Genomic DNA, 42005 nt, shown 5'->3' on the forward strand with positions numbered 1-42005 from the left:
CAATAAACAAACTTTTAGAACAATTATTAAGGCAATATTTTCAATTTTTAATAAATTTCTGCTAAATCAGGTATTCCTTAAAACAAGTAGAGGCTATCTTTTCAGACAACCTCTTTAATTATTTTAAAATAGTAAAAATTCTTATTTTTTAAAATTGGAAATTCCAGTTTTTAACCAACTTTCATATTCATCTACTCCAACATAACTTATAGTTGGTTTAGCCTCGTTTAAACTATTCCCTTCCAAATCTGTTAAAACATACAAAGGCTGTGTGTTAGTTTTGTATTTCGAAATCATAAAATCAGTCCATTTATCACCTGTCGTTTCAATTTCCGCTCCAGTGGTTTTAGAAATATAGTGTTCTTTTTTAGGTAATTCGCGTTTGTCATCAACATATAGAGAAATTAAAACAACCTCATTATTCAAAATAGAAAAAACACGCATCTCAGACCAGACATTATTTTCCATTTTCCTGCAATTCACACAGGCATAGCCGGTGAAATCAAGCATAATAGGTTTATGTACTGTTTTGGCGTAAGCCAGACCTTTTTCATAATCATCAAAAACAACTAGTCCGTGTGGTCCACTTTTGGCACCTTCAGGTAAAATGGCAGTAGCTGTTTTAACTCCTGAACCTCCAAATCCCATTGGACTTTCACTGTATTCCATTGGTGGTGGAAAAGCATTAATTAATTTTAATGGTGCTCCCCAAAGTCCTGGAATTAAATAAATGGTAAACGTCAAAACCAGCAATCCCATTAACAGCCTTCCTACTGAAATATGCGTCATAGGGCTATCGTGTGGCAACGTAATTTTTCCAAATAAATATAATGCTAATGCTCCAAAAACAGCAATCCAAATCGCCAAAAACACTTCTCTTTCCAATAAATGCAATTGCAAAACCAAATCAGCATTTGATAAAAATTTGAAAGCCAAAGCCAATTCTAGAAAACCTAAAACTACTTTGACTGTATTGAGCCACCCACCTGATTTTGGCAAAGAATGCAACCAACCAGGAAACATGGCGAACAACATAAAGGGTAAGGCTAAAGCCAATGAAAAGCCAAACATCCCAATAATTGGCGCAATACCTCCTTTGGAAGCAGCATCAACCAGAAGTGTCCCCACAATAGGTCCCGTACAAGAAAAAGATACTATTGCCAGAGCCAATGCCATAAATAATATTCCTATTATCCCGCCTCTATCGGCCTGATTGTCTACTTTATTAGCCCAAGAATTAGGCAACATGATCTCGAATGCACCAAGAAATGAAGCCGCAAAAACAATCAATAAAACAAAGAATAGTATATTAAACCAGACATTTGTAGACAACGCATTTAGCGCATCGGCACCAAAAATCCAGGTCACTAAAAACCCTAGTACCACATAAATAAATATAATGGAAATCCCATAAATGATAGCATTTCTAATCCCTTTTGCTTTTGTTTTACTTTGTTTGGTAAAAAAGCTCACGGTCATAGGAATCATCGGGAAAACACAAGGAGTAAGCAATGCGGCAAATCCTGATAAAAAAGCGATAAAGAAAATAGACCATAATCCTATTTGAGTAGCCGGTTTTGCAGCTTCAACTTTTGATTTGACAGGAATAACGGTTTCTTTTACTGCCGGTTTTGAAACTATTGCATCAACTTTTGTAGTATCCGTTTTAAGGGCAACTTCCTTTGCAATTTTTGAATTTATTGGAATAGCAAAAGTGAATTTTTTCTCTAAATTGATGCAAACTTCTTTACAAACTTGGTAATTCAAGTCGGTTTCAATTTTAGTGATCTTTGGGTTTGTTATCTTGATTTCCTGTTGAATTTGAGCTTTATCATGAAAAAAAGTTTCGTTCACCCCAAAAACATCGTTGAAAGCTGTTGTTGTTTTACTTTCTTTAGCTTTACCAACTACCGTAAAATTTCCTTTTTGATCTTTAAAGATAATTTCCAAAGGCAGTGGCCCGCCATCTGGTGTAAATTGAGAATATAAATGCCAGTCTTTTTCAATAACTGCATTAAAAGTTAACAAATAAGTATTCTCTGATTTTTTTTCAATTTTTGTAGTCCATTTTGCAGGATCAAGAATTTGGGCATTTCCTTTGGCGAAAGCCAAAAAAGCTAAAAGTATAAATAGTAATTTCCTCATTATTCTAATTCTATTTTAAGTATATTTTGTGTGTTGTTTTCTATTCTAAAACGGTTATCCTGACGAATCCCAACAATCCAAACAATTTCATTTTTGGAGCATAAAAGCCAAGTATTTTCTTTATTAAGCAATGATAATTTTTCATCTTTGAATAATTTACTCACTTTCTTGGATTTGCCGTCCATCCCAAAAGGTTGAAAAACATCTCCTTCATTCCAATGGCGTAAAACCAAAGGAAATTGTAATCTATTGGCGTCAACAAAGATAGTTTTATTTGAAACGATACTTATGTCGGCTACTTTATAAAACGAAAGATTTAAGGGAATCTTAACTTCTTCCTGATTTTCTTCAATTAAATATTCCTCCTTTTCATCTACGAAATTTATCGGACTTAGGATTAAAAAATCTCTGTCTTTCAACAATCGAAACTCAGGAGAAAAAACCTGCTTTCCTGATTGACTTTCGACCAAATCATAAATATCATCCCAAGCCGAAAATTCAAATTCGTTCAGCCACTGGTATAAATACGATTTATAATTGGGTAATTTCTTCAATTGATTCAAATCAAAATGAATGTTTTCCTCCTCCTGCTTTGCCACTTGTTGATAGACGATAATCGATGCATCTTCAACCATAGCTTGTGCTTCTTGCAAATACGTTTCGGTTTTATGAAAAGAAGAAAGGAAATTTGGATTCAATTCTTTTAACATCGGGACTAAATGATGGCGAATTTTATTTCGAAGGTATTTATCCGATGTATTACTGCTGTCTTCTCGCCACTGAATCGTATTTACTTTAGCATAAGCTTCAATTTCCTCTCTGGAAAATAATAAAAATGGCCGAATCACATTTTCATTTTGTTCCGGAATTCCGGTTAAACCTTCTAATCCTGTCCCTCGCGTAAGATTAATGAGAAAGGTTTCTATATTGTCATCAGCATGATGTGCGGTGAGAATATAATCGAATTTTTCGGTTTCCAATACTTCATAAAACCAGTTGTAACGCAACTCGCGAGCGGCAACTTGGATAGAAAGCTTATAATCCTCCGCAAAAGCTTTGGTATCAAATTGTGTAATAAATACCTGAATCTCATTTGCGAGAGCATATTCCTGAACAAAATCCTGATCACCGAAACTTTCCATTCCGCGAAGTTGAAAATTGCAATGTGCGATTCCAATTTTATATTCTAATTGCTGAAATAAATGCACCATAACCATACTGTCAATACCGCCGCTTGTGGCAAGAAGCAGTTTTTTTCCATTCAAAAATTGAAAATTGTGAAGAAGATGGTTTTGGAATTTCTGTAGCATATTCAAAAGTAATTAATTCATTTTGATTTAGCTTAAAACTTCTCGCATAGCTTTGGCTTTAAGCAAACATTCCTCATACTCCTTCTCTGGAACCGACTGTGATGTGATGGCACTTCCCACTGAAAAAGAAACATATTTTTTCTCCTCATTGTACAAAATGCTTCGGATTACGACATTGAAATCAAAATCACCACTTGGTGTAAAATACCCTACTGCCCCACTATACAAACCCCGTTTTGTTTCTTCCAGATTTTCGATAATTTTCATTGCCGAAATTTTTGGCGCTCCAGTCATACTTCCCATCGGGAATGTGGTTCTTAGTGCATCAACGGCAGTATATTGATAATCTAATTTTGAAGTTACCGTAGAAATCATTTGGTGCACTTGCAAAAAAGAATAAATTTCACACAATTCCGTTACCGCTACAGAACCTTTTTGTGCGGTAAGTGACAAATCATTACGAACTAAATCTGTGATCATAATATTTTCGGAACGCTCTTTTGGGTCTAAAGCCAATTGCATTCTTGATTTTTCATCTGCTACAGAATCCAAAAATCGTTTCGCAGTTCCTTTAATTGGTTGTGAAATAATCAATTCTCCTTCTTTTTTCAAATAGCGTTCCGGAGAAGCTGAAAGTAAAAAATGCTTGTTATTCTTAAAAAAAACGGCAAATGGCGGCAGAGAAATTTCGTTCAGCTTTACAAACTTTTCAATGGGATCAATAGTTGCATTTTCTGCAAAAAATTCCATGCAAAAATTAGCTTCATAAAGATCACCGTGGTGAATGTGTTTTAATATTTTGGATGCCTTTTCGATATAATTGGCTTTTGAAATTCGCTGCTGAATCATTATTTGTGAATCCTGAACACTGAATACTGGACACTGAATACTTATTTCCTCAAAGTCTCCGTCGACCTCATCGTCACACATATTGAGGTATTGAATTTCGAGTTCATTTCCTTTCAATAAAAATAATTTCTTAGGTTGAAAGAAAAACAAATCCGGAAAACCCAACCCATCAAAATTATTGGATTGCAAGTGCTCCACATCATTTTTTAAATCATACGATAAATAACCAAAAAGCCAGTCCTTGGTAATTTGCTGGTATTGTTTTAAATCTTCAAAAGCATTGTGATAATCTGTTTTTATAGCCGTAAAAGCATCTACTGCCAGCAAGCAATCATAACTGGAATATCCCTGTGGATACTCATTACTATCCATGAAAATGACTTCCCGAAATTGTTGTGACCAAAGTAAAAGTTGCTGTTTGAAGGCTGTTGGATCGGAAATTTGCTTATAAATTGAAACTCTCAAAAACGATTTATTTTAGGATTCAAAATTACAATAAAAAAATTCCATCCAAGAAACAGTAACCACAAATTAAAATCAATTTCGTTAGGCACTGAAAAATGGTTGGTATATGCTTAAAGAAATAATTGTTTTTATCTTCAATCTTTGGGCAATTCTGTTAATTGGATCTATTAGCTTTATTGTTTATAAGAAATATTTGCGTAAATAAAACAAAAAGTGTTAAAAATCAATCGTTTTATTTTTGAAAATTAATTATCTTTATATAATAAAATGAAAACAAATCTATATAGCTTCGAAAATATTTGTAAATAATGGCTGTCAAAAAACTAAAAATTGGTTTTAAATTGCCCCCCCATTTACAAATGAGAATCTAATATAACTGATTGCCAGTAATATTGATAGCAACGAAAAAGTAGATGAAATGATTAAAAATGCAATTGATACTGGTGGCCCATTTTATAGAAATGACAAGATCATGGCTAAATGTAAAGGAATATGCTGATTTAGAGGAACACCAATGGGAAATCTTGTATAGAAACGAAAGTGCTATTCCACAATAGTATATTTTAAATATGTAACCAATAAAACCATATATCATGAAAATTGCAATCATCATTATTCGATCTTTACTTGGACTCCTTTTCCTTTATACCTCAATTAGTTTTTTTTTACATCTATCTCCTGAGGCTGAAACGACTGGAAACTTCAAGGCATTTAATGTTGGTTTAATGGCTTCTACTTATTTGATCCCTTTGGCAAAATCTTTGGAATTTCTTTGTGGATTATCATTTATCACCGGACGCTATGTGACCTTGGCTAATCTTATCATTTTACCTGTTACTTTAAACATACTATTGATCAATTTTTTCTTAACACCAGAAAATTTACCAATTGCGTTATTTGTGTTTTTTGGAAATATCTTTTTAATCTTTAGTCATTGGGAAAATTATAAAAGTGTATTTGTGGCTAAATAATTTTAAAACTTATAAAACAAAAAACCCGCTATTAGGCGGGTTTCTTGTTTTATAAAAGAGGTGTTTTTAATTACACATGTAAAGCTCTATTATCTGTAGCGGCTAATGCAGCTTCTTTTATTGCTTCTGCAAATGTTGGGTGTGCATGAGACATTCTTGAAATATCTTCAGCAGATGCTTTAAATTCCATTGCTGTAACGGCTTCAGCAATTAAATCAGCACAACGAGCACCAATCATGTGAACTCCAAGAACTTCATCCGTTTTTGCGTCAGCAAGAATTTTTACAAATCCGTCTAAATCTCCACCTGCACGAGCACGACCTAAAGCTTTGAAAGGAAAACTTCCAGATTTGAAATCAACACCAGCTGCTTTCAATTGTTCCTCAGTTTGTCCTACAGCAGCCACTTCTGGCCAAGTGTAAACAACTCCCGGAATCAAGTTGTAATCAATATGTGGTTTTTGTCCTGCCAGAATCTCAGCAACCATAGCTCCTTCTTCTTCTGCTTTGTGCGCCAACATCGCTCCACGAACAACATCACCAATGGCATAGATATTAGGAACTGAAGTTTGTAAATGATCGTTTACTTCTACCATTCCTCTCTCAGAAATTTTCACACCCGCTTTATCAGCATTCAATCCATCTGTATAAGGACGACGTCCCACAGAAACTAATGAATAATCTCCTTCCAGCGTAATTGTTTCTCCTTTTGCATTTTCAGCTTGAACAACAACGCTCTCTCCATTTCTTTCTACTGATTTCACTTTGTGTGAAACGTAGAATTTCATACCTTGTTTTTTTAATATTTTAGTTAATTCTTTAGACAATGAAGCATCCATTCCTGGAATAATTCGGTCCAAATATTCTACAACAGAAACTTGCGCTCCCAATCGTAAATACACTTGACCTAATTCAATCCCAATTACTCCACCACCAATAATTACCAAATGTTTTGGTACTTCTTTAAGTTTCAAAGCTTCGGTAGAAGTGATGATTCTTTCTTTATCAATTTTGATAAATGGTAAAGAAGATGGTTTTGAACCTGTAGCGATAATGATGTTTTTAGCTTCGATAGTTTCAGAAGTTCCATCCGATTTTGCAACAGCAACATGTGTAGCATCAACAAATGAACCCAATCCTTCCAGAACTGTAATTTTATTTTTGTCCATTAAAAATTTCACACCACCCGAAGTCTGATCTACAACGGCTTGCTTGCGTGCAATCATTTTTTCAAGGTTCACTTTTACTTCTCCGGAAACTTCAATTCCGTGATCTGCAAAATGAGCAATTTCACTGTAATGATGAGAAGAAGCAAGTAATGCTTTTGAAGGAATACAACCTACATTCAGGCAAGTTCCTCCTAGAGTGGAATATTTTTCGATAATTGCTGTTTTGAAACCTAACTGCGCACAACGAATTGCTGATACATATCCGCCTGGTCCAGAACCTATAATGACTACGTCAAATGAACTCATAGTATATTTTTTTATTGTGTTTTTATAAAATGTTGCACAAAATTAAGGAATTAAGTTTTGTTTAAAGTTTAATTTCCAAGGTTTTTTGTTATGAATTTTTAGCAATTAGCATTTACATATCGTTAAATACCTACTTAAATTGGCATATATACTAAATATCGACAACGGTCGTACTTTTTACTTCACTAATCATAAAGGTACTGTGCGTACTTCCTATATGTTGCAATGTGGTGAGTTTTGTAACCAAAAATTCTCGATAAGCTTCCATGTCTTTTACAACTATTTTTAGGATATAATCGTAATCACCACTCACATGATGGCATTCCATCACTTCTTTTAGCTTCACCACTTCACTTTCGAATTTAGCGATAAACTCTTTAGTATGCTGAATCAATTTTAGGTGACAAAAAACAACAAAACCTTTCTCAACTTTCGAACGATTGACTAACACAACGTATTTATCGATAATTCCTTCCCTTTCCAGTTTTTTAATGCGTTCGTAAACCGCAGTTACCGAAAGATTCAGTTTTAAGGAAAGTTCTTTGGTGGTTTTCTTGCTGTCGGATTGTAATAAAAAAAGCAGCTTTTTATCTATTGAATCTAATATCATTTTATTGAAAAATTGGAATGGATAAATAATCTATAAAACTCTTATTTAAGAAGCTAATTTAGAAAATTAAATTACATTATTTATATTTTATAGTTTTAAAATCCAATATTTAACGATATGATTGATTATTAATCTACAATGATTTTATTTTGAAATAGATTTCTTGATGCATCCGAGATTTCTAGCCCAGATAGCAGTGAAAATCCTTTTCTTTTTTTCTTTAAAAAAGAAAAGATTGAAACGAATAGCTGGAAATAGCTCCTAAATAAACGATTAAATATAAATATGAAAAATTTCAATCCCGCAGACAACATTCAGGATTTACAGTACTTTGGTGAATTTGGTGGTGTGAATCCATCGATTTCCGATTCCTCAACCTATACTTTTTTATCGGCAAAAACGATGTTCGATACTTTTGAAGGCAATATGGAAGGTTGTTATTTGTATTCCCGTCATTCCTCACCGAGCAATTTGTATTTAGACAAAGCATTGGCAGCCATGGAAGGAACGGAAACAGCCAATGTTTCAGCATCTGGAATGGGAGCGATTACGCCTACGCTATTGCAATTGTGCGGCTCGGGAGATCATATCGTTTCAAGCAGAACTATTTATGGTGGAACGTATGCTTTCTTGAAGAATTTCACGCCTAGATTAGGTATCAAAACCACTTTTGTTGACATCACGAAATTAGACGTTGTGGAAGCTGCAATTACTCCCGAAACCAAAGTTTTGTACTGTGAGACGGTGAGCAATCCTTTACTGGAAGTGGCGGATATTGCTGGTTTGGCAAAAATTGCAAAAAAACACAATTTGAAATTGGTTGTCGATAATACTTTTTCGCCATTATCCGTTTCTCCTGCAAAATTAGGTGCCGATATTGTGATTCACAGTTTAACGAAATACATCAACGGAAGCAGTGATACTGTGGGTGGTGTAACGTGTGCTTCTCAAGAATTTATTGATAGTTTAAAAAATGTGAATAGTGGTGCCAGCATGTTATTGGGCCCAACGATGGATAGTTTACGTTCGGCAAGTGTGATGAAAAACTTGCGTACACTACATATTCGAATGAAACAACACAGTCATAATGCGATGTATCTCGCGGATCGTTTTGAAAAAGACGGACTAAAAACAGTTTATCCAGGATTGAAAAGTCACCCGAGTAATGAATTGTATACAACAATGATTAATCCGGAATATGGTTTTGGTGGAATGATGACATTGGATGTTGGAACTTTGGCGAAAGCCAATGAACTAATGGAATTGATGCAGGCAAAAAACCTAGGGTATCTTGCAGTGAGTTTAGGATTTTACAAAACCTTATTTAGTGCGCCGGGAACATCAACTTCAAGCGAAATTCCTATGGAAGAACAAATAGAAATGGGATTGACTGATGGTTTAATTCGGTTTTCTATAGGTTTAGATAATGATATAGAAAGAACCTACCAGATGATGAAAAAATGCATGATGGAATTGAATGTACTAACATCAGAATCCGTTTTGATGGAATAGTTTTTTTTTAGTTTTTGTAGTTTGTTGAATCCGTTTGAAACCATATTTCGAACGGATTTTTTTTGTTTAAACCAAAAAAAACGTCTTGATTACACAAGACGTTTTCCTATATAAATCTTCAAATTTTATACTTCTTTCAAGTTCAACTTACTGTTGTTACGACTGAAGCTAAAATAAATCGTCAAACCTATTAACAACCAAATAGTAAAGTAAATCCAGTTCCAAACACTTAGCTCTGCCATCATATACAAGCAACAGATTAAACCTAACAATGGAATCAACGATAAGTTTTCTTTAAATGACCATACTGATAATCCAACCAAAACAATCAGAAAAATCCACATTGGAATTTTATGTTTGAATAAACCAAAACCACTTTCATATTTAATTGAATCAGATACTGGTAAACTAGCAATTACACTAGCATATTTAGCATCGTCTTGTTGGTACTGACTTAATAAAAATTCTAAATCCGGAGTACCTGTTGTAGCATTTTTTGCATCAACGCTAACTAAATAATCATATACTTTTTGAGTTTCTGCTTTATCTAATGATGTAATTATAGCTGCTGAACTATTGATTTGAGTTTCATTAGTAATGAAATCCATTGTATTCTTTTTATTATAACCAAAAGCAAAAACCAATCCCATAATCATTAAAACTGGCATAATGAATTTTGAATTCACGTAAGGTGTTTTGAATTTTCCACGAGGAATATCGGTTCTGTTTTGCAAAGCCAAAACTCCTGCACAAACCAATACAAAAGCAAACAATGTCCCAATACTACACAAATCCGTAACCATGGTTAAATTCAAAAATAAAGCAGGTATTGCCACTACAAAACCGGTAACAATTGTAGCATAAGAAGGTGTTTTATATTTAGGATGCACTATAGAGAAACGTTTTGGTAATAATCCATCCCGACTCATACTCATCCAGATGCGAGGTTGTCCCATTTGAAATACCAATAAAACACTCGCCATGGCAATTACAGCACTTACTGCTATAATTCCCGACATCCATTTTAAATGCAGTTTATCAAATACAAATGCTAATGGATCACCTACATTCAATTCGTTGTAGCTTACCATTCCAGTTAATACCAATGCAATTGCTATATATAAAAGGGTACAAATAATAATGGCCCACATCATTCCTTTTGGTAAATCACGTTGTGGATCTTTACATTCTTCAGCAGTTGTAGAAATTGCATCAAACCCGATGTAAGCAAAGAATACGGCCGAAACTCCTTTTAAAACCCCTGAAACTCCATTAGGCGCAAACGGATGCCAATTATCAACATCTACATAAAAAATCCCTACCGCAATTACTAAAAGTACGATACATAATTTGACAACAACCATTATATTACTGGCATTACGAGACTCTTTCATACCACGATAAACCAAAGCTGTAATCAAAACAATGATTAATAAAGCTGGTAAATCAGCCACAAGGTGAAAGGAACCAATAACCGGTGAAGTAGTCCATGCTGTATATGCCGCTTGTGTTGCTAAACTTAAATTTTCAAATGTTTTCCCACTTTGCATCAAAGCAGTTGCATCTTTAAAACCATTGGAAGCCGATAAATAATCCATTTGGGCATATTGTGGAAGATGAATCCCCATACTATCGAGCAATCCGGTAAAATAATCACTCCACGATATTGCAACGGTTATATTCCCTACTGCATATTCCATTATTAATGCCCAACCAATAATCCAAGCGATTATTTCCCCAAAAGCGACATAAGAATAGGTATAAGCACTTCCTGAAACAGGTACCATCGAAGCAAATTCAGCATAAGCAAAGGCCGCAAAACTACAGGCTATGGCAGTAAACAAGAAAAGAAAGATAACTGCAGGACCTCCATCAGCACTTGCTTTTCCTATGGTACTAAAAATACCGGCTCCTACGATTGCTGCAATTCCAAAGGCCGTTAAATCACGAGCCGTTAAATGCTTCCCAAGTGCATTATGACCATCCGCATTATTTTTTTCAACCTGTTTTAAAATGTCTTGTACTGTCTTCTTTCTGAATAAACCATTTAATGCCATATTGTAAATTTTATCATTAAAAATTAATCTGTCGTAAATTTTACGGTTTAATCCGAAAATAACGTAAATTTTATAAAAAATCAAATATATAAAACAATTTCAATATTAGAAATTTTAAGGAAACTATTTTGTTTTTAACTTCAAATTCCATATTTCATTTTTTTAACCATTAAAAAATATCAAATCAATATTTAATAGCTATAATTTTTACGAAATAACAGATATAAAACAAAACTTTTAAACTAAATTCATTTTTTTACAAATATTAAACATTTAATGTTCCAAAACAAGTACTAATCTATTTTAAATATGACTTTAAAACAGTTATTGGATGCAGCGCTTTTCTATTGGTTCCATCAAAAATCTGATGACGACAACTTGTTCCTGCAGCAGCAATAGTTATAGTGGCATCAGTCGCTCTAATTTTTGGAAATAAAGTATCTTCTCCCATTTGCATACTGATCTCATAATGCTCTTTTTCGTATCCAAAAGAACCCGCCATACCACAACATCCCGAATTATAAATTGTAACCGAACTGTTTTTTGGTAAATTCAACATAGCAAAAGTCGCTTCAATAGAACTCAATGACTTTTGATGACAATGTCCGTGAATCTTTATTGTTTTCTCCACATCAGAAAATTGCCCGGAATGAATTTTTCCTTTTGTAATCTCATTTTTGAAAAACTCTTCGATTGTAAATACATTTTTGGATAGTTTTTCGGCATTCGCTTTGTCATCAGCCAAACGGATGTATTCGTCCCTAAAAGTCAATATCGCCGATGGTTCAATTCCTATTAAAGGACAATCAGCAGTAATAATTGTCGAAAAAACAGCAACGTTTTTATTAGTAATTGCTTTTGCTTCTTCCAGAAAACCTTTGGATATAAAAGCTCTTCCACTTTCCTCATGATCCACTACAATGACTTCATATCCTATTTTTGTCAATAATTCATACGCATCAATTCCAACCGAAACATCGTAAAAATTAGTAAACTCATCACAAAACAGGTATACTTTTCCGTTTGCAAAAGAACTACTAGGTACTTTTGATTTGTTTTTTTTGTACCATTTTCTAAAAGAAGTTGGAGCCAATAAAGGAACTTCCCTTTTTGGCGCAATTCCCATGCTCTTTTTTACAAAAGGCAAATTAACGATGAAATTGGTAATCGAAGGAGTGATACTTCCTAAATTATTTAGTTTAGAATTGAACGCAAATATTTTATTTCGCAAAGAAAATCCGTTTGCTTTTTGGTATTGGTACAAAAACTCCGATTTTAAAGCGGCTACATCTACATTACTTGGACATTCGCTGGCACAAGCTTTACAACTTACACACAATTCAAATACTTTATATAATTCTTCGTGATTGAATTTATTGTCTTTTTCAGAATGCGTTAAATATTCCCTCAATGCATTGGCTCTGGCACGAGTGGTGTCTTTTTCATTTCGTGTGGCGCGATAACTTGGACATAGAGTACCGCCAGCCGAAGGTAATTTTCTACAATCGCCCGAGCCATTGCATTTCTCAGCAGCACGCAAAATCCCCATACTATCCGAAAAATCCTGAATCGTTTTGATATCCGGTTCTACTCTGCCAGCTTCTACCCGAAGGTTTTCGTCCATTTTGGAAGCATTTACAATTTTCCCTACGTTTAAAATCGTGTTCGGGTCAAACGCTTTTTTTACTCGTTTTAATAATTCATAATTCTTATCACCAATCATAAAAGGCAAAAACTCGCCACGAACTATTCCATCTCCATGTTCCCCGCTCAATGATCCTCTATATTTTTTTACCAAAATAGCTACTTCGGTTGCGATGTTTCTAAATTGGTGCAATCCTTCTTTTGTCTTTAAATTTAAAACAGGTCGCAAGTGAATTTCTCCGGCTCCAGCATGTGCATAGTAAATCGCACTCTGACCGTGACGTTTCATCATAACGGAGAACTCGGCAATATAATTGGGCAAATCACTCAATTCAACCGCGGTATCCTCTATAGAATCAGCCGCTTTATTATCGCCAACAATACTTCCTAAAAGTCCGAGACCTGCTTTTCGCAACTCATTTATTTTATCGATGTCTGAGCCGTAAATTTTAGGCAAGGCATAACCAAAATTATTGCTTTCAAGATCTGCTATCAAAGCATTGGCTTGAGATTCGGCATCTTCCATACTATCATGTGACGCCACTTCAAGCATAATAACTGCCTTTGGTTCCCCTTGTATGAAAAATCTATTCTTGGCTTGTTCTCTGTTTGTTTTAGTACAATCTAATATGGTGTCATCCATCATTTCGCAAGTGTACAAATGATGTTTCATCGCTGTGACTACAGCTTCTAAACTTTCTTGAATGGTATGAAAATGCGCCACCACCATAACATTATTTGTTGGCGGTAAATCATCCACTTTCAACGTTATTTCGGTGGTAAATGCTAAAGTTCCCTCGCTTCCGCAAAGTAATTTACCTAAGTTTATTGTTTTTTCTGTTCCTGAAAACAGTTCCGATTTTAGTAATAAATCTATCGCATAACCCGTATTTCGCCTGTGAATTTCAGGTTTTGGAAACTCCTTTACAATTTCTTTCTGGTTTTCTGTATTCGAAAGTTCCTCATAAATTGTTTTGTATATAGTATTCTCAAGTGAATCCCCTTTAGTTTTTTCAATGAATTCTTCCGAGGTCATTTCTTTAAACACAGTGGAACTTCCATCACTTAAAACCGTTTTTAATTCCACTATTTTGTCACGGGTTACACCATACCGTATTGATGTTGTTCCAGATGAATTATTACCCACCATTCCCCCTATCATACATCGATTTGAGGTAGAAGTATTAGGTCCAAAAAATAATCCGTGTGGTTTCAAGAACAAATTCAGTTCATCCCGAATCACTCCTGGTTGTACCGTTACCGTTTTTTTTATCGGATCAAAAGCAACAATCTTGGTAAAATGTTTCGAAACATCAACAATAATTCCATTACCAACTGTCTGTCCTGCCAATGAAGTTCCGGCTGTTCTAGGTGTTATTGAAATTTTATTTTTTGCTGCAAAGCGAACAATTTTGATAATATCTTCTTCCGTTTTTGGAATTGCCACAGCAAGAGGCATAATTCTATACGCTGAAGCATCAGTAGCATAAAGTGTTTTATGAAGATCGTCATATAAAAGTATTCCTTCTAATGATTGAGATAATTGCTCTAATTGAAGTGGGGTTGACATGGCTGGTACATTATATTTTATAAAAACTGACAATACAGCATTATTTGACAAATATAAATATATAGCCTATTATAAATTAAAAAATCAAAAAAGAAAAAATCAAAAAAAGTTCTCTTTTGACATAAAGTTCCATTTAGAAATACTTTGGCAAAGAAATTGCGTTAGTAAAATAAGTCAAATTTTATACCTATTTTATCTGGTAAATTTCACTAAAAAAACTATTTTTGAATACTATATAAAATAAGACCCTAATGAAAAATTGCAAGCTTGTCCTAGTACTTATTTCGTTCTTCCTACTTTCTTTTTGGAATGGGAACGCACAAATGATAGCTACAAATCCTAAAAATGAATTTAGAGCGGTTTGGATAGCCACGGTTGTTAATATTGACTGGCCAAAAAGTAGCACCGACAATGTTAACAAACAGAAAGCTGATTTTATTGAAATTTTAAACACCTATAAAAAACTAAATTATAATGCCGTTATTGTTCAGATTCGAAGTGTTGGTGATGCCTTTTATCCTACGGAATTAGCGCCTTGGTCTCGATTTTTGACAGGAAAAGAAGGGCAAGCACCAAAACCTTATTTCGACACATTGGCATGGATGATTACTGAAACTCATGCCAGAGGTTTTGAATTTCACGCTTGGCTAAACCCATATCGTGCTACAATGGACTTAAACACGGCAATCTTAAGTCCAAAACATGATTTTTACCAACATCCCGATTGGATGATTAAATATGGTGGAAAATATTATTACAATCCGGCGTTGCCAGAAGTACAAGACCATCTGCTGAAAGTTGTAGATGAAGTGGTTAAAAACTATGACATTGATGCCATTCATTTTGATGATTATTTCTATCCATACAAAGTAAAAGGAGAGTATTTTAATGACACTGCAGCTTTTGTAAAATATGGTAACAACCTAAGTTTAGAAGATTGGAGACGTTCCAATGTGAATAATTTTGTCAAAAATGTTTCCATTTCTATTAAAAATATAAAACCTTGGGTACAATTTGGCATCAGCCCGTTTGGAGTTTGGAGAAATAAATCAGTGGATCCAAAAGGCTCAGAAACGGAAGCAGGTCAAACAAATTATGATGATTTATTTGCCGATCCAATAGCGTGGATGCAAAACAAATGGATTGATTACCTCGTTCCTCAATTGTACTGGAGCATGGATCATCCTAAAGCTTCGTATTCAAAATTATTGCGTTGGTGGTCTGAAAACTCCACTAATACGGCAATCTACATTGGAAACGGAACTTATAAAATAAATACCGATTCTGATAAAAGATGGAATAATCCAAATGAAATTCCAAATCAAATTGATATTACCCGTAGTTATAAAAACATCCAAGGAAATGCATTTTTCAGTGCCAAATCATTTTTAAACAGAAATCAAAACGTAACGCAACTACTGTCAGAAAATCAATACAAATACCCTGCGCTTCCTAATGTTGTTCCTAATTCCATTAGAAAAGTAGTTGATGTACCAACAGTCAATGCTATCGTAAAAAATGCGGTTTCTTCCAGCTTCAATGTGAAATCTCCTTTGAATAGCAAAATTCGCTATGTTATGGTATATGGATCAAATGCAACTACTAAAATTGATATTAATGATCCAAGTCAAATCATTGAAAAAATACCGTTTCAAGAAAAAAGTAATGCTGTTGAAGTAATTATCCCCACTTGTAAACTAGATAAAAATAATTCCTGCGCCATTACATTCATTGATTTTTATGGTAATGAAAGTGAGCCAACTTTAGTAAACTTTACGCTGTAAAATTTGAATTGAATATAATTCGCTATAAATGAGAAAAGACAACAGCCCTTGGTTTTGGATTCCATTATTAAATTTCGCATCGGGATTTCCGTATGCAATTATAATCTCTGTATCGGTGATTATGTACAAAAGTTTGGGTATTAATAATGAAGATATCGGAGTTTACACTAGTTTGTTGTACTTGCCTTGGGTTATTAAACCATTATGGAGCCCTTTTATAGATTTATATGCAACCAAAAAAAAGTGGTTTTTGGCAATGCAATTGGTTATTGCAATTGCATTTTTGATTGTAGGGTTAACCATACCAATGAGTAATTTTTTTGTTCTGAGTCTCGCAATTTTTTGGGTGGCGGCATTTGCATCAGCTTCAAATGATGTGGCGAGCGATGGCTTTTATATGTTGGCTTTAGCCAAAGAACAACAATCTTTTTTTCTAGGAATTCGAAGTACTTTTTACCGACTCTCCATGCTTACCGCCAATGGATTAATCGTTATTCTAGGTGGTTTTCTGGAACAGAAATACGGAGACAAAAGCAAAGCTTGGTCCTACACGATGATAATTGTGGCCTTAATTATGGCTTTTCTAACCCTCTATAACTATTTCACCACTCCAAAAGTAGAAGAAACTAAAGTTACTGTTGAAACTGAGAACAAACAGAGTTTCGGGGTTGTTTTTAAAACCTTTTTTCAAAAGAAACAAATCGGAATTGTATTAGCCTTTATATTGCTTTTCAGATTAGGAGAATCCCAATTATTAAAAATGCTAACACCCTTTTTAATAGATGAAAAAATCAAAGGCGGCATGGGATTAGCCACTGAAGATGTAGGTATTATTTATGGTACATTTGGAGTTGCAGCACTGGTAATTGGAGGAATTCTTGGCGGAATTGCCATTTCCAAAGGAGGGCTTGGTAAATGGATGTTACCCATGTTTTTAGCCATGCACTTGCCTATAATAGGATTCATTTTACTTTCCCACTTTCATCCAGAATCCATTTTCTATGTTTATGCGACTGTAATTGCGGAACAATTTGGATATGGTTTTGGTTTCGCTGCCTTCATGATGTATTTAATTTATGTTGCCGATGGTGAATCAAAAACTTCCCACTACTCCATCGCAACCGGATTTATGGCTTTGGGAATGATGCTGCCGGGAATGTTGAGCGGATTCATTCAGGAATATTTGGGCTATGGAAATTTCTTTATTTGGGTATTTTTAGCCACAATACCGGGATTAATCCTTTCCCGATTTTTAATTTTTCCTTCCGATTTTGGAAAAAAATTAGAGAAAAAATAAAAACATATCTTTCATCAAACATATAAGAAATGTAAGTTCATTTAAGTAAGTCCACAACTATTTAGAGTAATTAATTTTAACTAATTAGTAAAATCACTACAATAAACTTATATGCCTTATATGGTTAAAAATGACTCTTATCACTATTTCAAAATGACATTACAACAAAAAATAGGGCAATTTTTCTTTCCAGCTGTTTTCATAAATGATACCGAAGAAAACATACTGGCAACCGAACGATTAATTAGAGAATACAATATAGGTGGATTGACTTTTTTTCACAGTAGAGCCAGTGCCGCAACCAATTATGAAACTAAGAAAAAAGTAGTTTTAAATGAGGACAGTTTTCAACGTTTGAAGGAACTTATTGTTAGGTATCAAAATTGTGCAACGATTCCATTATTGATGAGTATTGATGCCGAATGGGGTTTGGCCATGCGCGTCGAAAAAACGCCTCAATATCCTTATGCCATTACGCTGGGCGCTTTACCAAAAAGCGAAAAAAAATTGGTTTACGAAGTCGGGAAACAAATAGGTTTAGACTTAAAATCAGTTGGAATTCATTATAATTTAGCACCATTAGCGGATATCAATAATAACCCGAATAATCCTGTAATTGGCTACCGTTCTTTTGGTGAGAATAAAGAAAAAGTAGCTGATTTTGCCCTCGAATATTTAAAAGGAATGAATGATGTTGGCATTTTAGGTTGTCTGAAACATTTTCCGGGACACGGAAATACCAATGTCGATTCGCATTTAGGATTACCAGTTCTAGAAGAAACATTGGAGCAATTATTAGAAAACGAATTAGTTCCTTTTATAAAAGGAATAGAAAGCAATGTCGATTCTATCATGATTGGTCATTTGGCCGTTCCTTCTTTAAACGATGGAAAAGATACTTCGGCAACGTTATCAAAATCAGTAATTGAAACGCTTTTGCGAAAGCAATTGGGTTATGACGGTTTGGTGATTTCGGATGCGTTGAATATGCATAGCGTCTTCAAATTATACGAGAAAAAAGGACAACTGGAATGGGAAGCTTTTAATGCCGGAAATGATGTTTTGTGTTTTGCCGAAAATGTACCGGAAGGAATTCAGGAAATCCTAAAAAATGCAACACCTGAACGAATTGAAGCAAGTTTTAACCGGTTGTGGAAATGCAAACAAAAAGCTGGAATTGTAGACGGAAAACTTCCTTTGCCAAACCTTACGGAAAGTCATTTTGATTTTGAAACCACTTCCATTTTAAACCAAAAAATTGCTCAAAACTGCATTACAAAAATAAAAGATGACAACAATACTATAACTGTTTTTGATGCTAAAAACAGAGAAGATCTTGCCAAACTTAGCTTTTATAAAAATACAAACAATACATTTTTTAAAAGCTTAAACGCTGCTTTACCATCACCTGAATTTTCTTATGAAACGGGAGGGGATTTGACATTAAAGGAACTAGAAAAAGCTTTAACCCGTTTTGATACCCTTATTATTTCTTTGTTTGTTCCAAAGGCAAAACCTCTACATAATTTTGACATGGAAGATGCAGTACTTCAGTTTTTGGGTACTTTATTCCAAAACAAAAAATGTGTTTTGTATGTTTTTGGAAACCCGTATGCACTTCAAGTTATCCCAAATTTAAAACATGCTTTAGGAATCATTGAAATATATCAAGATTTTACAGAATTTCAAGAAACCGCAGCGAAACAGCTTTTGGAAAACACAAAATGCAAAGGAACTCTTCCTGTGGAGGTTAACTTCCAAAAATTAATAACTTAAATCTTTCGAAAATAACAGCATAGGAATTCCCTATTTTGAAATAAATTTTTATAATCAACTGCTATTCCTATTTACTTTTAGTATAACTACTTTTGCGCCATCAAAAAAACAACTAAAAAAGTAAATAAAATGTCATTAGTAGGTAAAAAATTTCCAAGTATTGCAGTAGATGCTATCTCTGAAATGGGTGATAATTTAAAAATCAACATTTTCGAAGAAGCAGTAAATAACAACAAAAAAGTACTTTTGTTTTGGTACCCAAAAGATTTTACATTTGTTTGCCCAACTGAATTACATGCTTTTCAAGCTGCTTTACCTGAATTTGAACAAAGAAATACAATTGTTATTGGTGCTTCTTGCGATACTAACGAAGTGCACTTTGCATGGTTAAATACTCCAAAAAATAATGGTGGAATTGAAGGTGTTACCTACCCAATTCTTGCTGATACTAACAGAAACTTATCTAATATTTTAGGAATTCTTGATATTGAAGAAACAGGTTATAGTGAAGAAACAGATTCTATCATTATTGAAGGATCTAATGTAACGTACAGAGCAACGTATCTTATCGATGAAACTGGAAAAATTTTCCACGAAAGTGTAAACGATATGCCATTAGGTCGTAATGTAAATGAATATTTACGTATGGTTGATGCTTACACACATATTCAAGAAAAAGGGGAAGTTTGTCCTGCAAACTGGGAAGCTGGAAAAGAAGCAATGAGCGCTGACAGAAAAAGTACTGCAGAATACCTGAGTTTAAACTAGTTCAATAACAATTTCAATGGCAATAATCAATTTCAATACTAAATATTGACTATTGATATTGCTATTGATTTTTTAAATTTTAAAATTATGTTAATCGAATTAAACGAAGATACATTAGCGGATTTAATTGCAAAAGACGAAAAAGTTGTAGTTCAATATTCGGCTTCATGGTGCGGAAATTGTCGTATCATGAAACCAAAATTCAAAAAATTGGCTTCAGAAAACGAAACAATTACTTTTGCTCTTGTTGATGCTGAAAATTTTCCTGAATCCCGAAAATTAGCTAATGTGAGTAATTTACCAACTTTTGCCACTTTTGTAAATGGGAAATTAGTAAACGAAACACAAACCAATAAACAAGAAATACTGATTGAATTAGTGAACGAAATCGTTTAATTAGATCACTAGACTCGCTTAGATTTTTAGACTTCTTAGTTTAATAGATTCCTAGAATCTTTTATCTAAAATTTGAAAAGAATTTAAGAGGTCTAAAAATCTAAAATGTCTAAAAATCTAAGAAGTCTAAATATGAAATTACCGGTAATTAAGCATTTAACGCAGTTTATAGAAGAAAATGATGAAGATTATATCATAGAAACAATTGAAGTTCTGGAAGCAATGACTGAAATTACATCATTGAAAGATGAAGAATTAGATGTAATTGGTGAATTGATTTCTAATATGTATGGCGCTTTAGAAGTTAATAAATTGGTAAAAACTGGTACTGATAAAAAAGAAGCTTTAAACAGTTTTATGAAACGAGTTTTGGGTTCCATCGACAAATAAAAAAGAATTTTTAATTCAATATTTCTAAAACGCACTCCGAAACGAGTGCGTTTTTTTTATGCCTTTTATAAAAAATACATTGGGTTGTACGGGTTTACTTAATGCTCCAAAATCTTGAACTTTATCCCGAAGTTTCCTAACTAAATCTTAAATAATTTTCATACTTTTGAGCCTCATTAAAAAACAAATATTATGGCTTCAATCACATTAGGAGGAAATCCAATACATACTTCAGGAGAATTACCAAAAGTAGGTTCTAAACTTATTGATTTTAAATTAGTTAAAAACGACCTTTCTATTGCTTCACTAAGTGACTTTGCAGGAAAAAAATTAGTTTTGAATATTTTTCCAAGTATTGATACAGGAACATGTGCTACATCGGTTAGAAAATTTAACGAAAGTGCAAGTAAATTGGAAAATACCAATGTATTATGTATCTCAAGAGATTTACCTTTTGCCCAAAAACGTTTTTGTGGTGCTGAAGGACTTGAAAATGTTGTTAATTTATCTGATTTTCAAGAAGGAAGTTTTGGAAAAACAAATGGTTTAGAAATTGTAGACGGTCCTTTAGCTGGTTTACATTCCAGAGCTATCATTGTTGTTGATGAAAATGGAACAGTTACACATACGGAACAAGTTGCTGAAATTGCAGACGAGCCTAATTATGAAGCTGCATTAGCGGTACTTTAAAAGCATACGAATGGAATTTCAAAAAGATAATACTTTCTTTACCGGAAGATTAAAAAGTGTCACTTATGCTTTTAAAGGTGCTTTAAAATTAATCACCACAGAACACAGTATAATGGTACAGTTTTCATTAGGAATTCTAATGACTATTGCTGGATTCTATTTTGGCATAACTGCTACACAATGGCTTTTTCAAACTATGGCTATTGGTCTTGTTATGAGTATCGAAGGTTTAAATACTGCTGTTGAAAAAATAGCCGATTTTATTCATCCCAATTATCATGAAAGAATTGGATTCATCAAAGATATTGCTGCAGGAGCTGTATTTTTTGCTGCTTTAACTGCAATAGCAATCGGTTTAATCATATATATACCTATATTATTCTAAGGTAGAATTACAATCAAGAATGGCAAAAACAACAAAAACTGCACCTTTAGATAAAAAAAAGGATTCTAAATCTGAAGAAAATAATCCGTGGAGAGTAACCAAACAACATAAAATTGTTCTTGGTTCTCTTTTGGTATTATTTTCAATTGCTTTATTATTCGCATTTATTTCCTTTTACATTTACGGTCAACAAGACCAAAGTGCCGTTGATGAATTGACTAATAGAACTGAAACTGTTCACAATTGGCTAGGGAAATTTGGTGCTTTTTTAGCTGACTTGATTGTTTATAAAGGTTTTGGACTTGCCGCTTTTATATTCGTTCGATTATTTTTTCTTACGGGAATGTATATGGTTCTTTCCATATCCTTAAAAAAACTAAAGAATATTTGGTTTTGGGATTTATTCGTTATTATTATTCTATCCGTTTTATTTGGTTTTTTTGCTACTTCAATTCCTGAATTAGGAGGAACAATAGGATATGAACTGAATTTATTCTTACAAGATTACATTGGAAAAACTGGAACATTATTGATTTTGTTGTTTGGATTAATCATCTATGTAATTTTCAAAATTAAAATTTCTCCTGAAAAAATTCAATCCTTTTTTAACGATACAAAAAAAGAAATCAAAGCTGATTTAGCCACTATTCCTTTAAATGGAGGAAAAAGTAGCGGGTATAATTTAGAAGAATTTGCTGTTGTAGACAAAGAAAAAGAAGAAGAACTGGATGGAATACATTTAAAGACAAATGGTTCTCAATTCGAAATTAACAAAGAGGCATTAAAACCAACCATAAGCAACTCATCGGATATCAATAGAGATCCAATTGCAAAACCTCTTGCTATGGAAGTTACACCAATAGTAACTCCCGAAATTATTTCGAACCCTGCAGACACTTTCGTTATAGAAACTGCTCCGGAAGAAGATATTATCGAGGAAAATTTAGCCTCGCGATTAGTGGCTGATTTTGGATTATTCGATCCAACTTTGGATTTATCCAATTATAAATTTCCTACAATAGACTTATTAAAGGAATATTCTACTGGTGGAATCACCATCAACCAAGAAGAGTTAGAAGAAAATAAAAACAGGATTGTTGATACGTTGCGCAATTACAAAATTGAAATTGCACAAATAAAAGCGACTGTTGGACCATCAGTCACCTTGTATGAAATAGTACCGGAAGCGGGTATTCGTATTTCTAAAATCAAAAGTTTAGAGGATGATATTGCATTGTCACTTTCGGCATTAGGAATTCGTATCATTGCTCCTATTCCAGGAAAAGGGACGATAGGAATCGAGGTTCCTAATAAGAATCCTACGATGGTTTCGATGAAAAGTGTCATTGGCTCAGCCAAATTTCAAGAAGCGGAGATGGAATTACCAATCGCTCTTGGAAAAACAATTTCGAATGAAACTTTTGTGGTGGATTTAGCCAAAATGCCTCACTTATTGATGGCTGGTGCTACCGGACAAGGAAAATCGGTAGGATTGAATGCCGTTTTGACGTCGCTTTTGTACAAAAAACATCCAGCAGAAGTTAAATTTGTTTTGGTCGATCCTAAAAAAGTGGAACTTACATTATTTAATAAAATTGAAAGACATTATTTAGCAAAACTTCCTGACATGGATGATGCCATTATAACTGATAATGCAAAAGTAGTCAACACCTTAAATTCGCTGTGTGTAGAAATGGACAACCGTTATTCTTTGTTGAAAGATGCAATGGTGCGCAACATTAAAGAATACAACGATAAATTTAAGGCTCGAAAACTGAATCCTGAAAACGGTCATCGATTTTTACCTTATATCGTTCTTGTAGTTGATGAGTTTGCTGATTTGATTATGACTGCAGGAAAAGAAGTCGAAGTTCCCATTGCTCGGTTGGCACAATTAGCGCGAGCCATTGGAATTCACTTAATTATAGCCACACAAAGACCATCTGTAAATGTAATTACAGGTTTGATAAAAGCCAATTTCCCTGCCAGAATAGCTTTTAGAGTTACCTCCAAAATTGATTCGCGAACCATTCTTGACACTCAGGGTGCTGATCAATTAATAGGACGAGGAGATATGCTTTACACAAACGGAAATGACGTTGTTCGCGTACAATGTGCCTTTATCGACACCCCGGAAGTAGAAAAAATTACTGAATTCATTGGTTCTCAAAAAGCATATGCAACGGCTTATCTACTCCCAGAATTTGTTGGAGAGGAAAGTGGCATTAATCTTGATATGGATATTTCCGACAGAGATACTTTGTTTAGAGAAGCCGCCGAAATTATTGTAAACGCACAACAAGGTTCCGCTTCATTGTTACAAAGAAAACTAAAATTAGGCTACAACAGAGCAGGTCGATTAATTGATCAACTCGAGGCTGCAGGAATTGTAGGCCCTTTTGAAGGAAGTAAAGCACGTAGTGTAAATATTCTGGACATGAGTTCTCTTGATCAATTTTTCAACAATGAACAAAATAATTAACACCATGAAATCAAAGATTCAAGCATTAAAAAAAAATAATATAAAAAGAATAAGCAAAATATTTTTTCAAATTACCGCTTTATTACTTTTTAGTTTTTCAATACAAGCCCAAGATAAAAAAGCAAAAGATCTCTTGGATCAAGTTACTGCAAAAGTGAGAAGTTATGACAATATTGTAATTGATTTTAAATATTCTTTGAATAATACCAAAGAAAATATCAATCAAGATAGCAAAGGGAATGTAACAATGAAAGGCAATCAATTTGTATTAAATTTCATGGGAGTTACCAAAATTTTTGATGGTAAAAAGACCTATACTATTGTTCCTGAAGATGAAGAAATTACTATTTCTAAAGTAAATGATAAAGATGATAATGCCATTACTCCATCAAAATTATTGACTTTTTTCAACACCGGTTATAAATACAATATGGATATGTTGCAGGATGTTAAAGGAAGAAAAATTCAGTATATTAAATTGGTTCCTACTAATGCAAAAGATCAGAGAAAAGAAATATTATTAGGTATTGATGTACAGACTAAACACATCTACAATTTGATTGAAATGGGTAAAAAAGGCACAAAAACCACTTTAACAGTTAATTCTTTTAAAACCAACCAACCTTTGTCAAAAAATCAATTTACCTTTACCGAAAGTAAATATCCAAATTACTACATCAATAAATTAGATTAATTTTAGGTGAAAATTCTTGACAAATACTTATTAAAAACATTCCTCACTACATTTACTACGGTTTTTGTAATACTATTCTTTATTTTCATACTTCAAACTGTTTGGTTATTTATATCCGAATTAGCAGGTAAAGATTTAGATTTACTAATGGTTATCAAGTTTCTGGGCTTTTCGATGCCTCGAATCATTCCTTTGGTTTTACCGCTTTCTGTTTTATTGGCTTCGATAATGACTTTTGGGGATTTATCTGAAAATTATGAATTGGCAGCCATGAAATCGGCGGGGGTTTCTTTAAAAAGAGCGATGAAAAGCTTAACTATTTTCATTCTTTTATTGAGTATTATTGCGTTTTTTTTTGCAAATAATGTGATTCCTTTTGCTGAATTTAAATTTATCAATTTTAGAAAAAATATAGCGCAAGCTAAGCCTGCTTTGGCAATTGCTGAAGGACAGTTTAGTAATGTGGGATTTTATAATATAAAAGTGAATAAAAAATCCGGAGAAAACGGAAATTTTCTTACCGGAATCACAATCCACAAAAAATCAAATCTTGGTGATGGCAGCAAAACGGTTATCAAAGCTAAAAACGGGGTATTGATAAGCAACGATAAATCCAGTATTCTGCAATTGGTACTGAATGATGGCTACTATTATGAAGATATCGTTCCTAAAAAATTTGAAGACAGGAGCAAAATGCCATTTGCAAAAAGTTCATTTAAAAAATACGTTATCAATATTGATTTATCAAAATTGAATAAAGTGGATGTAAATGATCAAAGCATTGCTAACACCAACACTATGCTTACGGTAAGTGAATTAAATTACACATTGGATTCACTGCATAAAAACTTAAAAACAGATGTTATTTCTTTTTCTGAAAACATGAATCAGCGAATAGCCATTCCTAAAGACAATAAAATACAGCCTCTTAAAAAAACAAAAAAACTACCCAATAACATTCTTTCATTATATAACAATGATCAAAAATCAAAAATATTAGATCTCGCTATTAGCAACTTAGCGAGTACTAAATATTCTATTGATGCCAGTAATACCGAATTTAAAAATAAACGAAAAAACATTAATAATCATGTGCTTGCATTTTATGACAAATTTGTCATAGCATTTGCTTGTTTTTTGATGTTTTTTATAGGAGCTCCTTTAGGCGCAATTATTCGAAAAGGTGGACTTGGACTTCCTATAATTTTTGCCGTTTTAATTTTCATAACATTCCACTTTATAAATACTTTTGGTAAAAGAATTTCACAAGAAGATGGCTTGACACCATTTCTGGGAGCCTGGATGTCATCAATCATCCTAACCCCATTAGCTATACTTTTGTCTTACAGAGCCACAAATGATATCGGATTAATTAATATGGATGTTATTTTAGCTCCATTTCAAAAAATATTTCAAAAAATATTCCCATCACAAAATTAAACAACACTCATGGTTACAAATAAAATACACCTCAATACAATAGAAGAAGCAATTGAAGATATCCGACAAGGAAAAATTATTATTGTGGTTGATGATGAAGATAGAGAAAATGAAGGTGATTTTTTGGCTGCAGCAGAAAAAGTAACTCCTGAGATGATTAATTTCATGGCTACCCACGGTCGTGGATTAATATGCGCTCCATTGACAGAAAGCCGTTGTAAAGAATTAGGACTACATGTAATGGTGAGCAACAATACAGATCCTATGGAAACTGCTTTTACAGTTTCAGTAGATTTAAGAGGAAATGGGGTTACGACTGGAATATCAGCAGCCGACAGAGCCAAAACTATTTTATCGCTTGTAGATTCAAAAACTAAACCACATGATTTAGCACGACCAGGGCATATATTCCCTCTTATCGCTAAACAAGGGGGAGTATTACGAAGAACTGGACATACTGAAGCTGCAATAGATTTTGCACGATTGGCAGGCTTTAAATCAGCTGGGGTGATTGTAGAAATCATGAATGAAGATGGTTCGATGGCGCGTTTACCACAATTAGTAAAAGTGGCTAAAAAATTCGATTTAAAATTAGTTTCTATCGAAGATTTAGTGGCATACCGTATGCAACACGACAGCTTGATTGTTAAAAAAGAAGATTTTGATATTGAGACGCGTTTTGGTACATTCAGACTACGTGCTTACCAACAAACAACTAACAAACAAATTCATATTGCTTTAACAAAAGGGACTTGGAATTTAGGAGATCCTATTTTAACCAGAATTCATTCCTCGCAAGTTAATAATGACTTATTGGGAACCTTAACCAATAATGTTGACCAACAACTTGACGACATGTTTAAGGTTATTAATGAACACGGTAAAGGAGCCTTTATTTTTATCAACCAAGACATGCAATCTATTAATTTATTGAGTCGTCTTGCTGAGCTTAAATCACTACAAGAGACAGGAGAAATGAAAGCTCCTAAAATCGTTATCGATAGTAAAGATTTTGGAATTGGCGCACAAATATTACATGATATTGATATCTCAAAAATTAGATTAGTTTCCAATACAGAGGGTACTAAACGTGTCGGTATGATTGGATATGGATTGGAAATAACCGAATATGTAAAGTATTAAACCTATTTATTAAATTTTTATAAAAATAATTTTCTTCTAAAGTATAGAAAATGAAACATTTAAAAAATAGTCATTAAAATAGATGCTTTTTTTATAAAAATAGATTTGCATAACCAAAAAAGGTTCTTATATTTGCACTCGCAATCAGGTAATGAAAGTGACATACTGGAGAAATGGCAGAGCGGTCGAATGCGGCAGTCTTGAAAACTGTTGACTGTAACAGGTCCGGGGGTTCGAATCCCTCTTTCTCCGCGGATTGTTAAACAATCTTTATCAAAACCCACTAAATCGTACGATTTAGTGGGTTTTTCGCTTTTATACCATTCCAGATTATTCAAATAATCGCATAACTAAAGTGTCTTTATCGGTGTCTCTAAAAATTGTCATTTTACAGACACCGAATTTATCGAAAAGACTTGTATAGCAAGGTGTTCAGCTAATGAACATCTTGTAAAAACTAATCTTAAACAATAAATTTAGTATTAACTTAAAGTCACCACACAATGCAAAACAAAATCTCCATTCTCTATTACATCAAGAGAACAAAACCCAACTCTAATGGACAAGTTCCAATCTATTCCAGAATTACTGTAGATGGCAAACGATTTGAAATAAGTGCCAATCGTTTTATTGAACCTAGCAAATGGTCATCAGAAGCTAATAAAATGAAGGGACAATCAGAGGAAGCGCGTTCAATTAATAGTTACCTTGATATTCTAAAAGGCAAAGTCTATGATGCTCAAAAAGAATTAATCCATAATAACACTCCAGTTAATATTGATACAATCAAAAATAAGGTTATTGGAGTTGAGCAAAGAGCCAGAATGTTAGTTCCCATTTTCCAAGAGCATAATAACAAAATAGAAATTCTAGTAGGCCAGGAATTTGCTCCAGGAACATTAGAGCGTTATAAAACATCCATGAAACATACGATTGAATTTCTACAATGGAAATATTCCGTTTCTGATATCGACATTAAAGATATTGACCATTCTTTCATAACAGAATATGAATTCTATTTGAGAAGTGTTCGTAAATGCGCCAATAACACCGCCGTAAAATACATCAAGAATTTCAAGAAAATAATCAAAATCTGTATTTCAAATGGGTGGTTAGATAAAGATCCATTTGCAAACTATAAATCAAAAATTCGTGAAGTCGAAAGAGATTATCTAACACAAGAAGAAGTTCAGGACATATATTCTAAAGTATTTGCAACCGAAAGACTGAACCAGGTAAAAGATATTTTCGTTTTCAGCTGCTTTACAGGTTTGGCTTACATCGATGTCAAAAACTTAACCGTATCAAACATCAGTATGGGTATTGATGGCGGAAAATGGATATTCACCCATCGACAAAAAACAGAAACAGCCTCAAGAATCCCCCTCCTCCCTATTCCAGAAGAATTAATTCTGAAATATGCCAATCATCCACAATGCATAAATGAAGACAAACTATTACCCGTTTTAAGCAATCAAAAAATGAATAGCTACTTGAAGGAAATAGCGGATGTTTGCAGCATTAAAAAAGATTTAACCTTCCACATTGCCCGACATACTTTTGCAACCACTGTAACACTTACAAATGGCGTCTCCATAGAAAGCGTAAGCAAAATGTTAGGGCATAAAAACATAAGAACCACACAACACTATGCTAAAATATTGGATAAAAAAGTGAGTGAGGATATGATGGTTTTACGAAACAAAATGTCAAACCTCAACAATGATAAAATTATAAAAAAGACTAATTAGAATTTTCACTAGTTATAATAAATTTAGAATAAACAGCATAATTCAGGCAATTAAAAGGCATTTTAATGAAAAAATAAAACAGTAGCAGGTAGAAATATAACATATGCAAAAGTGATAAATTTTCACATTTTCCACCAAACATTTGTAACATCCGTGACGTTTGCAAATGGAATTCCTATCGAAAGCGTGAGCAAAATGCTAGGTCACAAAAATATACAGACTACACAAAATATCATTCTTTTTTCAATCTTTATCATTACAATTATTTCATAAAAATATGTTAAATATCACCAAAAGTGGGTATTGTGGGTGCTAATAAATTACTCTATAATTGCCAGAATATTTTTATAAAATTTAATGCGATGCCAAAAAGATTATATAATTCTTATTTAATAACCTGAACTTGAAAAAAAACATTCCTAGCTACGCTCTCTGTACTAACAATAGTAAAAACCATTAATAATATCCATAACACAATAATTTAAAAATAAAAATCATGAAACATTTTATATTATTCATGCTATTGGGATCTTCTGTTTTAGCTACAGCTCAAAACAAAATTCTTTTTAGTTATGATACTGCAGGAAATCAAATTAATAGAGAGTTGTGCATCAATTGTCAGACGGGCAAAAAGGCTATAGATGTAAAAAAAATAACGAAAGAGGATTTAATAAAAAGTGATGTTTCAGATCAAATTTCTTATTATCCCAATCCTGTTAAAGAAGAACTGTATCTTGCTTGGGACCTAGTAAATAATAATACGGTTACATCAATTCAAGTTTATTCTTTAAGTGGACAATTATTACAGTCATTTCAAAATATGAATAAAAGTAATAGACAAAATATCCCTTTCGCAAATTATCCTAGGGGAGTTTATGCTGTTGTATTATTCTACAGTAATGGTGAACAAAAATCTATTAAAATTATCAAGCAATAAAGTTATTTATATAAAATAAGCATAACGGAATTTTGAAGCAAACACCAGTAGTGATCTGCTAATACATATGACCAATAAAAAATATCAAGTTATGAAACAATATTACCTATTACTAGCCATTTTTGCTACTCATTTAATTGCTGCACAAAATTTTACCGACACAAAAGGCGAGCTACAAATCTCTAGCTCAGGTACAGCAACATACAATTTACCGATCGCTATGCCCCCAAGCATAAAAAATGTAGCCCCTGTAATAAACCTCACATACAGTAGTGGTGTTAGAGGCGGGATAGCAGGGCAAGGCTGGAATATTAATAGCATTTCTACTATTAGCCGGATGGCCACTAGAAGAGATATAGATGGTTTTGTGGATGGAGTCGATTTTGATTCAGATGACAAATTAGCTCTCGACGGACAGCGATTATTATTAAAAACTGGTACATACTTGGCTGATGGATCTACTTATGAAACGGAATACAAAAGCAACACCAAAATTGAATTAAAGATTGAAAATGGTGGTGCTTCTACTTTCTTTATTGTTACGAGTCCTGATGGATCTAGAACTTGGTATGGTTCTAAAGGTTCAGGTACTTACCAAAATGCAACATCTACAAATGCATGGTTTATAGTGCGATTTGAAGATACTAATGGCAATAATATTGAATATAATTATACCAATATAGTATATAACAGTACAAATCAACTGTACATAAATTATATTACATTTAGTGCCAATCAAGTAGTTGGAATAGCTTCTCAGAATAAAATTGTATTTAATTATAGAGATGCTAAACGCATAGAAAGAGATTATATAAAAGGGGCACCAGTTTATGCAACAAAAATTCTTGACAATATACAAGTACTGGCAAACAATGTTTTATTCAGAAAATACCAGCTTTCTCAAATAGAAGATACTAGTTTAGGGTATGAACGCATCTCACAAGTACAGGAATTTAATGCTCAAAATGAGGCTTCAAACCCAGTTCTTTTTGAATATAATAGTACATCCACAACAACGACAAGAACAGAGAAAACCTATACCAATAACCTCAATTTTAATAACACTGATTTAGCTGGAGATTTTGATGGAGACGGAAGACTAGATTTTGTAGCTAATGACCAGCTGTTTACAAATTTATTTAATGGGAGTAGTGGAAATACTCCCATCAACTTGCCATTTTCTTCTGCCAATAAAAAAATGTTCACAGCTACAACAATTTTAAATAATAAACTTAATCAAAATTCATCAATAGTTTTGGTAAATGATACTGCAAATAACACAGAATTTAAAATATATAATAAAGATACTGCCGGAGTTACTTACAATTATTCTAGAAATTTCTCAATGAATAATAGTTTCACAACGGAGTATACTTCTAGTTCACAATACACGCCAGAATGCTATTCCTGTGATTATTCAAGTTATCAAGATACACGAGATTGTGACAATATAGCAATTTTAAATAACATAAAAAAAAATTTATATATTGAGGGAGATTTTAATGGTGATGGTGTTAGTGAAGTCTTAATTAGAAGTGAAGATGGAAATCCTCATTACATACTGGAAACAACAAATTATGAAGATGGAATGGGCTTTTGGGCCTACGCAACTTGTAATGCACAGGTCGTTTCAAATGGTGGAGGTATGAAGTATTATCTAGCGGATTTAAATCCCAGCTCAAGTAGTATTTTAGGTGGTAAAGGATTTGTGGATTTAGGATTAAATACTATTTTTTTTAATGACATCGATTTTGGTCAACAAAAAGAATATGTAGCTGATTTTAATGGAGATGGTAAATCAGATATTTTAATAGTTAGATTTGATACAAAAGCTTATAAAATACTAAGTTTTAAACAACTTAATGTATCTCCTTGGGTTCAATTAGAATTAATTGGTTCAGGTATATTAGACAAGTACTCAAGTACTAAACAAATACTTTTTGGTGACTATAATGGCGACGGTAAGACCGATTTGATGCTGCCTGATACTGAGGGAGGGATTAATAATACCTTGTGGCATACGTATTACAGTAATCCAAAACCTACCGGCGGTGACTTATTTGTTAAAGAAAGTCAAAATATTGTTGAATATTGGCCTAATACTGGAACCTATTACTCAACCCAAACCCACTTTAGTAGTTATTATGCCATGGACATCAATGGTGATGGAAAATCGGATTTAGTTAGGGTATGGAGAAAATATTATAAACCGGCATGGACAATCAATGATCACAACACACAATGGCAAGTAACCGCTTTTACCAACAATATTGGTAAAATTATAGGATCTGCTTTTACTCAAACCTATGATTCAGGAATATTTGACTCTGGTTCTCCGGACATCCCGATTCCTATATCTTCCAATTATAAATATCAAGGAGCGAATACAGAATTGGTCATTGTACGAGGCCATTACAACAAAATTGAATATTATCAATTCAATAAAGATGTAGATACTGATAACAGACTAAAATCAGTAACTGAATCCAGTGGAAACATCAAACAAACCATTGATTATTCAGCAATGGTTTCTGGAGATGCTGGACTTGGTAACTATTCAACTGATTTTTATTCTTCGAGTAATACCGCAACGTATCCTGATATTGAAATCATCAGAAACACGGCTAGTTATTTAGTTTCAAAACTCACAGCTACCATAAATGGCGTTTCCAAGTTTCAGGACTTTAAGTACAGAAGTTATATTTCTAATTTTAATTATGGAACAGTTGGTTTTAGCAGAACGGCAAGAAGCAGTTGGTATTTATCGCCTTCTGACGCTAAAATATGGACTACACAATACAATGACACCAGTCTCAGAGGAGCCAATACAATAACCTGGTCTAATACGAATCCTGCAACGGTATTTGCTACTATACCAGATAACCTGTTGAGTACAAAAACAAATATTTTTGCGACCTATACTAATCCTACGACAAAGGTTTATAATGTATTGCTTAGTTCACAAACTACAATAGATGCCATTACAGGTATAAAATCAGAAAATACGTTTACTTATGATGGTACAGTTACTTCTGCCAATTATTATGGTTTGCAAACCTTAAGCGTTGCCAAACAATATAGCGGAACGACAGTACAAGGCACAACTACTACAACCAGCGTATATGACAATAATCCAACAGGTGTGGGAACTGCTTACTATATAGGAAGACCGAAGTCAACAAATACTTCTACTTTAATATATACAGGTGATACCCGTACCTCTGGCGAAATCTATACGTATACAGGAACAAACTTAACCAAAACGGAGAAAACAGGCAATAACACCTATGCCATCGTAGAGGATATGACCTATGATACCACTGGGAATTTACTAACCAAAACCGTATCAGCTCCTGCTGCCCCAACTCTTATTGCAGCAAGAACCATTACAGATGAGTACGATACTACCAAACGTTTTGTGATTAAGAAAACAGATCATCAGGGATTTGTCACGAGCTTTATCTACAACACGCTTGGACAAGTAACAAAATCGACCAATTATTTAGGTGTGGTTAGCGATTTTGTTTTTGACAATTGGGGCAAACTCACCCAAACCACAACTACAAATGTATCGACAACACCATTGGTTACCACCATTACCTATGCTAAATTAGCCGATGGGGGTTATACCACTACCAGTCAAAACACGGTGGGTGATAACGCCAAATCAATCACGCAATACGATGTTTTAGGAAGAACAGTTATTAATACCACCAAAGGTTTTGCAGTCAATTCTTTAATCTCTAAACAGGTGGTTTATGATGCGTTAGGCAGAAAACTGAAGGAAAGTGAACCCTATTTTTCTGCTCCAAGCAAATGGATTTCTTACGAGTACGACTATTTACAACGCCCTACAAAAGTAACCGCTTCTACAGGACGAATTCAGACATTAAGCTATTCAGGCTTAACCACAACAAGTGTGGATGACGGCAAAACGACAACAGCAACTGTTGATGCTTTGGGCAATAAAACACAAACTTCGGATCCTGGCGGTACTATCAACTTTACGTATTATGCCAACGGGCAGCTCAAAGAGTCTAACTACGAAGGACATAAAGTAGCTATAACCATTGACGGTTGGGGAAACAAAACAGCAACGAGCGATCCTAATGCTGGTACGTATACGTATGCTTACGATGCTTTTGGGCAAATAATAAACGAAACCACACCAAAAGGATCAACAAATAATACTTATGACAATTATGGTAAACTGATTAAGAAAAAAATATTGGGTGATGGTGCCGATTATGAGACGGATTATCTATATAACTCTTTTGCGCAATTAACATCCGAAAGCAGTAAAAAAGCAATAGGAACCACGATAGATAGTTTTACCTATGGTTTTGATACGCTCCACAGACTAAATACGACCAGCGAGAGTAATGCCAGTTTCTCGCAAACTAAAAGTATTACGTACGATACTTATGGGCGGGTTGCTACTGCCACAAATGCTACACAAGAACTAACCACTGGATTAAGCACCTCAGTAATTACCAAAAATAATTACAATACGTACAACGGTATTATGGATAAAATGACCGATGCGAATGATACTGTTTTATGGCAACTGAATACGGCTAACGAAAAAATGCAATCCCTTACAGAAACTTTAGGTAATGGAATCGCGATTACGAATGTTTATGATACCGATAACTATTTTACTTCTCAAAAACATGCCAAAAACAGTATAAATGTATTGTATAACACCTACAGTTTTAATGCGGTAAAAGGCACCTTAAGCAACCGCCAAAATGTAGCCTTGGGTACAAACGAGGTATTTACGTATGACACTTTAGATCGATTAACCCAATGGACCAACCCATTGACAGCTGCTCTTGACACGAATACATATGATACTAAAGGAAGGATTACCAATAACAACAAGTTAGGGACGGTAAACTACAACACCAATCTAGCCACAGGAATTTATCAAAAAACATCGATAGCCTTAACGACTGAGGGGACTAATTATTACACCAACCTGCCGAAACAAACGGTAAGTTACACAATGTTTAAAAGTCCTATCTCGATTAACGAAAGTAATAAAGGCAGTACTGCTTTTGTATATAACTCGCATCTGTCACGACAAACCATGACCTATGGGTATCAAATGCCTGGAGCTGTGTATACCAAATCCAAAAGTTATACTGATGACGGATCTGTAGAAATCCTAAAAACACCTGCCACCATAACTATACGAACCTATATGGGAGGTGATGCGTATACCGCTCCATTATATGTTGATAAAATCAAAACTATAGCCACAGGAGCAATTGTAGATAAGAAATACTACCTACATCGAGATTATCTAGGAAGTATAATAGCCATCTCTGACGATATGGGTGTGGCGGTAGAACGTCGCCAGTTTGATGCGTGGGGTAATCTTGCTAAACTAGAACAAAACGGTGTGGCAATAACATTGCCTACTAACGGTAGTAGCGCAGGATTAATGATGTTGGATCGTGGCTACACCAGCCACGAACACTTAGCAGAAGTAGGATTGATACAAATGAATGGTCGTTTGTATGACCCCGCCTTACGCTCTTTCTTAATGCCGGATAACTTTATACAACAGCCAGAAAACACGCAAAACTACAACCGTTATGCGTATGTATTAAACAACCCTTTGATGTATACAGATCCTAGTGGAGAATTTGGAGTTTTATTAGCTATAGGCATAGGAGCTTTAGTTGCCGCCACAACCTATACCATGACGGCACTCCTTGCCGATGTTCCCTTTAGTGTAGGTGGTTTAGCAAAAGCCACTTTTATAGGGGCAGCAAGTGCCGCAGTAACTTTTGGTATAGGAACAGCCGCAGGGAATTTATTTTCATCAACACAACTTTGGGCTAAAGCTGCATTTCAAGCTCTTGCACACGGTACGTTTCAAGGAACGATGTCTGGTATACAAGGAGGCAAGTTTTTTAGTAGCTTTGTAGCTGGGGCTTTGAGTAGTATTGCAGCGAGTGCTTTTAGTTGGGATGGTAATAGTGCAGCGAAAGGGTTAGGTTGGGCCAGCAGTATTCGTGAGAGTGGTGCAGGCATGATTGCCTTTGGTACGGTTTCTGGCGGTACTGGTGCAGCCATTACTGGTGGAAATTTTTGGCAAGGAGCTGTAACAGGACTTGTTGTGAGTGGATTAAATCATTATGCACATAATATTAAAACCAATAGATATATAGATAAAAGATTACTTTCTTTAGGTAAAAACCCAGATAGTGCAGCTCAAATTGAACAAAGCGAATTGGGAGGCTTTGCCAAAGATATGTACCCTAACATGATGGAGCAGGCAGATGATGCACCATTTCTTTTGAAAGATAAAATAATATCGCCAAACGGCGAAGCTGCTTATGGACAAACTGTTGCCACTACCAATAATGGAGTTACTCATGCTAGTCATATAGAAATAAGTAGATCCTCTCTGAGTAGTTGGCATACATTAGCTTCAACAATAGGACACGAACTGAATCATTACATTTTCTACAACACAGAAGTCTATGATAGATGGGTTAGAAACTTTGGTGTAGATAGAGCAGATGCTCTTAATGAATACAAAGCCCATTACTGGGAGAAACAATGGGGTGGGTCTCCAAGTATGGATGTAATGAATAGGAATTTAAGAATATTTAATACTGTAAAATAATGGGGGAATTTGTTATTAATAAAAGAATACTGCTTTTATTGTTATTAGGTTTAACAATAATAGCTTGTGATAAGAAAACAGAAAAGAAACGAGACGTTTTCTTTTTAGTGGAACCCTTCAGTGCAGTTAGTGATTCAGTTTTAAAAATAATGCTAATAAACAATACAGCCAATAACTATTTTATAACCTTGGATACTACTAGAGCATATGACTACCCTGATTTTAATCCTAAAACCAATAGTAGTTTTATACTCAAGCCTTTTGTTTATAATGATGATAAATTGATTTATATGATTGGCGAAGGCGCTGTACAAAAAACAATGGACACAGAAAAAGGAATTGCTCAATCAGATGCTTTTTATAAAGATTATATTACGCTAAAGAATGCAATTTTTTTAAAAAAGAAAAGTTCAAGATATATAGAAATACCGTTCCTTTTAAGTCATAAATTAGGTATTTTTACATATCATTACGATTTAGAAAAAGGAAAAAAGTATCAGTTGCAATTAGAATATCAAATGCTAAAAGAAACAACAGAAAAACGGATCACTAAAAGTAAACTAGATTCTCTACAAGAACTAGGCTATACTCCTTATTATGAAAAGATAGTTTCTAATAAGGTACCGTTAATTATTGAGTAAAAGCGAATACTCATACCAAGGGCTGTTATTGGGCTCATCGTAAGTGGATTGAATCATTTTGCGCATCAGACAAATTCGGAAGAACCAGATGACAATATTCCTTTCAATACAAAAAGACAAATTATTCACAGTAGAGAGAATATGAGACGACGATGATAGGATTTTTGTTAATGGTAAGAAACTATGGCAACAACAACAGGTCTTTTAGGTTCTGTGTTGAGAGTAAGCAGTTTTTCTGTATCTGAAATAGGTTCTCATGGTGTTGGAATGGGTTTGACAGATTTAGTTTTAGATGGTATCAACTTACTTGAAGGCGCTACTTTAGTGAAAATGGGATTTACAAAAGTATTAAAATCATCTGTTGGTTTTAGAGTAGGTTTTGGTGCTTCAAAGGAAACGTTGCAATCATCTGCTTATTTTATTAAAATTTTAGGATTTAAAAGTTTGCCTGTATCGAGATTACCTACATTATATGGTCCTGCAAAAGATTGGGGGACATTTTTAGGCAGAAATTCACCAATTTTTGGTGGAATTCAAATGTCAGGAGGCGCATATGGTATTTACAATTCAACAAGTAACTAATTTTTTGCATGGACGAGTTAGAAAAAAAAGTAATAGATTTTTTCAATAAAAACAATATTGTTAAAAATAATAAAATTGATTCTAGTATAAATAAACCAAATTATTTTGCTGACGAGGCTTTCTTTTTAATGGAGGAATTCTTTGTAAAATTCAATATAGATAAAGGATATATTGATATAGATAAGTTTTTTAATCCATTACCAACTTTAAGTTTTAAGCATTTTTTAAATCTTTTTGGATTAAAAAAAATGGAATATCCTGAAAAACCAAAAATAACTATTGGACATATGATAGAAGTAGCTAAAAGGAAAGAATGGTTTGACCCAATATAAAACAAAAAAATCGAGCAAAATTTGCTCGATTTCTATAGGAGAGTTAAAAAGAACAAAAACTATAATTATTTAAATATGAAAAATATACCATTTATTATATTATTACTTATTACAAGTTTAAGCTTTGGTCAAAAAACACAAGGAATAGAATCTAAAACATATGACCCTAAACTAGTAGGTTCTTGGAAGGGTTCAGAAATTGAACAACAGCAAAAAGGGTTAAGTAAATATTGGGTGTCATGTAGATTTGAGAATGGAACAAGTACATTATTATTCGTTATAATAGACAAAAATGGACAAGTAACTCAAGAAACCGAAAACGGTAAATGGTGGGTTGAAAACGGTAAATATTACGAATTACACAATGTTGATAATGTTACTGATATTTATGAATATGAAGTTATTGATAGTAGTGTAAAGTTCACTGCAGTTGAAGTAATGGGCGATAAAAATTCAAAATATACTTTTTTTGATTACAAAATCGAAGAAGATTAGTTTAACAATTAAAAATAAATGGTTACATTTTTGGTAATATTCTTGTTTATGGTCTGATTGGATTAACAATTGCCACAATTATTGGAGCTATATACAATTCTATCTATATCTATGAAATACAAATTTTTCATTATATTTTTATTTTATGTAACACTCGCTTTTTCCCAACAGGAAGCGAGTGTTTGGTATTTTGGGCAGAATGCAGGGCTTAAATTTCATCCTGATGGGAGCGTTACTTCATTAGGTGATGGTAAATTAAAAACGAGCGAAGGTTGTGCTTCTATTGCAAATAGTAACGGAGATTTATTATTTTATAGTGATGGTCGTACTGTTTGGGATAAGAATCATTTAGTTATGCCAAATGGGAATTATTTAAATGGAACTGGACTGCTTGGTGATATTTCTAGTACTCAATCTGCTATAATTGTCCCTAAACCAGGTAATCCAAACCTATATTTTATTTTCACATTAGATGAGCCTCATCATGAGAACGCTGCCAAATATCCAAATGCATTTTCTGGAAATTATATAGACACTGATAGCGGTAAAACACCGGATAATGACGATGGATTAAATAATGGGTTGAATTATTCAATAGTAGATATAAGCAAAATAGGTAGTAATGGAAGTATTGGAGATATTATAAGTAGAAACAATCATCTCATTACCTATGATACAAATCCCCTTGGTGAGGAAATAAAATATAAGTGCTCTGAAAAATTAACAGCGGTAAATGATGCTTCTGGAAATGGATATTGGGTCATTACACAATTTACAGATAATTTTTACGCTTTCAAAGTAACAACAACAGGGGTCAGTAGTACACCAGTAAAATCAACTATTTCACCAAGCGTTCCTGTTTTTGGGTATCGTAGAAATGCGATAGGCTATTTAAAAGCATCTCCAAATGGTAAAAAATTAGCAGCAGCATACGATCAAATTGATACAGCGACTAGTCCCTACAGTAATTATAAAGGGTCAGTATATATCTTTGATTTTGATGCGTTGACTGGAGCTGTTTTTAATCCCAAATTAATTCTTACTGAAGTTAAAGCGTATGGTGTTGAATTTTCTACTAATTCTAATGTTCTCTATGCAAGCTTTAATTCTTCCATAGGTAATTCTTATCAGTTGGCACAATTTGATTTATTGAGCATAGACATCCCTAGTTCAAAAACAGAAATTTTCGGGGGTAGTTATGGTATTGGAGCCTTACAATTGGCACCAAATAAAAAAATTTATTATTGCACTTATAATCTAAATTCTTTAGGGGTAATAAATAATCCCGATGTGCTGGGTTTAGGTTGTAGTTTTGATACAGCTGGACAACCGCTTGCTAATAATACAAGTCGCCTATTGGGATTACCACCATTTATCACCTCGTTTTTTGATGCTTTTTTTGATGTCAAAAAATTATGTCTTGGCGCTGCAACAGAATTTACATTAAATTCAATACAAGCGATAACAGCAGCCAACTGGGATTTTGGAGATGGAATCTCTTCCACTGATATAAGTCCAACGCATCAATATGCAACGGAGGGTACTTATACAGTTTCGGTAACAGCGACTGGCATAACAGGTTCCACCACTAAAACCAAAGACATTGTAATCTCGAAAGTTCCCTCTGCAACAATACCGCAAAACTTGCTAATTTGTGATACTAATAATGATGGGCTATATAATTTTGATTTAACTACGCAAAACACAGCAATATTAAATGGTCAAGATCCTAATTTATATGCAGTAACCTATTTTGCCAATGCTACAGATTATATGAATAATGTAGCTATTACTACAGCGAGCAATTTTATCAATCCAGTGGCGTATCAGCAAGAAACCATTATTGCAGAAGTTTCGAATAAGGGTAATGGAGATTGCAAAAGCACAACCAGTTTTAGCATAGATGTGTTTGATTCGCCACTACCCAATTCACTAAATAATATTTCGAACCTAAGTAGTTGTGATAACACAAGTGCAGGAACAGATTCTGACGGTCGAGTAATTTTCGATTTGACACAGAGAGAAACAGCTATTTTAAACGGTCAATCGGCTACCCAATTTTCGCTTTCTTACTTTAAAGATGCAGCATTAACTCAACCTATTGCCATCCCAACAGCGTATCAAAATACGAATCCTTCAGAAACGATATATGTAAAAATGACAAATAAAGACAATGTAATTTGCTCTGCGACAACCTCATTTACGATTCAAGTGTTGGCTTTGCCGGTAATTACTAATGTTGTCGATTTGAAACAATGTGATGATAATATTGATGGGTTTAGTGTTTTTAATTTAGAAGAAGCTATTAGTAAAATAACGGCTAACGCTGCAACAGAAACAATTACTTTTTTTAAAACCCAAACAGACGCACAAAACAATACCAATCCGATACCGAATACTATAAGCTACACCAATCAAATTGTAAGTGTTGACAAAGTTTATGTAAGAGTAAGTAATAGCAATGGTTGTTATAGAATTGCTCAATTAAATCTTATTGTCTCTACCACACAAATTCCTTTGAATTTTTCAAGAGCTTATACCCAATGTGATGATGCAATCTCTGGCACGAATACAGATGGAATAGCTTCTTTTGATTTTAGCAGCGTAACGAATCAAATTAAGTCCATATTTCCTGCAGGACAATTACTGGATATTTGGACATGCTAACTTAGCCATCACAGAAAGTTAAGAAATAAATCTTAATTTTAACCTATGAAACAAGTGCGCAAAATTTATGACAAAGCTTTTAAAGAGAAAGCAGTCCAATTGAGT

The 42005-nt window shown here is 33.8% G+C and carries 30 protein-coding genes and 1 tRNA gene; 24 read left to right on the top strand and 7 right to left on the bottom strand.

The window, feature by feature from the left end:
* Nucleotides 1-141: 141 nt before the first annotated feature.
* Genes ACM55I_RS13885 through ACM55I_RS13895 form a run of 3 tightly spaced genes read right to left on the bottom strand, consistent with a single transcriptional unit; the run spans nucleotide 142 to nucleotide 4769 of the window.
* Nucleotides 142-2145 (bottom strand): protein-disulfide reductase DsbD family protein, encoded by a 2004-nt coding sequence (locus ACM55I_RS13885; RefSeq protein ID WP_416847457.1) that lies wholly within the window; start codon nucleotides 2143-2145, stop codon nucleotides 142-144.
* Entirely contained in the window at nucleotides 2145-3455 is a 1311-nt protein-coding gene (gene tilS / locus ACM55I_RS13890; protein ID WP_416847458.1) for a tRNA lysidine(34) synthetase TilS, read from the bottom strand. Before tilS ends, ACM55I_RS13885 begins: the two co-directional genes overlap by 1 nt.
* A gap of 27 nt (nucleotides 3456-3482) precedes the next feature.
* The gene (locus ACM55I_RS13895) at nucleotides 3483-4769 is read right to left on the bottom strand and encodes an anthranilate synthase component I family protein (protein WP_416847459.1); all 1287 of its coding nucleotides are present in this window, start codon (nucleotides 4767-4769) and stop codon (nucleotides 3483-3485) included.
* A 428-nt stretch (nucleotides 4770-5197) separates the two neighbouring features.
* Between ACM55I_RS13895 and ACM55I_RS13900 the strand changes: the two genes are divergently transcribed.
* On the top strand, nucleotides 5198-5326 hold the full coding sequence (locus tag ACM55I_RS13900; RefSeq protein ID WP_416847460.1) for a hypothetical protein: 129 nt from the start codon (nucleotides 5198-5200) through the stop codon (nucleotides 5324-5326).
* Nucleotides 5327-5362: 36 nt separating this feature from the next.
* On the top strand, nucleotides 5363-5740 hold the full coding sequence (locus ACM55I_RS13905) for a DoxX family membrane protein (protein WP_416847461.1): 378 nt from the start codon (nucleotides 5363-5365) through the stop codon (nucleotides 5738-5740).
* A gap of 70 nt (nucleotides 5741-5810) precedes the next feature.
* On the opposite strand, the gene lpdA is transcribed toward ACM55I_RS13905, so the two are convergent.
* Entirely contained in the window at nucleotides 5811-7214 is a 1404-nt protein-coding gene (gene lpdA / locus ACM55I_RS13910) for a dihydrolipoyl dehydrogenase (protein WP_416847462.1), read from the bottom strand.
* A gap of 151 nt (nucleotides 7215-7365) precedes the next feature.
* Nucleotides 7366-7824 (bottom strand): Lrp/AsnC family transcriptional regulator, encoded by a 459-nt coding sequence (locus tag ACM55I_RS13915; protein WP_416847463.1) that lies wholly within the window; start codon nucleotides 7822-7824, stop codon nucleotides 7366-7368.
* A 285-nt stretch (nucleotides 7825-8109) separates the two neighbouring features.
* On the opposite strand from ACM55I_RS13915, the gene ACM55I_RS13920 reads away from it, so the two are divergent.
* Complete coding sequence (locus tag ACM55I_RS13920; protein WP_416847464.1) at nucleotides 8110-9336, top strand: aminotransferase class I/II-fold pyridoxal phosphate-dependent enzyme; 1227 nt, start codon at nucleotides 8110-8112, stop codon at nucleotides 9334-9336.
* A gap of 125 nt (nucleotides 9337-9461) precedes the next feature.
* Here the strand turns inward: ACM55I_RS13920 and ACM55I_RS13925 are convergent, their stop codons facing one another.
* Both ACM55I_RS13925 and ACM55I_RS13930 read right to left on the bottom strand, forming a co-directional pair.
* Nucleotides 9462-11393 (bottom strand): amino acid permease, encoded by a 1932-nt coding sequence (locus tag ACM55I_RS13925; protein WP_416847465.1) that lies wholly within the window; start codon nucleotides 11391-11393, stop codon nucleotides 9462-9464.
* Nucleotides 11394-11691: 298 nt separating this feature from the next.
* Nucleotides 11692-14607 carry an FAD-binding and (Fe-S)-binding domain-containing protein gene (locus tag ACM55I_RS13930; RefSeq protein ID WP_416847466.1) on the bottom strand — a complete coding sequence of 972 codons (2916 nt, stop codon included), beginning with the start codon at nucleotides 14605-14607 and terminating at the stop codon, nucleotides 11692-11694.
* A 251-nt stretch (nucleotides 14608-14858) separates the two neighbouring features.
* Here ACM55I_RS13930 and ACM55I_RS13935 point away from each other — a divergent pair, with 251 nt between their 5' ends.
* The 21 genes from ACM55I_RS13935 (at nucleotide 14859) to ACM55I_RS14035 (ending at nucleotide 41900) form a co-directional block, all read left to right on the top strand.
* Nucleotides 14859-16391 carry a glycoside hydrolase family 10-like protein gene (locus ACM55I_RS13935; protein ID WP_416847467.1) on the top strand — a complete coding sequence of 511 codons (1533 nt, stop codon included), beginning with the start codon at nucleotides 14859-14861 and terminating at the stop codon, nucleotides 16389-16391.
* Between the two features lie 28 nt (nucleotides 16392-16419).
* Nucleotides 16420-17688 carry an MFS transporter gene (locus ACM55I_RS13940; protein WP_416847468.1) on the top strand — a complete coding sequence of 423 codons (1269 nt, stop codon included), beginning with the start codon at nucleotides 16420-16422 and terminating at the stop codon, nucleotides 17686-17688.
* Nucleotides 17689-17841: 153 nt separating this feature from the next.
* Nucleotides 17842-19464 carry a glycoside hydrolase family 3 protein gene (locus ACM55I_RS13945; protein ID WP_416847469.1) on the top strand — a complete coding sequence of 541 codons (1623 nt, stop codon included), beginning with the start codon at nucleotides 17842-17844 and terminating at the stop codon, nucleotides 19462-19464.
* A 129-nt stretch (nucleotides 19465-19593) separates the two neighbouring features.
* Nucleotides 19594-20232 carry a peroxiredoxin gene (locus tag ACM55I_RS13950; protein WP_416847470.1) on the top strand — a complete coding sequence of 213 codons (639 nt, stop codon included), beginning with the start codon at nucleotides 19594-19596 and terminating at the stop codon, nucleotides 20230-20232.
* An 87-nt stretch (nucleotides 20233-20319) separates the two neighbouring features.
* Nucleotides 20320-20628 (top strand): thioredoxin family protein, encoded by a 309-nt coding sequence (locus ACM55I_RS13955; protein ID WP_416847471.1) that lies wholly within the window; start codon nucleotides 20320-20322, stop codon nucleotides 20626-20628.
* Nucleotides 20629-20760: 132 nt separating this feature from the next.
* Nucleotides 20761-21018, top strand: coding sequence for a DUF6952 family protein (locus ACM55I_RS13960; RefSeq protein ID WP_039107819.1), 258 nt, complete (start codon nucleotides 20761-20763; stop codon nucleotides 21016-21018).
* Nucleotides 21019-21210: 192 nt separating this feature from the next.
* Nucleotides 21211-21708, top strand: a complete 498-nt coding sequence (tpx, locus tag ACM55I_RS13965) for a thiol peroxidase (protein ID WP_039107820.1) — start codon at nucleotides 21211-21213, stop codon at nucleotides 21706-21708.
* Between the two features lie 10 nt (nucleotides 21709-21718).
* The gene (locus tag ACM55I_RS13970; protein ID WP_416847472.1) at nucleotides 21719-22093 is read left to right on the top strand and encodes a diacylglycerol kinase family protein; all 375 of its coding nucleotides are present in this window, start codon (nucleotides 21719-21721) and stop codon (nucleotides 22091-22093) included.
* Between the two features lie 19 nt (nucleotides 22094-22112).
* Entirely contained in the window at nucleotides 22113-24575 is a 2463-nt protein-coding gene (locus tag ACM55I_RS13975) for a DNA translocase FtsK (protein ID WP_416847473.1), read from the top strand.
* Between the two features lie 4 nt (nucleotides 24576-24579).
* Nucleotides 24580-25269 (top strand): outer membrane lipoprotein periplasmic chaperone LolA1, encoded by a 690-nt coding sequence (lolA1, locus tag ACM55I_RS13980; RefSeq protein ID WP_416847474.1) that lies wholly within the window; start codon nucleotides 24580-24582, stop codon nucleotides 25267-25269.
* A gap of 6 nt (nucleotides 25270-25275) precedes the next feature.
* A complete protein-coding gene (locus ACM55I_RS13985; RefSeq protein WP_416847475.1) occupies nucleotides 25276-26709 on the top strand; it encodes an LptF/LptG family permease in 1434 nt (477 codons plus the stop codon).
* A 9-nt stretch (nucleotides 26710-26718) separates the two neighbouring features.
* On the top strand, nucleotides 26719-27852 hold the full coding sequence (gene ribB, locus ACM55I_RS13990; protein WP_039107827.1) for a 3,4-dihydroxy-2-butanone-4-phosphate synthase: 1134 nt from the start codon (nucleotides 26719-26721) through the stop codon (nucleotides 27850-27852).
* Nucleotides 27853-28019: 167 nt separating this feature from the next.
* Nucleotides 28020-28104: transfer RNA gene (locus ACM55I_RS13995), tRNA-Ser, on the top strand.
* Between the two features lie 251 nt (nucleotides 28105-28355).
* On the top strand, nucleotides 28356-29603 hold the full coding sequence (locus ACM55I_RS14000; RefSeq protein ID WP_416847476.1) for a site-specific integrase: 1248 nt from the start codon (nucleotides 28356-28358) through the stop codon (nucleotides 29601-29603).
* Nucleotides 29604-30099: 496 nt separating this feature from the next.
* Nucleotides 30100-30540 (top strand): T9SS type A sorting domain-containing protein, encoded by a 441-nt coding sequence (locus tag ACM55I_RS14005; protein WP_416847477.1) that lies wholly within the window; start codon nucleotides 30100-30102, stop codon nucleotides 30538-30540.
* A gap of 91 nt (nucleotides 30541-30631) precedes the next feature.
* Nucleotides 30632-37183 carry an RHS repeat-associated core domain-containing protein gene (locus ACM55I_RS14010; protein WP_416847478.1) on the top strand — a complete coding sequence of 2184 codons (6552 nt, stop codon included), beginning with the start codon at nucleotides 30632-30634 and terminating at the stop codon, nucleotides 37181-37183.
* A complete protein-coding gene (locus ACM55I_RS14015) occupies nucleotides 37183-37824 on the top strand; it encodes a hypothetical protein (RefSeq protein ID WP_416847479.1) in 642 nt (213 codons plus the stop codon). The genes ACM55I_RS14010 and ACM55I_RS14015 overlap by 1 nt, the downstream gene beginning before the upstream one ends.
* Before the next feature lie 183 nt (nucleotides 37825-38007).
* Entirely contained in the window at nucleotides 38008-38406 is a 399-nt protein-coding gene (locus ACM55I_RS14020; RefSeq protein ID WP_416847480.1) for a hypothetical protein, read from the top strand.
* 8 nt (nucleotides 38407-38414) lie between these two features.
* A complete protein-coding gene (locus ACM55I_RS14025) occupies nucleotides 38415-38738 on the top strand; it encodes a DUF1493 family protein (protein WP_416847481.1) in 324 nt (107 codons plus the stop codon).
* Nucleotides 38739-38813: 75 nt separating this feature from the next.
* Nucleotides 38814-39233 carry a hypothetical protein gene (locus ACM55I_RS14030; protein WP_416847482.1) on the top strand — a complete coding sequence of 140 codons (420 nt, stop codon included), beginning with the start codon at nucleotides 38814-38816 and terminating at the stop codon, nucleotides 39231-39233.
* 111 nt (nucleotides 39234-39344) lie between these two features.
* A complete protein-coding gene (locus ACM55I_RS14035; RefSeq protein ID WP_416847483.1) occupies nucleotides 39345-41900 on the top strand; it encodes a PKD domain-containing protein in 2556 nt (851 codons plus the stop codon).
* Nucleotides 41901-42005: the final 105 nt, after the last annotated feature.

This window comes from Flavobacterium algoris, assembly GCF_048158525.1.
GTDB classification, from domain to species: domain Bacteria; phylum Bacteroidota; class Bacteroidia; order Flavobacteriales; family Flavobacteriaceae; genus Flavobacterium; species Flavobacterium algoris.

Coding starts and splice junctions, on each gene's coding strand:
- ACM55I_RS13885 (WP_416847457.1), bottom strand. CDS start 2,145: ATGAGGAAATTACTATTTATACTTTTAGCTTTTTTGGCTTTCGCCAAA.
- tilS (WP_416847458.1), bottom strand. CDS start 3,455: ATGCTACAGAAATTCCAAAACCATCTTCTTCACAATTTTCAATTTTTG.
- ACM55I_RS13900 (WP_416847460.1), top strand. CDS start 5,198: ATGCAATTGATACTGGTGGCCCATTTTATAGAAATGACAAGATCATGG.
- ACM55I_RS13905 (WP_416847461.1), top strand. CDS start 5,363: ATGAAAATTGCAATCATCATTATTCGATCTTTACTTGGACTCCTTTTC.
- lpdA (WP_416847462.1), bottom strand. CDS start 7,214: ATGAGTTCATTTGACGTAGTCATTATAGGTTCTGGACCAGGCGGATAT.
- ACM55I_RS13915 (WP_416847463.1), bottom strand. CDS start 7,824: ATGATATTAGATTCAATAGATAAAAAGCTGCTTTTTTTATTACAATCC.
- ACM55I_RS13920 (WP_416847464.1), top strand. CDS start 8,110: ATGAAAAATTTCAATCCCGCAGACAACATTCAGGATTTACAGTACTTT.
- ACM55I_RS13925 (WP_416847465.1), bottom strand. CDS start 11,393: ATGGCATTAAATGGTTTATTCAGAAAGAAGACAGTACAAGACATTTTA.
- ACM55I_RS13930 (WP_416847466.1), bottom strand. CDS start 14,607: ATGTCAACCCCACTTCAATTAGAGCAATTATCTCAATCATTAGAAGGA.
- ACM55I_RS13935 (WP_416847467.1), top strand. CDS start 14,859: ATGAAAAATTGCAAGCTTGTCCTAGTACTTATTTCGTTCTTCCTACTT.
- ACM55I_RS13940 (WP_416847468.1), top strand. CDS start 16,420: ATGAGAAAAGACAACAGCCCTTGGTTTTGGATTCCATTATTAAATTTC.
- ACM55I_RS13945 (WP_416847469.1), top strand. CDS start 17,842: ATGACATTACAACAAAAAATAGGGCAATTTTTCTTTCCAGCTGTTTTC.
- ACM55I_RS13950 (WP_416847470.1), top strand. CDS start 19,594: ATGTCATTAGTAGGTAAAAAATTTCCAAGTATTGCAGTAGATGCTATC.
- ACM55I_RS13955 (WP_416847471.1), top strand. CDS start 20,320: ATGTTAATCGAATTAAACGAAGATACATTAGCGGATTTAATTGCAAAA.
- ACM55I_RS13960 (WP_039107819.1), top strand. CDS start 20,761: ATGAAATTACCGGTAATTAAGCATTTAACGCAGTTTATAGAAGAAAAT.
- tpx (WP_039107820.1), top strand. CDS start 21,211: ATGGCTTCAATCACATTAGGAGGAAATCCAATACATACTTCAGGAGAA.
- ACM55I_RS13970 (WP_416847472.1), top strand. CDS start 21,719: ATGGAATTTCAAAAAGATAATACTTTCTTTACCGGAAGATTAAAAAGT.
- ACM55I_RS13975 (WP_416847473.1), top strand. CDS start 22,113: ATGGCAAAAACAACAAAAACTGCACCTTTAGATAAAAAAAAGGATTCT.
- lolA1 (WP_416847474.1), top strand. CDS start 24,580: ATGAAATCAAAGATTCAAGCATTAAAAAAAAATAATATAAAAAGAATA.
- ribB (WP_039107827.1), top strand. CDS start 26,719: ATGGTTACAAATAAAATACACCTCAATACAATAGAAGAAGCAATTGAA.
- ACM55I_RS14000 (WP_416847476.1), top strand. CDS start 28,356: ATGCAAAACAAAATCTCCATTCTCTATTACATCAAGAGAACAAAACCC.
- ACM55I_RS14005 (WP_416847477.1), top strand. CDS start 30,100: ATGAAACATTTTATATTATTCATGCTATTGGGATCTTCTGTTTTAGCT.
- ACM55I_RS14010 (WP_416847478.1), top strand. CDS start 30,632: ATGAAACAATATTACCTATTACTAGCCATTTTTGCTACTCATTTAATT.
- ACM55I_RS14015 (WP_416847479.1), top strand. CDS start 37,183: ATGGGGGAATTTGTTATTAATAAAAGAATACTGCTTTTATTGTTATTA.
- ACM55I_RS14020 (WP_416847480.1), top strand. CDS start 38,008: ATGGCAACAACAACAGGTCTTTTAGGTTCTGTGTTGAGAGTAAGCAGT.
- ACM55I_RS14025 (WP_416847481.1), top strand. CDS start 38,415: ATGGACGAGTTAGAAAAAAAAGTAATAGATTTTTTCAATAAAAACAAT.
- ACM55I_RS14030 (WP_416847482.1), top strand. CDS start 38,814: ATGAAAAATATACCATTTATTATATTATTACTTATTACAAGTTTAAGC.
- ACM55I_RS14035 (WP_416847483.1), top strand. CDS start 39,345: ATGAAATACAAATTTTTCATTATATTTTTATTTTATGTAACACTCGCT.